Source organism: Streptomyces sp. NPDC006450 (assembly GCF_040612195.1).
In the GTDB taxonomy this organism is placed as follows: domain Bacteria; phylum Actinomycetota; class Actinomycetes; order Streptomycetales; family Streptomycetaceae; genus Streptomyces.
Map to the genome: position 1 here is coordinate 1 of NZ_JBEXPT010000020.1, position 57671 is coordinate 57671.

Below are 57671 nucleotides of genomic sequence, written 5' to 3' on the forward strand. Positions count from 1 at the left end.
ACCGGCTGACGCAAGCATGTCCGGCGACCTGTGGCGGGTCAGCGTCTCTGCCCCCGCTCCGGGCCCGGCCGAGTTGCCGGTCCGCCTCACCGCCCTGGCCGCCGCGCTGGCGGAGGACACCGTGGGGCCGCCGCCGTGACCGGGGCCGGTACGGGCGGGCGGGACCGGGGGTCGGCCACGGTGTGGGCGGTCGTGGTGGCGACCGTGCTGGTGGCGGTGTTCGGCGGGGTGCTCCTGCTCGGGCAGGCCGTGGTCGCCCGGCACCGTGCCGCGGCCGCAGCCGACCTGGCCGCCCTCGCGGCCGCGGCGAGCTGGGCCCACGGCCCGGAGGCCGCCTGTGCCACGGCGGTACGTGTGGCGGTGGCGCAGGGCGCGCGGGTCACCCATTGCGCAGTGGCGGGCGAGGTCGCGGAGGTCACCGCCCGCGCCCCGACCGGCCCCTTCGGACCGGAGCTGCGCGCCCGCGCGGGCCCGCCGCTGCCCGGGGGCCCCGTTGAGGGGCCTCCACGGGGCCGGGTCGCCCCTGTCCGCGGCGGTGCGGGCGTCTGGCCGCGGGCGCCCCGAGCGGCCCGTCCAGAGGGGCCAGGGCGCCGCGGACCGGGGCGATCACCACGGTCTGGGCGGCGCCAAGGGCGATATCCAGCCAATCGCAGGCGCTTGGCATAAAGCCGGAGCCCCCGTCCGGGGCGGGGCCCCGGGCCCCCGTCCGAGGCCAGCCCGGGCCCCCGTCCGAGGCCCCCGAGCCCCGCCCGGGGTCCCGCCCCAGAGGCGGGTCGGTCCGGGTGGTTCGGGCGATCAGGAGGCCGTAGGAGGCCTTCCGGAGGCCTTCTGTGGGCGATCAGGGGCGATCAAAGCGATCACGAGGTGATCAGGGGTTCGCCTGCGGAGCGGGGGTCGGGGATTCCGAGAGGAGGTGGGTGAGGAGGCGGACGGCCCCGCGCTTGTGCAGGGGGTCGTTGCCGTTGCCGCATTTGGGGGACTGGATGCAGGACGGGCAGCCGGCCTCGCACTCGCAGGCGGCGATCGCGTCCCGGGTCGCCGTCAGCCAGGCGCGGGCCGTGTGGAAGGCGCGCTCGGCGAAGCCCGCTCCGCCCGGGTGGCCGTCGTAGACGAAGACCGTCGGGAGGAGGGTGTCGGGATGCAGCGGGACGGAGACCCCGCCGATGTCCCAGCGGTCGCAGGTGGCGAAGAGCGGGAGCAGGCCGATCGACGCGTGCTCTGCGGCGTGCAGGGCGCCGCCGAGGATCTCCGGATTGATCCGGGCCTCGTCGAGCTGGTCCTCGGTGACCGTCCACCACACGGCCCGGGTGCGCAGGGTGCGCGGCGGCAGGTCCAGTTTGGCCTCGCCGAGCACCTCGCCGGTGATCAGCTTGCGGCGCAGGTAGGAGACGACCTGGTTCGTGACCTCCACGGAACCGAAGCAGAGCCTGCCCCGGCCCCAGGCGATCTCCGTCTCGGTCTCCAGGACGGAGATGGCGGTCGTGTCGCGGGCCGTGGTGGAGAACGGCGGGTCGGCCTGCTCGACCAGCGCGACGGAATCCTCCAGGTCCAGGTGCTTCACGAGGTACGTGCGGCCCTGGTGCAGGTGGACCGCCCCGTCGTGGACGGCGGTGTGGGAGGCCTCCTCGTCGACCGTGCCCAGCAGCCGGCCCGTGGCGGCCTCGACGATCTGGACCGGGCGCCCTCCGCCGCCCCGGATGTCGGTGAGGTCCGAGGCCCGTTCCCGGCGGGTCCAGTGCCAGGCCGTGGCCCGGCGGCGCAGCAGTTTCGCCGCTTCGAGCTGGGGGAGGAGGCCGCGTGCCGCCGGGCCGAAGAGGTCGAGGTCGGGCTCCGTGAGCGGCAGCTCGGCCGCGGCCGCGCACAGGTGCGGGGCCAGGACGTACGGGTTGTCGGGATCCAGGACCGTGGCCTCCACCGGCTGCCGGAAGAGGGCCTCGGGGTGGTGGACCAGGTAGGTGTCCAGCGGGTCGTCGCGGGCGATCAGGACCGCCAGCGCGCCCTGGCCCGAGCGTCCGGCCCGGCCGGCCTGCTGCCACAGGGAGGCACGGGTGCCCGGATAGCCGGTGATCAGGACCGCGTCGAGGCCGGAGACGTCCACACCCAGCTCCAGGGCGGTCGTCGCGGCCAGACCGAGCAGGTCCCCGGAGTGCAGGGCCCGCTCCAGGGCCCGGCGCTCCTCGGGCAGGTAGCCGCCGCGGTAGGCCGCGACCCGCCGGGGCAGCGAGCGGTCCACGGCGGCGAGCCGCTCCTGGGCGATCACGGCGATCAGCTCGGCGCCGCGCCGGGAGCGGACGAAGGCGACCGTACGCACGCCCTGGACGACCAGGTCGGTGAGGAGATCGGCGGTCTCGGCGGTGGCCGTACGCCGTACGGGTGCGCCCCGCTCGCCCTTGAGGTCGGTCAGGGGCGGCTCCCACAGGGCGAAGACGACCTCGCCGCGCGGGGAGGCGTCGTCGGAGACCTCCACCACCGGCAGTCCGGTCAGCCGGGACGCGGCGGTCGCCGGGTCGCTCGCGGTGGCGGAGGCCAGCAGGAACACGGGCTCGGAGCCGTAGCGGGCGCACAGCCGGCGCAGCCGCCGCAGGACCTGGGCGACGTGGGAGCCGAAAACGCCACGGTAGGTGTGGCACTCGTCGATGACGACGTAGCGCAGGGCCCGGAGGAACGAGGACCAGCGCGGGTGGGCCGGGAGGATCCCGCGGTGCAGCATGTCGGGGTTGGTGAGGACGTAGTTGGCGTACTGGCGCACCCACTCCCGCTCCTCGAAGGGGGTGTCCCCGTCGTAGACGGCGGGCCGGACGGCGTTGCCGAGGGGGCCGGCCAGTTCCCGTACGGCCCGGCGCTGGTCGGCGGCCAGGGCCTTGGTCGGGGCCAGGTACAGGGCGGTCGCGCCCCGACCGTTGGGTGCCTCGGCCCCGTCGGCGAGGGCCGAGAGCACGGGCGCGAGGTAGGCCAGCGACTTGCCGGAGGCGGTGCCCGTGGCGACGACCACGGACTCCCCGTCGAGGGCGTGCTCGACGGCCGCGGCCTGGTGTTCCCACGGATGGTCGATCCCGGCGGCCTGAATTGCGGCCACGACATCAGTTCGGATGCGATCGGGCCAGACCGCATGACGACCCTCCCGAGGGGGCAAGTGCTCCGTATGGGTGATGCGCGCAGCTCGCGAAGGCCCCCGTGACAGCCGGTCCAGGACCGTGCCGGGGGTGGGTCTGACGTCCTCGGGTGCCGTGGGCGGACCGGGACGGTGAGTGTTGGCCATTGGAACCGAGTGTGTCACCGGCGTGCGGGACAATGGTCCGAAGGCGTCGTGTACGCCTGCCGGTAAGTGATTGAATGCCATCGCGGCAGCCAATCCCTCGCCTACCTTCGGGTGGGGAGGCCCCTGGGGGGCGCCGCTCGATAGCAAGGTGCTGGAGGATCCGTGGACCTGTCCCTGTCGACTCGCACTGTCGGCGACCGTACGGTCGTGGAGGTCGGTGGCGAGATTGATGTGTATACCGCGCCCAAGCTGCGCGAGCAGTTGGTCGAGTTGGTGAATGACGGCAGCTACCACCTGGTTGTCGACATGGAGCGAGTGGACTTCCTCGACTCCACCGGGCTTGGTGTGCTCGTGGGAGGCCTCAAGCGCGTCCGCGCGCACGAGGGCTCGCTGCGTCTGGTCTGCAACCAGGAGCGCATCCTGAAGATCTTCCGAATCACCGGTCTGACCAAGGTGTTTCCGATCCACAACTCGGTGGAAGACGCCGTCAACGCCACGGACTGACGGCGCTCGGCGGCGAAACGGCCGAAGATGGAGCGGGGGGTACCGGGCCACACGCGGTCCGGGCCCCTGTAAGGCACGCCCGTAGTCCGAGGGGGACGCGCATGGCCACCGTTGAACTGCGCTTCAGCGCCCAGCCCGAACACGTCCGGACGGCCCGCCTGGTCGCGGCCGCCGTGGCGCGGCGGGCCGGTGTGGAGGAAGCCGTCCTCGACGAGGTCCGCCTCGCCGTGGGCGAGGCCTGTTCGCGTGCCGTCGGACTGCATCGCACCAACGGCCTGACCGCGCCCGTCCGGGTGGTGCTGACCGAGGAGGAGAAGGTGTTCTCCATCGAGGTCAGCGACGAAGTACCCGGACCGGCCGGCGGTCCGTCTGACGCCGTGCCCGGAATCGACGCCGTCCTGGACCCCGACATCGAGGGCGAGGACGAGATGGGCCTTGCCGTGATCAGCGGTCTGGTCGACGACGTCGACGTCATCAGCGGGGAGGCGGGCGGGACCATTCGGATGAGCTGGCCCGTCTCGGGGAATTCCGCACTGCCGTAACCGGCCCCGGCCGGGCCGCGGCTCGGCTGCCCCACTGCTTCGTGCCCGCCGGGTGGCCCTCGTGGCGCCCGGCGGGTTTTCGTGCTGCCCGGGGGACTGCGTCCCGGCGGCCCGGGCCTTGTGCTGCCCCGGGGGATGGCTCCTGGCGGGTTCTCGTGGTGCCCGGCGGGTTCTCGTCCCGGCCGGGGGGTTTCGCGGGTCCCGGCCGGTTTCCTGCCCCGGTCGGCCTCGGCGGCGGTCGGTTCTCGGAGTCGGGGCGTCCGCCGACGGGGGACCGGGCGGGTGCCGGTAAGGCGTCGAAAGCGCCGAGGGCGTGGGCACCGATGATGTTCCGCCGCGCGTGCCGACGTATCTTCCGATCTTATTCAAGGCCCTGCCGAGCAGGGCCTTTCGCATGCCCGTAGATCCATTGCGTGATCGTTCTCCGGCGGTTTTCCGGATCCCTGATCAAGCGTCAATGCTTTTGCCCCGTTACCGCTTTCGAGGGTAATGGAGTGACCAGATCTATTGGTGAGGAGCAAGTGCGAGCCAATTCCGTTTCCTGCGTACTGTTTTGATCGGGTCGCGCTCCCTACAATCCGTCCACATCTTGAGCTCATCACGTCAAGGAGGACGAATGACGGGGCTCTTCACCCCTATCGCGCCCGGTCGCACCACTGACCTGGCATCCGCAGTACTCACGGATGACAATCGGCTCATCGTGATCGTCATTGCGGCCGTGGCCGTCGCCGCGCTCGTCGTCGCGCAGATCCTGGTCCGCCAGGTCCTCTCCGCCGACGAGGGAACCGACTCGATGAAGGAGATCGCCGCCGCCGTCCAGGAAGGCGCCAACGCCTACCTCGGCCGGCAGCTCCGCACGCTCGGCGTCTTCGCCGTCGTCGTGTTCTTCCTGCTGTTCCTGCTCCCCGCCGACGACTGGACGCAGCGGGCGGGACGTTCCGCCTTCTTCCTCGTCGGCGCCATCTTCTCGGCCGCCACCGGCTACATCGGCATGCGCCTCGCGGTCCGTGCCAACGTCCGCGTCGCCGCCGCCGCGCGCGAGGCCACCCCCGCCGAGGGCGAGCCCGCCAAGGACCTGACCGAGGTATCCCACAAGGCCATGCGGATCGCGTTCCGCACCGGCGGCGTGGTGGGCATGTTCACCGTCGGCCTCGGCCTGCTCGGCGCGTCCTGCGTCGTGCTCGTCTACGCCGCCGACGCGCCCAAGGTCCTGGAGGGCTTCGGCCTCGGCGCCGCGCTCATCGCGATGTTCATGCGTGTCGGAGGCGGCATCTTCACCAAGGCCGCCGACGTCGGCGCCGACCTGGTCGGCAAGGTCGAGCAGGGCATTCCGGAGGACGACCCGCGCAATGCCGCGACCATCGCCGACAATGTGGGCGACAACGTCGGAGACTGCGCGGGAATGGCCGCCGACCTCTTCGAGTCGTACGCCGTCACCCTCGTGGCGGCCCTCATCCTGGGCAAGGCCGCCTTCGGCGACCTGGGCCTGGCCTTCCCGCTGATCGTCCCCGCCATCGGGGTCGTCACCGCGATGATCGGCATCTTCGCGGTCTCCCCGCGGCGTTCCGACCGCAGCGGAATGACCGCCATCAACCGCGGCTTCTTCATCTCCGCCGCGATCTCGCTGGTCCTCGTCGGCATCGCCGTCTACGCGTACCTGCCGGGCACCTACAAGGAGCTCGTCGGAGTCGACGACGCCGCGATCTCCGGGCACTCGGGCGACCCGCGGATCCTGGCCCTGGTCGCCGTCGCCATCGGCATCGTGCTCGCGGCCCTGATCCAGCAGCTCACCGGCTACTTCACCGAGACCAACCGCCGTCCCGTCCGGGACATCGGCAAGTCCTCCCTGACGGGCGCCGCCACGGTCGTGCTCGCCGGCATCTCGGTCGGTCTGGAGTCCGCCGTCTACACGGCGCTGCTCATCGGCCTCGGCGTCTACGGGGCGTTCCTGCTCGGCGGCACCTCGATCATGCTGGCGCTCTTCGCCGTGGCACTGGCCGGCACCGGCCTGCTCACCACCGTCGGGGTCATCGTCGCCATGGACACCTTCGGCCCGGTCTCCGACAACGCCCAGGGCATCGCGGAGATGTCCGGGGACGTCGAGGGCGCCGGCGCGCAGGTGCTGACCGACCTGGACGCGGTGGGCAACACCACCAAGGCCATCACCAAGGGCATCGCCATCGCCACGGCCGTGCTCGCCGCGGCCGCGCTCTTCGGCTCGTACAACGACGCCATCGCGAACGCGGTCAGAGAGGTCGGCGCCAAGACCGCGGGGGAGATGAACCTCAGCCTGGACATCGCGCAGCCCAACAACCTCGTCGGGCTGATCCTGGGCGCGGCCGTCGTGTTCCTGTTCTCCGGCCTCGCCATCAACGCCGTGTCCCGCTCGGCGGGCGCGGTGGTCTACGAGGTGCGCCGCCAGTTCCGGGAGCACCCCGGCATCATGGACTACACCGAGAAGCCCGAGTACGGGCGCGTCGTGGACATCTGCACCAAGGACGCGCTGCGCGAACTCGCCACGCCCGGGTTGCTCGCCGTCCTCACCCCGATCGCGGTCGGGTTCACGCTCGGAGTCGGAGCCCTCGGCTCCTTCCTCGCCGGCGCGATCGGCACCGGCACCCTCATGGCGGTCTTCCTCGCCAACTCCGGTGGCGCGTGGGACAACGCGAAGAAGCTCGTCGAGGACGGGCACCACGGTGGCAAGGGCAGCGCGGCCCACGAGGCCGTCGTCATCGGCGACACCGTCGGCGACCCGTTCAAGGACACCGCCGGTCCCGCCATCAACCCGCTGCTCAAGGTCATGAACCTGGTGGCGCTGCTGATCGCCCCCGCGATCGTGCAGTTCAGCTACGGTGCGGACGCCAGTCCGACGGTACGGGCGATCGTCGCGGTCCTCTCGATCGGGATCATCGTCGGCGCCGTGTACGTCTCCAAGCGCCGCGGCATCGCCGTGGGCGACGACGAGGCGGGCGAGGGCGCGACCGCGGAGCGGGTGGGCCAGCAGGGCGACCCGGCGGCGGTCTCTTCCTGAGACGGCCGTCGCGGGCCTGAACCGGCTCGATCCTGCTCGATCCTGCTCGATCCTGCTCGACCCGGCTCGACTTCGGCTGTACGCCCGAACGGCGGACGGGCGGCGCGGACTGACGCGCCGTCCGTCCGCCTTTGTGTTTCCCGGATGGTGGACGTGTATCTTCCGGGCCGAGAGCCTTCGAAGGGACCAATCCGGTGAACAAGAAGCTTGCGGCCGCGGTATCGGGCGCTGCGGTGCTCATGCTCGTCCTGTCCGGCTGCGGCGGGGACGACGGCGACAAGAAGACCGACGCCTGGGCCAAGAAGGTCTGCGACAGCTGGCAGCCCGAGCTCCAGAAGATCGAGCAGGCGAACGCCGACATCAAGCGGGTGGCGACCGAGAGCAGCAAGCCGGAGGAGGTCCAGGCGACCGACTCGGCGGCCTTCGGGACCATGTCCGAGTCGTACAAGGCGATGGGTGCGGCCCTCACGGCCGCCGGAGTTCCGCCGGTCAAGGACGGGGAGAAGACCCAGGCCGCCGCGGTCATGGGCTTCGAGTCGACGGCGGCGGGCTACACCGCGCTGAAGACGAAGATGGACGCCCTCGACGCCAAGGACCAGGGCAAGTTCGCCGAGGGCCTCAAGGAGGTGGCGGGCGGCCTGGAGGAGGCGACCAAGGGCGGCAAGGAAGCCCTCGACCAGCTCAAGGCGGGCGGGCTCGACAAGTCGATGAACAGTCAGAAGGGCTGCCAGGTGACGACTCCGTCGCCGGCGAAGTCCTAGAGGTCCTCGAGGTCCCGGGACTTCCAGAAGTTCTGCAAGTCCCAGAGGCACGAGAAGTCATGGCGCGCGCCGCCGCCCTGCGGACGCGGCCGCACGGACCGGGGCGGCCGGGATCCTTCGGGACCCGGCCGCCCCGGCGCATGTCCGGGGACGGGCCCAGCCGTACGGAGCTGCGCCCGGTCGGGGCCCGTTGCGGGGTGCGGCCGCGCGGGCGGGAGCTCTCGAAGGCGACGGGTCCCCACGCCGAAGGCCGTGTGGCGCGGGCAATGGCGGCGGCAGCGGCCACAATGGGCGGGTGAGTACCACCAGCCTTCCCCCCGGTCTGCCCACCCGCCTTCCCTCGTCGGCCCGCGCGGCCGAGCTGCGTGCCGCGTTGCTCGCCGCGGGCTTCACCGCCGACGGCCTGCTCGACCTGCTCGGTGCCCCGGCGTACGCCGCGCTGGCCCGCAGCGAGACCGTCCCCGCCCTGCGCGCCACGCGGAGCCGCGGCGACGGGCCGCTCGCGGCCCTGACCCGGCTGTTCCTGCTGCGGCAGCCGGTGCCGTACGTGCACGCCGCGGCCGCCCTTCCCGTCGACGCGGCGCTGGCCGACGGCTGGCTGCGGCGCGAGGGCGACGAGGTGCACGCCACCGTGGACGTGCGCCCGTACGGAGGTCCGGACGGCGAGGACTGGTTCATCGTGTCCGACCTCGGCTGCGCCGTCGGCGGGGCCGGCGGCATCGGCAGCCGCGAGGAGGGGGTCGTCCTCGGTGTCGGCGGCGCCTCCACGACCCTGGCCGGTATCACCATCCGCACGCCGGTCGGTTCTGCCCTCGACGTCGGCACCGGATCCGGGATCCAGGCACTGCACGCCGCCCAGCACGCGACCCGGGTCACGGCGACCGACGTCAACCCGCGGGCCCTGGAATTCACCCGGCTGACGCTGGCGCTCTCGGGGGCCCCCGAGGCGGAACTGCTCGCAGGGTCGCTGTTCGAGCCGGTCGGCGGGGCCACGTACGACCTGATCGTGTCGAATCCGCCCTTCGTGATCTCCCCGGGAGCCCGGCTGACGTACCGGGACGGCGGGATGGGCGGCGACGACCTGTGCCGGACCCTGGTCCAGGAGGCCGGAGCCCGGCTCAACCCGGGCGGATTCGCGCAGTTCCTGGGCAACTGGCAGCACGTCGACGGCGAGGACTGGCACGACCGGGTACGGGCCTGGGTGCCGGGCGGCTGCGATGCCTGGATCGTGCAGCGCGACGTGCAGGACGTGACGCAGTACGCGGAGTTGTGGCTGCGCGACGCGGGCGATCACCGCACCGACCCCGCCGAGTACGAACAGCGGTACGAGGACTGGCTGGACGAGTTCGAATCCCGCAAGACCAAGGCGGTCGGCTTCGGCTGGATCACGCTGCGGCGCAGCGACGCGGCCGAGCCGTCGATCGTGGTCGAGGAGTGGCCGCACTCGGTGGAACAGCCGCTCGGGGAGGCCGTCCTCGACCACTTCGCACGCCAGGACTACCTGCGCGACCACGATGACGCGGCCCTGCTCGCGGGCTATTTCCGGCTGACCGAGGAGGTCGTGCAGGAGCAGGTCGGCGCGCCCGGCGCGGAGGATCCGGAACACGTCGTGCTGCGGCAGAACCGCGGCATGCGGCGCGCCACCAAGGTCGACACGGTCGGGGCCGGCTTCGCCGGGGTGTGTGACGGATCACTGAGCGCGGGGCGGATTCTGGACGCGATCGCCCAGCTGGTGGAGGAGGACCCGGTGGTCCTGCGGGACCGGACGCCCGAGGCGATCCGGATGCTCGTGGAGCAGGGCTTCCTGGAGCCGTTGACCGGGGCGGAAGCGGGAGCGGAACCCGGAGCGGAACCCGGAGCGGGCCCTCCGGGGGAGTAGGGCCGGCGGCCGCCGTGCGCCGGCGCGGCCCGGAGCCACGGCGGGTCCCGGGCGGTCGGAACCGGGATGTAACCCCAGGTTCGCCTGCCGTCCCCCCTCGGCTGAAAGCCTCCGCTCAGCGGGATCCGGGGGGATCCCGGGAGCGGCCCGGGGGATGAGGGGAACGGCATGGAACACGGTCCGGCGATCTTCGCGGCGATCGTGTTCCTGCTGTTCGGGGCCGCTCTGCTGGCTTGGACGGGGGCGCGCGCCCTGCGTGGCGCGCCGGTGGCCGAGGGCGTGCGACCCGTCGTGGCCGTACCGGTGGGACTGCTCGCCGGCGGGGTGTCGCTGGCCCTCGGGGTCTGGTGCCTCGCAGGGCCGTGACGCCGGGGGCTCCGGCTCCCTGAGGCGTAGCTCACGGGAGCGGGGGCTTCGCGTCATCCGTGTTTCGCGGCAGGGGGCCTCCGGGGGCCGGGGCGGTGTCGCCCCTGGCGGTGGTGGGTGCTCCGGTCCGGCGGGGTGGGGCTCGGGGATCGCGGCCGTGGAGTCGGCCGGATGTCGCTCACGTCCGGCGGCGCGCCGGGTTTCCTCCGCTCGTCCGGAATGTGCGCAGGATCGTAAAGAGCGACGTGAAGCGGGGTGCCGGGGCGGGGCCAGACGGCCCTTCGGCCACTCTGCCCGGTGAGTGCGCAGGGCCTGCCGCGGCATCCGGGCGGCAGAAATGGCACTTGTCGGGTTACCGTTCGAGTGGCCGTTGCGGGCTTCTGCCGTTTGACACGGGGGCGGGTTGTACCGTCACACTCCGCAGCGTCGCCGTACTGCGACCGAGTGCCGACCGGAGAGAAGAGCCAAGTTGTCCCCGACTAGCGAGACCGCAAAGGGCGGCCGCCGACTCGTCATCGTCGAGTCCCCTGCCAAGGCGAAGACGATCAAGGGCTACCTCGGCCCGGGATACGTCGTCGAGGCGAGCGTCGGGCACATCCGCGACCTCCCCAGCGGCGCGGCCGAGGTTCCCGACAAGTACACCGGTGAGGTCCGCCGTCTCGGTGTGGACGTCGAGCACGACTTCGCGCCGATCTACGTCGTCAACGCCGATAAGAAGGCCCAGGTCAGGAAGCTCAAGGAGCTGCTGGCCGAGTCCGACGAACTCTTCCTCGCCACCGATGAGGACCGCGAGGGCGAAGCCATCGCGTGGCACCTGCAGGAAGTCCTCAAGCCCAAGGTCCCCGTCCACCGGATGGTCTTCCACGAGATCACCAAGGACGCGATCCGCGACGCCGTCGCCAACCCGCGCGAGCTCAACCAGCGCATGGTCGACGCCCAGGAGACCCGCCGCATCCTCGACCGCCTCTACGGCTACGAGGTCTCGCCGGTCCTGTGGAAGAAGGTCATGCCGAAGCTGTCGGCGGGCCGCGTCCAGTCGGTGGCCACCCGCATGGTGGTCGAGAAGGAGCGCGAGCGCATCGCCTTCCGCTCGGCCGAGTACTGGGACCTGACCGGCACCTTCGCCACCGGCCGCGCCGGTGACGCCTCCGACCCGTCCACGCTGGTCGCCCGCCTGAACACGGTGGACGGCAAGCGCGTGGCGCAGGGCCGCGACTTCGGCTCGACCGGGCAGCTCAAGAGCGAGGTGCTGCACCTCGACGAGGCGAACGCACGGGCGCTGGCCGCCGCGCTGGCCGAGACCTCCTTCGCCGTCCGGTCGGTCGAGTCCAAGCCGTACCGCCGCTCCCCGTACGCCCCGTTCCGTACGACGACGCTCCAGCAGGAGGCCTCGCGCAAGCTCGGCTTCGGTGCGAAGGCGACGATGCAGGTGGCGCAGAAGCTGTACGAGAACGGCTTCATCACCTACATGCGTACCGACTCCACGACCCTGTCCGACACCGCGGTGTCGGCGGCTCGGGCGCAGGTCACGCAGCTCTACGGGGCCGAGTACCTGCCGGAGAAGCCCCGCGTCTACGCGGGCAAGGTCAAGAACGCGCAGGAGGCGCACGAGGCGATCCGCCCCTCGGGTGATCGTTTCCGCACCCCGGCCGAGACCGGTCTGACCGGCGACCAGTTCCGCCTGTACGAGCTCATCTGGAAGCGCACCGTCGCCTCCCAGATGAAGGACGCGGTCGGCAACTCGGTGACCGTGAAGATCGGCGGCCGTTCCGCGGACGGCCGCGACGCCGAGTTCTCGGCATCCGGCAAGACGATCACCTTCCACGGCTTCATGAAGGCCTACGTGGAGGGCGCGGACGACCCGAACGCCGAGCTCGACGACCGTGAGAAGCGCCTCCCGCAGGTCGCCGAGGGCGACGCGCTGTCGGCCGAGGAGATCACGGTCGACGGCCACTCGACCAAGCCGCCGGCCCGCTACACCGAGGCCTCGCTGGTCAAGGAGCTCGAAGAGCGGGAGATCGGCCGCCCGTCGACGTACGCGTCGATCATCGGCACGATCCTGGACCGCGGGTACGTCTTCAAGAAGGGCACGGCGCTCGTGCCGTCCTTCCTGTCGTTCGCTGTGGTCAACCTGCTGGAGACGCACTTCGGGCGGCTCGTCGACTACGACTTCACCGCCAAGATGGAGGACGACCTCGACCGCATCGCGCGGGGCGAGGCCCAGTCCGTGCCGTGGCTGAAGCGCTTCTACTTCGGCGCGGAGGACGCGACCGAGGTCGTGCCGGCCGACGGTGACGCGCTCGGCGGTCTCAAGGAGCTGGTGACCGACCTGGGCGCGATCGACGCCCGGGAGATCTCCTCCTTCCCCGTGGGTGAGGGCATCGTGCTGCGCGTCGGCCGCTACGGGCCGTACGTGGAGCGCGGTGAGAAGGACGCCGAGGGCCACCAGCGCGCGGACGTCCCCGAGGAGCTCGCTCCCGACGAGCTGACGGTCGAGTACGCGGAGGAGCTCTTCGCGAAGCCGAGCGGCGAGTTCGAGCTGGGCAAGGACCCGGTCAGCGGGAACGAGATCGTCGCGAAGGACGGCCGCTACGGGCCGTACGTGACGGAGATCCTGCCCGAGGGCACGCCGAAGACGGGCAAGAACGCGGTGAAGCCGCGGACTGCCTCGCTGTTCCAGTCGATGAGCCTGGACACGGTCACGCTCGAGGACGCGCTGCGTCTGATGTCCCTTCCCCGGGTCGTGGGCGTGGACGCGGAGGGCGCGGAGATCACCGCGCAGAACGGCCGCTACGGCCCGTACCTGAAGAAGGGCACGGACTCGCGGTCGCTGGAGACCGAGGACCAGCTGTTCGCCATCACCCTGGAGCAGGCGCTCGCGATCTACGCGCAGCCGAAGCAGCGGGGGCGCGCGGCCGCGAAGCCGCCGCTGAAGGAGCTGGGGACCGACCCGGTGAGCGAGAAGCCGGTGGTCGTCAAGGACGGCCGGTTCGGCCCGTACGTGACGGACGGCGAGACGAACGCGACGCTGCGGCGGGACGACGACGTCGAGACGATCACGCCGGAGCGGGGCTACGAGCTCCTCGCGGAGAAGCGCGCCAAGGGCCCGGTGAAGAAGACGGCCAAGAAGGCGCCCGCGAAGAAGGCTCCCGCGAAGAAGGCCCCGGCGAAGAAGGCCACGGCGACGAAGACCGCCGCGGCCAAGAAGACGACGGCGGCGAAGAAGACCACGGCCAAGAAGACGGCCGCGAAGAAGACGACGGCCGCGGTTCCGGCGGACGAGTAGTCGAAAAGGGGCAGGGCCCGTGCGGAGCGTGCGCACGTGCCCTGCCCCTTGCGGTCCGCAGAGGCCGGTCCGCGGGGGTGGGTCGGGGGTCACACCGGAGCTTGTCCACAGGGATCCGCACCCGCCAAGCACAGCGGATAGGCTGGGCGGATGACGCGAGCCGAGCAGCCGACGGTCGTGACCGCCACCACCGACACCGCCCCCACCTACGACGAAGCCCTCGCCGCGGACTCCCGCGAGCGGGCGGTGCGCGCTCTGCTGCGCACCCCCGGGCTGCGCCGGCTGTGGAGCGCGCAGTTGGTGAGCGGCATCGGCGATGCCCTCGCCCTGCTGGTCCTGGTGCTGCTGGTCTTCCAGACGGCCGTGGAGCAGGACTCCTTCGGCGGCGGCTACACCGGCTGGGCCCTCGCCGTCGCCGCCGTCTTCGGCGTCCGCGTGGTGTCCACCGTCCTCTTCGGCGCGGTCCTCCTGGGCCCCCTGGCCAAGCTCACCGCCCCCGGCGGGAAGCTGGACCGCCGCTGGACGATGATCGGCGCCGACGGGCTCCGGCTCGGCCTCTTCGTCGTGGCCCCGCTGTGGCTCGACTGGATCGGCCCGCACGCGCTGACCGCCCTGCTCGCCACCGTCTTCGTCTCCGGAGCCGCCGAGCGGCTGTGGGGGCTGGCCAAGGACAGCGCCGCGCCCGGCCTGCTTCCGGCGCCGCCGCCGGAAGGGGCGACCGTACGGCCGCTGCCCGACCACCTCGACGCACTGCGCCGACTGAACCTGCGTACCGCCTTCGCCGCCCTGCCGATCGCCGCGGCCGCGCTGCTCGCCGCGACCCTGATCGGCAAGGCGCTCGGCCTCGGCATCGGCTGGTTCGCCGAGAACCAGGCGGCCCTCGGGTCGTACGTGGCCTCCGGCCTCTTCGCTGCGTCCGTATCGCTGCTGCTCCCGCTGGTGCTGCCCGGTACGAAGACCCCGCGTCCGCGCTCCCCGCTGGAGGGGCTGCGCGCCCCCAAGGCGGGGGACCGGCCGGAGAAGGGGCGTACCGGGGCCGTCCCGCTGCTCGTCCTCGTCTGCGCCGCCGTCGCCGGAGCCGTCGCCTCCGCCGCCGCCGTGGCCGTGCTGCACGCCACCGACCTGGGGGGCGGAGCGCCCGCGTTCTCGCTGCTCGTACTGGCCCTGCTCGGCGGCACCGCCCTCGGCATCCGCGCCACCCAGGCCGGCAAGGTCCTCCCCGCCCTGTCGCGGCGCCGCCTGCTGGCGCTGTCCGTCGGCGTGGCCGGGCTGGCGCTGCTGCTGACCGGGCTGGTTCCGGACACCTCGACGGTGGTGTTCCTCTCGCTGCTCGCCGGCAGCGCGGCGGGCGTCGCCGCGAACACCGGGCACACGCTGCTCGACCAGGAGACCGAGGAGTTCCGCAGGGCCCGGGTCACCGAGCACCTGCAGGCCGTCGTCCGGGTCGCCGTGGCCGTCGGGGCCGTGGCCGCCCCGCTGCTGGCCGCCCTGATCGGACCGCACCGGCTGGCCGCCGGCGAGGTCGTCTTCGCCCACGGCGGCGCGGCCTTCACGCTGATGCTGGTCGGCGCCCTGCTGCTGCCGGTCGCCGTCATCGTCCTGGCCAAGGCCGACGACCGCAGCGGCGTACCGCTGCGCCGTGACCTGCGCGAGGCGCTGCGCGGCGGGGAGCCGGTGCAGGCCGCGTCCGACGCCGGGTTCTTCATCGCCCTGGAGGGCGGCGACGGCGCCGGCAAGTCCACCCAGGTGGAGGCGATGGCCGACTGGATACGGGCGAAGGGCCACGAGGTCGTCGTCACGCGTGAGCCCGGGGCCACCCCGGTCGGCAAGCGGCTGCGGTCGATCCTGCTCGACGTGTCCTCCGCCGGCCTGTCGAACCGCGCCGAGGCCCTGCTGTACGCGGCCGACCGCGCCGAGCACGTGGACACCGTCGTGCGGCCCGCCCTGGAGCGCGGCGCCGTGGTCATCACCGACCGCTACATCGACTCCTCGGTGGCCTACCAGGGCGCCGGCCGGGACCTGTCCCCGACCGAGATCGCCCGTATCTCGCGCTGGGCCACGGGCGGCCTCGTACCGAATCTGACCGTGCTGCTCGACGTGTCGCCGGAGACGGCCCGGGAGCGGTTCACGGAGGCGCCGGACCGGCTGGAATCGGAGCCGGCGGAGTTCCACCAGCGGGTGCGGGCCGGATTCCTGACCCTGGCCGCGGCCGACCCCGGGCGCTACCTGGTGGTCGACGCGGGCCAGGACCCCGAGTCCGTCAGCACCGTCGTGCGCCACCGCCTGGACCGGATGCTCCCGCTGTCGGAGGCCGAGGTCGCCGCGCAGGCGGAGGCCCGACGGCTCGCCCTGGAGGAGGCCCGGCGCAAGGCCGAGGAAGAAGCGGCGCGCAAGGCCGAGGAAGCCCGGCTGCGCGCCGAGGAGGAGGCCCGCAAGGCCCGCGAGGCGGAGGAGGCCCGGCTCGCGGCCGAGGCCGAGGCCGCGCGCAAGGAGCGCGAGGAGCGGCTGCGCGCCGAGGAGGAGGCCCGCGAGCGGGCAGAGGCCGAGCGGCTGCGGCTCGAGGCCGAGGAGAAGGCCCGCGCGGTGGAGGCCGAGCGGCTGCGCAAGCTGGCCGAGGAGGAGGCCCGGCTGCACGCCGAGGCCGAGGAGCGCCGGCTGGAGAAGCAGCGGCGGGCCGAGGAGGCCCTGCTGAAGGCCGAGGAGGCGCGGCGGCTGGCCGAGGCCTCGGCGGCGGAGGCGGCGGCGAGGTCCGCTGCTGCTGCGGCGGCTGCTGCTGCCGCGGCTGCGCCTGCGGCTCCGTCGGTCTCCGCGGCTCCTGCTGCACCCGCGCCCAAGGCCGATCTGCGCAAGGAACCGCGCCACGACGAGGCCGTGACGATCGAGACTCCGATCGTCAAGCGGGTCGCGCAGCCGGACGACGTCACCCAGACCGTCCCGGTCCCGAAGGCCGATCCGGCGGCGGAGACCTCGGTGCTGCCGCCCGTCCGTGCGACGGGTCCGGCGGACGAGACCGCGGTCCTGCCGCCCGTACGCCCCACCACGGGCTCGGGTGAGGCGCCGGCGACGCGGCCGGCGGCGCCCAGGGCCTCGTACTCCGCGTCGCGGCCGACGGCCCAGCGCCCCGCGGAGAACCCGGCCGACCGGGTCCCGCCGGGCATCTTCCGCGACTCGGGCAACGACGCGACGCGTGAACTGCCGCTGCTCGCCGAGGACGGCCGTCAGCGCCGGCCCCGCTCGGACTGGGCGGAGGAGACTCCGCTGGACGATCTGCCGACGCTGGCGGACGAGCTGCTGGGATCGCGCCGGGACGACGAGGACGAGCAGGGCCGGGGTCCGCGCCGCCGCTGACGGACCGGCCGGCGGGGAATGTCAGTGGGAGCCGCCACACTGGGTGAGCAGGCGACACGGACGGTACGCGAGGCGAAAGGTGGTGGGCGGGATGCCCGTATGGGACGACCTGGTGGGACAGGAGCGGGTCCAGACACAGCTGGCCGCCGCCGCGGTCGACGCCGACGGCCTGGTCACCGCCATCGAGGCGGGGACCCCGCCGCCGGCCGCCTCGAAGATGACGCACGCCTGGCTGTTCACCGGCCCGCCGGGCTCCGGCCGGGCCACCGCCGCCCGCGCCTTCGCGGCAGCGCTCCAGTGCACCAGCCCGGACCGCGCGCTCGGCGGCGAGCCGGGCTGTGGGTTCTGCGACGGCTGCCACACCACCGTGATCGGCACGCACGCCGACGTGGAGATCGTCCGTACCGATCAGCTGTCCATCGGCGTGAAGGACACCCGGGCGCTGGTGCGCCGGGCACAGCTCTCCCCGGCCGTCGGACGCTGGCAGGTCATCGTCCTGGAGGACGCCGACCGGCTGACGGAAGGCGCCGGCAACGTCCTGCTCAAGGCCGTGGAGGAGCCCGCTCCGCGAACCGTGTGGCTGCTGTGCGCCCCTTCGCTGGAGGACGTGCTGCCCACCATCCGCTCCCGCTGTCGGCACCTTTCGCTGCGCACCCCGCCGGTGTCCGCCGTCGCGGAGGTGCTCGTGCGGCGCGACGGCATCGAGCCGGACGTCGCGCAGGCCGCCGCCCGCGCGACCCAGGGGCACATCGGCCGGGCCCGCCGGCTCGCCACCGACGGGGCGGCCCGCTCGCGGCGCGCCACCGTACTGAGGCTGCCGATGCGCGTGGCCGACGTGGGCGACTGCCTGAAGGCGGCGCAGGAGCTGGTGGACGCCGCGGCCGAGGACGCCAAGCAGGTGGCGGAAGAGGTCGACACGAAAGAGACCGAGGAGCTGCGGGCCGCGCTCGGCGCCGGAGCGGGTACGGGCGGGAGGATGCCGCGCGGTACGGCGGGCGTGATGAAGGAGCTGGAGGACCGGCAGAAGCGCCGGCGCACGCGCACGCAGCGCGACAGCCTCGACCTGGCGCTGACCGACCTCACCGGCTTCTACCGGGACGTGCTGGCCATCCAGCTCGGCTCCTCGCTGGCCATCGCGAACGAGGAGATACGCCATGACCTGGACCGGATCGCCCGGGAGTCGGGCCCCGAGCGCACGCTGCGGCGCATCGAGGCGATCATCGCGTGCCGGCAGGCGCTGGACCGCAACGTCGCCCCGCTGCTCGCGGTCGAGGCGATGACGATGTCGCTGCGCGCTGGCTGACACGCGGTCGCCGCGGCGACTCCGGTTGACCGCCTCACCCGTTCGAGGGGCCCGGGTGGCGGGCCGCGGACGCCGCCGGTCCGTGCGGGGCCGCGCCCCGCGCCCGAGCGGCCGTCCGCCGCCCGGCGCGGGTGCCACCGCCCCGGGCACGCCCGCAGGCCGTAGGCTCCGGGAATGGACACCAGTCGCCTGCTGCGCACCACCGGAACCGTGATCGCCGCCGCGGGGCTACTGCTCTCCGGGTGCACCTCGGGCGGTTCGGGAACACCGCGCGCCTCCGCGTCGTCCGGCGGGGCCTCCGAGGCGCCGTCGGCCGCGCCGACCGCCGTCCCGGCCGCGCTGCGCCCGTACTACGACCAGAAGCTGAGCTGGCGCGAGTGCGGTGTGCCCGGCTTCGACTGCACCACCCTGAAGGTTCCGCTGGACTACGAGAACCCGGGGGGCGGGGACATCGACATCGCGGTGGCCCGGCGCAAGGCCACCGACCCCGCCAAGCGGCTCGGCTCGCTGGTGGTGAACCCGGGCGGCCCGGGCGGCTCCGGCATCGGATACCTCCAGGCGTACGCGGGCATCGGATACCCGGCCCCGGTCCGCGCCGCGTACGACATGGTCTCCTTCGACCCGCGCGGCGTGGACCGCAGCAGCCCCGTGGAATGCCTGAACGGCCCGGCCATGGACAAGTACACGCAGGTGGACCAGACGCCGGACACGCCGGCGGAGCAGGCCCTGCTGGTGGCTGCCTTCAAGGAGTTCGCGGGCGCCTGCCGGACGCACTCGCAGCGGATCCTGCCGCACGTGTCCACGGTCGACGCCGCCCGCGACATGGACGTCCTGCGTGCGGCGCTGGGCGACGAGAAGCTGAACTACGTCGGAGCCTCGTACGGCACCTTCCTCGGGGCGACGTACGCCGACCTCTTCCCGGGCCGGACCGGCAGGCTGGTCCTGGACGGGGCGATGGACCCCTCGCGGCCCGCGATCGACCTGAACCGGGACCAGACGGAGGGCTTCGAGACCGCCTTCCGGGCCTTCGCCGCGGACTGCGCGAAGCAGACCGACTGCCCGCTCGGCCGGGGCACCCCGGAGCAGGTCGCGGAACGCCTGAAGGAGTTCTTCCGCAAGGTCGACGCACAGCCGGTCCCCACGACCGACCGGTCGCGCGCCGCGCTCGGCGAGTCGCTGGCGACGACCGGGGTGATCGCCGCCCTGTACGACGAGAACGCCTGGCCGCAGCTGCGCGAGGCGCTCGAGGCCGCGATCAACGGTGACGGCGACGGGCTGCTGGCCCTCGCCGACAGCTACTACGAGCGCGGGCAGGACGGCAAGTACGCCAACCTCATGTCGGCGAACGCCGCCGTCAACTGCCTCGACCAGCCCCCGGCCTTCGCCGGGCCCGAGGCGGTCGAGAAGGCGCTGCCCTCCTTCGCGAAGGCCTCTCCGGTCTTCGGCGCGGGCCTGGCCTGGGCCTCGCTGAACTGTGCGTACTGGCCGGAGAAGGCCACCGGCACGGCCCGGGCACTGCACGCGAAGGGCGCTCCGCCGATCGTGGTGGTCGGCACCACCCGCGACCCCGCGACCCCGTACAAGTGGGCCCAGGCCCTGGCGGGCCAGCTCGACTCGGGCGTCCTGCTCACCTACGACGGCGACGGCCACACCGCGTACGGCCGGGGCAGCGCCTGCATCGACTCGGCGATCAACCAGTACCTCCTGGAGGGCACCGCTCCGAAGGACCAGAAGAAGTGCTGACCCCCGCCGGCGGGGCCGTCCCGGGCCCCTGTTCGGGGCACCCCGTTTAACCCTGTAGACTTGGCGCCGCTGCTGATGAGAGCCTCCCACCAGGGAAATTCTTGTCTTCCCAGCGGTGCCGCCTTAGCTCAGCTGGCCAGAGCAACGCACTCGTAATGCGTAGGTCTCGGGTTCGAATCCCGAAGGCGGCTCTGTAGAACCCCCAGGACTCACTCGCCGTGACCTGGGGGTTTTGCTTTACCGGATCTTGCGCCGCCGCCGTGCACGGGCGGCTCGGGTGTTCTCGGTCTCAGTTCTGGTCTCAGACACTGGATCGGGGCCAGGCATGAAGGCCTCTCCCATCCGGCGCATCGCCTCCCGCGAGAGCTCCGACCGGCCCTTCACGTAGCGACGTGTCTGGCTGATCTGCGTGTGCCGAAGGATCTCCATGATGGTGGGCATGTCGATGCCCAACTCGTTGAGGATCGTCCCCGCCGTGTGGCGGCTCCCGTCGTGCTGGCGCCGGTCGCTGATCCCCGCCTCGTCGAGCAGCTCCTTGAACTCCTCCCAGTCGGCCCGCGGATCGAGCGGCCGGCCGTCGGCCCGGGTGAACACGGCGCCGCACTCCTCCCACAGCTCCCCGGCGGCCAGCCGCTGCTCGTCCTGCTTCTCCCGGTGCTCCAGGAGGTAGGGCAGGAAGGGCGGCGGGATGGGCACGGGCTGCTGGCTCTTCCTCGTCTTCGGCCGGGTGAAGGCGAGTCCGCCGCCCTTCCGCTCGGGGCAGGTGCTGGCGTGCCGGCGGCAGGTCTTCGTGCACGGCTGTGGACAACCGCGCTTGTAGCCCTTGTGGGTGGAGCACTTGGCGGGGCAGGGTTCGAACCGATGGAGCCGGGCTCCGCAGGCGTGCGCGTTCTTGCAGCCGTGCCTCCAGGTGAGGCGCTGGAGCTGCCAGGCGGGGTGGAACAGCCCCTGCTCCAGGTCAACGTACTGCCAACGAAGGCCCAGGGCTTCGCCCTGCCGGAAGCCCATGCCGACGCCGATGGCCCAACGCATGAACGTGGGTCGCTTCGCGGCGGCGGCGAGGAAGGCCTTGGACTCGTCCCGGGAGAACGGGTTGGCCTCGGTCTCGTCGACGGACGGCGGGTCAACGAGCGTGGCGACGTTCTCGTTGATGAGCCTGCGGCGGTGGGCGATCTTCAGGGCGCGGGACAGGATCCGGTGCACCTTGACCACGTGCGACGGCGCGTGCCCCTCCTCCATCATGGCCGCGTACATCACCTCCAGGTGCTCCGGCGCGAGCTTGTCGAGACGGTGCTTGCCGACGCCGGGGATGATGTCGTTGCGGGTCTTCGACCAGTAGTCGTCCAGGGAACGCGGCTTGAGTTTCAGGCTCGCGATCGTGGTCAGGTACGTGTCCATCCACTCGGCAACGGTCGGCTTCCGCCCGGCCTTCGTGGCCCGGCCCTCGTCGCGCAGTTTCTCCAGCTCGCGGACCTTCTTGCTGACCTCGGTCTCGGTCCTGGCGCGGCGGTGCCGGCGGTCGGGGCCGCCGTCCGACTTGACGCCCATTGTGACGCGGCCGTGCCACCACCCGTCGCTGCCAAGGTAGATGGACGACTCCATGTTCGGCTTGCGGGGACTCATGTGCTCCTGCTCCTCCATGCGGAAGGCGGCCCCGGGGGCATTCCCGGGGCCGCCAGTGGCTGCGCTGAGATCAGACGGACTGCGAGGGGAGTTGGGCGGCGAACGCGTCGATGTCGCTCCGGCGGATGCGGCGGGCCCGGCCGAGCTTGACGAAGGGCAGCAGGCCTGAAGCCATCAACTCGTAGATGGTGGAACGTCCGAGGGAGAGCAGCTCGGCGGCGAGGTCCACGGTGCAGAGCACCCGGTCGACGGGCTGTGTCGCGGTGGTCACGGCTCATGTCTCCTTGGTGATCGAGTGGGGCCGTCTCGGCCCTTAGGGATCCGCAACAGCCGCAACACCGCAACATGCCTGATCAGAGGCCTGGATTTGTTGCGGGTCCCGGATTTGTTGCGGATAGCACCGACACACGTCCGTGCGTCGGTGCGCGGCGCCGTTGTGCATGTCAGCCAGCGATGTGGAGCGGAAGTGTGGCGGTTCCTGGTGTGCGGTTGTGGACGCCGATCGGGGTTTCCGCAACAGATTCACCCCTTGTGACCTGCGGTGTTGCGGATGTTGCGGATGTTGCGGACCTGAGCGGGGGGAGGGGGCAGTAGCGGGTCCACGCATCGGACAGGTCCTCGGCGAAGTAGCCCTTGGGGGTTCCGGAGGGCATCCGGAAGGTTCGGGGCTTGATCGGCTTGTTCGCCGGGGTGACGTACTGGCCGAGCATCTTGGCCAGGGTGCGGGAGGTGATCGGCTTGTCGTCCATGTCGGCCCACGGGGAGTCGTCCAGGGCGAGGAGACATTCCAGGATCACGGCGGTGGGCATGCGCTCTGCTCCGCAGAACACCTTGTCCCGCAGGTCGGTCAGCAGCCGGATGCCGAGGGACGCCTCCTCGTTGTCGTGGGCCGCGTTGATCAGTTCCACGCAGGCGGCGCGGGCCCGCTCGGGCCAGTTCCCCCCGGCGGCGTCTGCGACGGCGAGGAGGGGCTCCCAGACGTCGGCGGGCCGGTCGGTGACGCCTTCAGGCATCTCGGGCCACGCTACGGCGACTTGGTCGCGGACGGTGTCGGCCCATTCCGCGAGGCGGTCGCGTAGGACGTGGCCCTGCTTCTCGTGCTGGCGCCGACGGTAGGGCTCGCAGGTCTCGTTCGGTGCACGCTTGCGCATGCGGATGATGACCGAGCGGGTCAGGATCGTGTCGGGCAGGGAGCCGAGTCCGGCCATGGCGACCGCGCAGAACGAGGAGAACCACCCAGCCGTCTGGTTGGCACCTTCGCCGACACAGCGCAGGGAGTTGCCGCCCCGGCGGTAGCCGGAGTTGAGGAACCCTCGGACGGCTTCGTTGTCTCCGGCCTTGGGGCCGAAGACGGTGTCGATTTCGTCGAAGAGGAGGGTTGGGGGCCCTTCGGGGGCGTCGACGAGGCGGAAGAGCGCGTTCGGGGACGCGTTGACCGTGGTCGCTGCTCGGGGGGTCAGCGTCTCGATGATCTCCAGTGCACGGGACTTCCCCGACCCCGGTTCGGGGGACAGGAACGCGATGCGGGCGGTTCCGTCGAACGCGTCGATGAGGTGGGCGTGTGCGTCCCACAGGGCGACCGCGACGTATGCGGCTTCCCGCGGGAAAACGTTGAATCGCCGGTGGAAGGTCTCCACCTCGTCGAGCAGGGCGGCCCCGTCGATGGGCGTTGCCTGGGGCTTGGGGTCGCTCATCAGGCGGCCTTCCCTTCCTGGGATACGAGCTGGGGGCAGGCGGTGCGGTGGCGCATGTGGTCGTCGATCAGCGCGAGCGCGCGGCTCTGGCCAGCGGCGAAGAGGTCGCGTCCGCACGAGCACCACGAGCGGGCGGACGGGGTGACGCCTCGGCCGGGGGCGCTGATGTGGAGCCAGGCGACAGGCCGGCGTCCGTCGTCGAGGCACGGGTTCGAGCGGACAGATGAAGGGACGCCTTCGGCGACGACCTTCGGCGCGCCACTGCTGTCCGTGGTCCGGGCCGGTTCGGCGGAGCTGCGGCCGGTAGGCGCCAGGGTGGTGCCTTCCAAGCGGGGATGGGGTCGGGTGTTCATGCCGCATCCCGGGCCCGGACCGTACGGGCGGAGCTGTCCAGGGCGCTGCGGATCGTGGAGCGGCACTCGGCAGCGGTGAGTCCCCGCTCCTCCCCTGCTCCTTGGAAGGCCACCTCCACCTCGTCGCGGGTCAGGTCGCCCCACGCGACGAAGCGCCCCACCTTGAAGGCGCTCCGATTGAGCGTGTTGTTCGCCTGCCCCGCAGGAGCGGTACGGACGACGATGCACTCGGCGTCCAGCGCAGCGCGGGCCGCGCTGGTGCCGCTGACGGCCGGCGCCACGAGCCGACCGGCCGGGACCGGGGCAGGCGGCTGGAGCAGGGGCAGCAGCCAGCCAGGAAGCTCCGCGACCGGGGCAGGGTCGGTCACCTCGTACATCCCCGCCGCGGTACTGCTGCCAGGGGCGACGACATATCCGCCGTGGGCGCGGGTGTCGATGAGCGGGCCGAGCTTGCCCGCCGTGTTCCCCAGCCGGATCCCGGCCGAGGCGGTGAAGTACAGGTGGGACCCGCCGGAGGGGGTCCGGGCGCGGAAGGTGGTGGGGACGGCCTGCCCGGCGCGCTCGCAGAGCGAAGTGAATGTCTCCGCGCCGCCAGGCGCATCCTGACTGCTCTTGGCCTTGGGGGTGTCCAGGTCGATGACGATCAGTCCGGCGGGGCCGGTGGCGAGGCCGATGTTGTACGGCTTGTGCGTCCAGCAGCGGACGATCGCGGCCTGGTCAGTGGTCGCGCGCTGCTCCCACTTCAGGTGCCCGTCAGCGCAGCCGTCGGTGCGGGGGCAGCGGTCTTCGCCGTGGAGAGCGGGGGCCTTCGATCCGGGGTGGAGCGGGAAGACGGGCCAGCCTCGGGCGGCGAGGCTGAGGGCTTCGGCAAGCAGCCGTACCCGGCCATCTCGCCGGATGGGGGCAGGTTGGGTCATGCTTGGGGTCTCCAGTTCTGATGGGTTCTGGAAGAGGGCGGCCCGGACTTTGGCGAGAGCGGGCCGCCTTCGGCGTGTCTACTGGCAGGTGCAGTCGGGGCGTTCGCTGCTGCCGTCGGCTCCGCAGCCGCAGCAGTGCGCGTAGGGGTATGGGTCGCTGCCGTCGAGGGGCGCGCACAGCTCGCAGTCGTAGTCGGGGTTGCAGTCAGGGTTGCCGGGACTCCAGGCAGTCATGAGGCTCCTTAGTGATGGGTGTGGTCGGTGGCGAAGTCGATGAGGCGCTTGGCCTCGTCGGGGGTGACGGTGCGGTACCGGACGCTGACGAGGCAGCCGGGGTGGGGGCAGCGGACGATGCGCTTGCCTGTGAGGAGCGCGAGCGCATCGGAGATCCGCTCCGAGAGCGGCTGGGGCTGGACCTGCTTTCAGTGCTGGTTGATGGTTCCGGTGGCGCGGCCGAACATCCCGGACGCGGTGATGTTCTGGGTGACGTGCTGCGCGGGCGCCGCACCCCGGCCGCCTGCTCCGCGTCCTGTGCGGAGGAGGATCGGGGCGATGACGCCGACGGCGATGAGGGCGATGGCGGCCCAGAGGGCTTCGGTCATGGCGATCAGTCCCGGGGCGGCGTAGGAGATCCCGAACCCAGCGGCGGCGATCCCGCCGCCGACCGTCGGGGCGAGCAGGGCGGTGGTCTTGGCCCATGCGGGGACCGGCTGCGCGGCCGGGGCGGGCGCGTGGGGCTGGGGCTGGGTGTAGGCGAGGGTGCGGTAGCCGCCGGGGAGGGTGACCATCTCGACTCCCGGGGGGAGTTCGGTGGGCAGCATGGCGGGCTGTTGGATCGCGGTCGGGTAGACGATGGGGTCGCCGTAGCGGGTGGCGGGGGTGGCGCTCTGGATCGTGGGCTCATAGGGCATTGCAGGCTCCTGGACGCGGTGCGGGCGGCCCCCGTGGTGGTGGGGCCGCCCGCTGTGGGTGGTCGCTCTGCGTGGTTCTAGTGGGGTGTGGCTACTGGGTAGTGGGTAGTGGGGTCCCCAGTAGAAAGGGCCTGTTGGGGGCCTGTGGGGGCGCTAGTGGGGTGTTCTACTGGGTAGTGGGGTGTGCCCCACTACCCAGTACCCGGTAGCTGTCCGTGCACGGTTCAGGCGTGGTCGGGGTGGACGTAAACGGAGTGCGGCCCGTTGTCCCGGTAGACCAGCTCCCCGCGCTCGGCGGCGGCCCTCAGGGCAGCGCGGACGGTCTTGCGGTCCTTGCCGACGAGGTCCGCGACGGCTGCCGGCTTCATGCCCTCGGTCCCGGCCGCGTAGATCGCGGTGACCGCTTCGGGCAGCCAGCCCGGCCCGGCGTCCCGGCCGCCCTCGCCCCGGTGCGCGGACAGGTTCAGCCCCGGCCGCCGCGGCTGCTCCTGCTCCTGCTCCTGCTCGAGTTCGGGGGTGGGGGCGAACTCGACGGACATGAGCCGCTCGAACTCCGCGTCCACGCCGCTCGTCTCCGCGACGGTCGGGGCCTGCTCGCGGTGAGCGGAGAGGTTCAGACCCGTACCCGTCCGGCCCGTCGGTGCGGTGCCCGGTGTGCTGGCGTCGGGGTCTGGGGCGGTGTGCTGGTGTTCGGTGATCCATGCGGTGCGGGCGGTGTCCCAGCGGCGGGCGTAGTCGGGGCCGGCGGCCTTGGCGGAGACGGCGTCGAGGTAGGGGTGGCGGTCGCTGGTGGCGTGGACGATGTCGCGGATCTGGTTGGGGAGGATCCGCCAGGTTCCGAAGAGGGCGGCAGGGGATTCGGGGGTACCCATGAAGCCGGTGCCCTTGTGGGGTGCCTGCTCGATCCGCAGGCCGGTTCCGCCGGGGAACAGCTTGGACAGGTCCATGCCCTCAGTCGCCCCGCCGGTCAGCGCCACCCGCGTCTTGGCCTCGCGGCGGATCATCATGTCGCCCAGGACGGCGCCGGTGGCGCCGAGGGCGGTGAGGACGGTGCGGATGCCCATGGCGCGGAGCATCCGGATCACTTCGAGGATCTTCTTCGCGAGCTTGCGGGTCTCGGGATCCCGGCTGATCAGGATCTCCGCGCCTTCGTCGATCAGGAGCATGATCTGCGGGATCTCGTGGCTGATGGGCAGGAGGTCGGTGTTGGCCTTGGCCATGAGGTCCTGGTAGGCGCGCTTGCGGTAGTTGCCGACGCGCAGGGCCGCGTCCAGCATCAGGTGGGCTTCCTCGTGGCTGGCGGCGAGCCAGTCGATCCCGGGCCGCACCGCGGCACCTTGGCCGGAGCCGTCCATGGCGGGACGGATCCAGGGCAGGCCGGCCGATCCGGCGTTGAGGTCGATGACCCAGGTCAGGATGTCGGTGGCGCGGGCGAACCCGGCCAGGATGACGTGGACCATGTTCGTCTTACCGGATCCGGTCGGCCCGACGACCAGCGCGCACTGCTCGCGGAGGTAGGTGAGGATCTCCTCCGCGTTGGTGCGGTACCCCCACGGGATGCCGGTGTGGATCGACAGAGCGCTGTAGTCGGACGGGTAGGGAACTTCCGCCGCGAGGACGTTGACCGTGGTCACGTCGATCAGGACGCGGCCCTGGTCGATGCCGGGGGAGGCGGCGGCGGTGCAGCCGTGCGGGAGGCGGGCATCGGCGGACAGGCGGGCGTTCTCGCGGGCGATCCGGTCGTAGGTGGTGCCCCCGGCGGGGAGTTCGGCGTCGATGGTGAAGCCGGTGTTCGTCGGCCACATCTCCACGGCCACGATCCGCAGGGTGATCCCGCAGACCCGCTGCACGCGGTCCACCCACTCGGCGGCGATGGCCCGCCGATCGGCAGACAGTTCGCGGGCAACCTGCCGTTCAGCGGCGGCGATGGCTTCGAGCTCGCGGGCCTCCTCGTAGAAGCCGACCGAGCGGGCCGCGGCCCCCATGCCGACGCCGATCACGGCGAGGGAGCCCAGCGCGGTCCACGTGAGCGGGCCGGTGGCCAGCGCCCACGTCGTCCAGCCGGACCCCAGCAGCCAGGACGCGGCCCGCGCGCCGATCGTGCGAGCCGCGAGCTTCTGCCGCAGCCCCGACGCGGTGTGCCCGATCGCCCCGACCGTGCCGACGGCCAACGCCCAGGTCGGGGGCATGTGGGCGAGGGTGCCGACGGTGGCGACGGCGTAGGCGCCGGTGGTGGCGGACAGGGCGCCGGTGATGGGGCCGTGGCCGGCGGCCCAGTCCAGCGCGAGCCCGTTGTGGGTGACGGTGCTGGTAGTGGTCATCAGACGTTCCAGCCCTTCTCGGCCTCGGGCCCGTTGCGGGGGTCCTCGTGGCGGGCGATGTCGGCCTCGTGTGCCTTGCGGAACGCCGGTCCGAGGTCCTCGGCCACGGCGACGGCGGAGTTGATCGCGCCGTAGATGTCGGCGAAGCCGTCCGCGACTTCCTTCTCCAGCGGGAACTCGGTGTCCGAGCGCTCCGCGAGGATCTGCATGACGTTCGCGATCGACGCAAGGGCCTCGGGCAGGCCCTCGATCATCGCGAGGATCTCCATCGCGCTCTCCGGCTCGTAGGCCTGGGCCGCCTGCTCCATCTCGGCGGCGAGCTCTTCGAACCTGAACCCGGATGCGTTGCTCACAACTACTCCTTGGCTGACGGGAGGTGCGGGAACGTGCGTAGTGGGACGGGCGGCGCGGTCACCGAGGAGATCACCTTCGGCCTCCTGCTCGGTCCTGGCCTCGGCAAGGACCTCTTCCATGTCCGCGTCGTGCTGCGCGGCAATGCCCAGGTCACGCTCGTGGCGTTCGTCCTCGGCGCGGGCCAGGAGACGCCGGTAGAGGCGGCGCCCGGGATTCTGGAGCCAGGCCCAGCCGAGCTTCCGGCCAAGCGGCGTGGTCAGCAGACCGACGGCGCCCAGCAGCGCGCCGAACACGCCGGCCATCGCCCGGCGGGCGTGGAAACGGGCCGCGGACTTCCGCAGAGCCTTCCGCGTCAGCTTGCGGGCGGGGGCGGCGAGGTGCTTGACCCGCTTGCGGAACGCCTTGTTTTGAACATGGGCCCGGCCGTTGGCGACCGCCCGGCCCGCGCTGCGGTCCCCCACTGAGCGGACAGCACCCACGGCCTTGTCGCGGACGGCGGCGGCCTTACCCATGGACTTGGCCAGGGTCTGGGCCGCCGGACCACGTGCCTTCTTACCGGCGGTGGTGGCGCGCTCGGCGGCTTTCGCGGCCCGCCGGGTGTCCGCGACCTGCCGGCGGGCCTGAACTGCCGCCGTGCGGGCGGCGGATCGGGTCGGGGCCTGTGTCTTGGCCTGGGAGCGTAGGTCGCGGACCTGCCCGGCCCGGCCACCGGCCAGACGACCAGCAGCCTGCCCGGCACGCTGACGGGCCGAAGGTGTCCCCGCCTTGTTGAACGAGGCACCGGACCGGCCAGCAGACCGGACACCCGACGCGGTAGACGCGCAGTGGCGGGCCTGCCCGCCACCGGTCCGGCGGGATCCGGATCCCCCACCGGTACGAGGGCTGGTGCGGGGCTGGGAGGGGATCCTGCCCAGGCTGCTGCGGCCCTGGCTCACGCCTGCGGCGCGGTTGGCGGCTGGAGTGGGCTTGGCCGCGGGCTTCTTCTTACGGCCCTTGCTGCGCTGGTGGGCGGCGGCGGTACCCAGGACGGCGGCGCCGGTCATCGCGATCGCGGCGGCGATCGGGCCGCCCGCCAGCGCGGCGGTGGCCAGGAGTCCGGCGGCGGTGTTCGTCCCGGTCAGGGACAAAGGGCCCACGGGGAAACCGCCCGGGGTGTGCTCCACCTCCTTGGCCTTGGCGGCGGCAGTGGGCTCGGTAGCGGTCGGGCTGGTCGTGGTTTCTTGGGGTGGGGCCTGCGGTTCAACGGTCGTTTCGGTCATGCTGAACGTGCTCCTTCAGGGGAGAAGAGGGCCCGGCCGGTGCTGTAGGAGGCGGCTGGTCGGGCCCCGTTGAGTGGTTCAGGCGACGCACTGTTCGTCATCGGGGTAGGCGCACGGCACGCACATGCCGAGCGAGGCCGGGATCACGTACCCGGCGTCGCGCGAGCAGGTGGGGCAGGTACGGCGGGCCGCGTTGGCCTTCGCCAGAGCGGCGGCCTTGGCCGGCGTCATCGGGCGGACCGGGCGGGCGAGCTCTATCCGGTAGAGGAAGGCAACCAGCGGGCCGCGCCGGTAGCGGGGCCGCTCCACCTGAGCGGCGACGTCCTGGCCGCCGGGCCGGAGACCGGCCGCGCGGAGCTGACGGCGGGTGGCCAGGCCATCAGGGGCCAGGCGCCAGGTGTAGACGGGAAGGGTCGCGGCCGCACCGAGCGGGGTCGGGCTCACGACGTGGCCCCTTCAAGAGCCTGAACGGTGGTGCTGCTCGTGTCGCGGAGTTCCTGGTAGCGGCCGGCGGCCCAGCCGACAGACCAGCCAGTCAGTTCAGCGGCCACCCGTACGGGCAGTCCGGCGTCGAATGCGGCCCGGACCGTGGTGAGGGCTGGGCCTTCCTTCAGCTTCTCGGGCGGGGGGCCGGCGGCGAGGAGGGCGGCGCGCTCCTGCTCGATCCGCTCCTGTTCACGCTCGCGTTCACGGCGTTCACGCTCGGCCTGCTCGGCACGGGCCTGACGTTCACGCTCGGCCTTCTGCCGGGCCTCCAGCTCGCGCTGCTGTGCGGCCCGCTGCTCGGCCTGTTCACGCTCGGCCTGAGCTTGTTCACGCTCGCGTTCACCGCGTTCACGGGCCTCACGTTCAGCGGCCGCGGCGGCATCGGCACGGGCCTGCTCCTCGCGCCGGATCCGGTCCTGCCGCTCACCTTCCTCGCGGACGAGTCGGGCTTCGTGTTCACGCTGTTCACGGGCAAGGGTCGCCTCATGTTCGCGGCGTTCACGCACCCGCTGCTGGCGGGCTTCCTCCCGGTCCTCGACCGCTTTCGTGCGGGCCTGCGCTTCGGCTCGCTGTTCGGCCTGGAGGGTCCGGACGGCGGTGGTGATGGCCCGCCGGTAGGCGAGACCGGCCTCAGCGGTGACGATGAGGAGGAGCGGTGCGACGGAGTGGATCGCGACGCCGACCAGGTCCCCGGCCAGCGCGGATGCTCCGATGTTCAGGGCCAGGGTCATGGCGCCGGTCATCCACCGCAGGGCGACGGGCCAGGCGCCGCCGTGTCCGCCGAGGCGGGCCAGGACGGAGTCGAGGCGGACCACGATGACCACCGCCGCATCCACGACGAGGGGCAGGATCGGTGCCGTCCATCGCCACTCGGGGGCGGTGTGTGCGGCCATCAGCGGTGTGACGGTGAGGACGGAGTAGAGCATCGCCCCGCCCACGATCAGCCACGTGCCGACGGCCAGCGCGCGTTCCGCTGAACGGAGGTGAACGTCGTTCATGACGCCCCGCCTTCCAGCGCCCGGACCTTGACCGAACCCAGCAGGAGGACCCATTCCGGGTGGGGGTGGTAGTCGGGGCTGGTGTTCTCCGTCCACTCCCACTCGGCGTCCTCGGCGAGCGTGAACCCGAGGTACGCCAGCGCCGCCTGGCGCGCCATGACGTTCGGGATCGCGGTGGATGTGGGCCAGGTGAAGGTGGGCCACTCACTGACCAGACCGGTCTGGGCCACGTACAGCTGCCAGCACGGGCCCGTCGTCGGTTCCGGGGCGGTGGTACCGCAGCAGCGCAACGTGAGCTGCGCTCCGAAGATCTTCTTGCTCATGCCGCGTCCCCCGCCATGCTCGTGTCGGCGGTGCGGTTGGTCGCGTCCCGCCGGGCCGCCAGGACCCGGTTACGGGCCCGACGGATCCGGCGCGCGCTGAACTCGGACGCCGGCCGGTCCAGCTGGGAAATCAACGCGTCGAGCAGGTCGACCTCCGCCAGGATCAGCGGCATCTCGACCTCGATCGCGTCCAGCTCCGCGTCCGACGGCTCCAAGCCATCCGACCACGGGGTAACGATGCTTTGAAGTGCAGCGATGGACTTCATGGGTCTTGCTCCTTCTGTGGAGGAACGGGGCCCGAACAGCAGCCCCCGGCGTTCCCGCGCCGGGGGCTGCACTGTGTTGGGGGTGGAGCGTCCTGTACTCGGCTCCCTGCGACCCCGCCCGTACAAGACGGGCAGGGGAGGCAACCGTCCGCTACCAGAAGAGGTAGCGGATGTCGGTAGCGCTGATCCGTACACGGGGACAGAACCCACGTACGCCGCCCTCTCAGAGGGGGGCGGATACCTCGATCCACTCTTCAGTTCTCAACGGACGATCGCTTCCTTCGAGCCGTCTCACGGGCTCTCCAGGCGCCGAGAGCAGCCCAAAGAGGACCCCTCTCCGGTTCGCTGTCCTAGGACTGCGAACTTCTGTGGATGACTATGGACTGGCAGTCCCAGGACTGTCAACAGTCCTGGGACTGTGTTTGACTGGACTCATCGAGAGGAGCTCCCGTGGCACCCAAGTGGCGCGAACTGGCTGACAAGCTGGCCGAGCAGATCAGGCAGGGCGACTACGCCCCTGGCCAGCAGCTACCACACATCCGCGACCTCGTGGATGCCGGCGAAGGGTCGAAGTCCACGGTCCACGCTGCGTACAAGGCGCTCGAGGCTGAGGGCTTGGTGACCTCGTCGCGGGGCCATGGCACGGTCGTACGGCAACAGGCCCCGTTGAAGCGTCTGGGCATCGCGCGGTACGACAAGGCGAAGTGGCGGGACGGCGACGAGGTGGCGTTCATCGCTGACCGTGTCGCGTCAGGACGTGCCTACAAGCGCGGTGAACAGACGCAGAGCGTCAGCCGTGTGCCGGCGCCCGCGTTGGTGGCTGCGGCGCACGGGCTTGCTGAGGGGGCAGATGTGTATGCGCGGGCGCGGCTCGTGAAAGAAGGCGATCAGCCAACGCACACGCTGACCAGTTACTACCGAGCCGAACACGTCGAGGGAACTCGCATCGTTGACCCGACCCCGGGTCCCGCCGGCCGGGGTGGTGGCTTTCGGGTTCTGTACGACGCGGGCTACGAGATCGACCACATGCGTGAGGAGCTGTTCGCGAGGGTCGCGACGCAGGAAGAAGCAACCTTGCTCCAGCTGGCGACCGGCGAGTGGGTCGTTGAACTGCATCGGACGACGTACACGGCGGACGGGACAGTCGTAGAGTTCGCGATCGGCCTGCATGCGGCCACTCGTTTTGCGTGGGCCTACGACTTCCAGGTCCCCGACTCGGCTCGGGAGGCCACGTCGTGATCTCCTCGCAGGCATGGGCCGACGCCGAACAGCTGTGGGACTTCCAGCAGATGCACCACGAACCGCGGCCCTGCTCCGTGGCCATCGGGCTTGGTAGTCATGACCTTGGGGTCGCTGACGTCACGGTCGACCTGTACCAGCGCGGCATGATGCCGCTGATCGTCTTCACGGGAGCCACGAGCCGAACGACTCACGAGCGGATGCCGCGCGGTGAGGCGGGGCACTACCGCGAACGAGCCTTGGAGCTGGGCGTTCCCGAGTCCGTCATCCTTGTGGAGCCGCACGCGCGCAATACGGGCGAGAACATCCGCTTCTCCAGGTCGCTGCTCGCGGACCAAGGTGTTCCTGTCGAGTCGGTGCTGCTAATCAGCAAGCCCTACGAGGAGCGGCGGGCCTACGCGACGGCCCGCAAGTTGTGGCCAGAGGTGGAGTTCGTCAGCGCGTCCACGGCAATGACGCTTGCGGAGTACGTGGCGTCGATCCAGGATCCGCGGCTCGTCTTCGACATGCTCGTCGGCGCGCAACAGCGGCTGCTCATCTACCCGCGGCAAGGGTTCCTGATCCGCCAGGAGATTCCGCCCGCGGTCTCAGCAGCCTACGAGCGACTCTGCTCTGAGGGTTTCACGAGCCGCCTCGTAGCCAGTCACTGACCGGCCTTCTGACAATGGTCAGAGCACCTCACTGAACGATTCATTCTATGCTCGCGGACCCAAACGTCAGGGCACGATGGGTCCATGAGATGGCGACGGTCTGCAGCCGAGGAACAGCCCCGCTATTGCCGCGTGCATCAGGTGCCGCAGAGTGCCCGCCCCAACGGCAGGGGCATGGAGCGAAATAGGCGCGGCGTCTGCGGTGTGGAGGGTTGCCGAATTCGCATCGACAAACGGGGCCGTGTTCGCCAGATCAGCGGAGCCAAGGTCGACGACGTGCTCAGGGCGCACCGGGAGGTGGCGCACCAGCCGGAGCGGGGACATGGCGGGGCATGGCTTAGCGGGTCGTTCTACCTCGTTGCCTTCGTCGCAACGGCGGCAGTCACGGTGGGCGCGAGCCTCGTAGCCGCCCCGTGGACCGTGCCGCTCGTCATTGTGGGTTCCCTGCTCGGGGTGGGAACGATTGGCGCCTTTCAGCTGCGCCATGACGACAAGCTGAGCGAGCAGCGGTTCGTGGAGCTCATCAAGATGACCTTCCTCAACATCCCGGCGGTCCTGCGCCGATCGCCTCCTCCTGTCGATCCGCTGCCGGGAGCTCAGACCCCGCCAGGGCTTTGAAGCAGCAGGTGGGCCCACACTGACTGATTTGGTTAGAGCAACGGAGTGGAGCGTATGACCGAGCGAACTATCCACCTCGATCCTGAGCCACGTAGCTGGCGCTCGCGGAAGATACGTGTCCGGCCTTCCCGCTGGTATGCCACGGTCGAACTTGACCGCGATGGATACGTCACGGCTGAGAGTTCGCGGGGGCGAGCCCGCGAGCTGCCCGTCGCCTACGTAGATGCCGTTGACAGGGTGCGCAGCGCGTCCATCGACTGCATCTGGTACGACGGCTACTCGGAAGGCTTCTCCTGGGGAGGTGGCCCGGGTTGGGTCACCTTGTACGTACAGTTCCCCTACGTTGAAGCTGCGGTCGCGGCCCTGCGCATAGCTGAGCTCGATCACGACTACAGCGGACTCCATGCGCTTGCTGACCGGCTGGTGCTTCCGGTCGATGATTGGCTTGCTCCCGGAGAGCGGGAGCTGATTCGCGGCGTCGACTTCGCGCCACCGCCCAACGTGTTCCTCAAGTTCCTTCGCGGGAAGGCCAAGGAGCGCGGAGTGCAGCTCAATGGCCGGGCAACCGCTGGGAGCGTGTGGGTCCGCCCAAGGCTGTCACCCGCTCAGAAACAGGTGCGTGAGACATCACCCGAGCGGTACCCCGGGTGGGTGGACCGCTGGACCGAGCACGTCGATGCCGATGACGCACCGCTCCGGCCGTGGGTAGGTGCCAGAGGCGAGGACCTCAGTTACGGCGCGGCACCCATCCAGTTCCTCACCGTGGAGACGCCGGCCATCGACAAGTGCCCGTGTGGCATGCGTCTGGGTGAGGCCGAGTACGGCGGCAAGACGCATGCTCGCGATCACGCAGCTTGGGCGTTTGGCGCCCGGGTGCCCAAGACCCTGGAATGGCGGGGCGACCTGGCTGTCGTCTCAACGCAATCAGCCGTCGCGTGGCGGAAGCTCGCGTATCAGGTGGCGCGGCTGCCACAGAGGGAGAACCACTACGACTTCCCCTCGTGGTCCCACCTGGGCGAGCCTGAGGTGACCCTGGACAACGTGAGGGCGTACCTCTTGCAGACCAATGGGTCGGTCATCGGCTACCTGAACGCGTACGACACCAGCAAGCACCGCCACTGGGACCTGGTCGACGGGTCCCCATACGGCGACGAGGACGACACGCTGCGCCCGGTGATCGGCTTGGTATGGGTCGCAGATGCTTACCGGCGGCAAGGCGTCGGCGCGACGATCGTGCAGGCACTCGCTGACGACTTCGGGTGCCAGGTTGTGGATGTGTCATGGTCGAGCCCCATCAGCGATGCTGGCCGGAGCCTCGCACGCCGCATCTCGCCCAGTGGCATTTGGGTCAGCTGACGGACACGGCTGGTCGATCGGGTCTCAGCTGCGGGCTCGTTTGGGCCTAGATCCGAGATCGTGTGCGGACAGCCGCTGGCGTCCGGCAGGCGCTCTGAGCGGGGAGGCTTGGGTTGCCGTAAACCGCCGTGGACGCCTACGGATGGTAATCAGACAACTCCCCGTTCGTCGGCTGGTGATGACCAGCTTAGTCGGGGGCAATCGCGGAGGGCTCAGCCATGCTCATCTCTCTCCTGATCTGACGTGAGGGCATCGCAAGGGCAGGCACCTCCGAGAATGCCCAGGGCTGGTGATGCACATGCCGAATGATCACGGCTGTGGCCAACCTCTGGCCAGCGCAACCATCGAAGAGCGGGCTCGCGCAACGCCCTGTGCCCGCGAACGGGGCGTATGGCCTGATCGACAGAACAGACACCCCGACATCGATCGTGGCGGCCTGGCATCAGCGTCTGACGAAAGAAGGTTGCAGGTTCGAGCCGAGTGCTCCAGCTAAAAGGCCCCGGACGAGAGTCCGGGGCCTGCTGTTCTTGCGCCCTCTCACCTGGCAAGCAGGCCGCCCATGGTGCGGAAGTAGCGGGCATGCGTCTCAAGCAGATCGCTGCGTGATCGAGCGGTCAGCACTACCACCTCGATGTTCTGGTGATTGCGGTGCTCCCGCTCAACGCGGAACCGCTCTGCAAGCGCATCCTTACGGTGCGTAAACTCCAGCTCGCGCACCAAGGTGCCGGCAGCGCGGTCGTAAACCACAAGCACATTGGTCATGCTTCGACGCTACCAGGGGCGAAGCTACTCACAAGGGCACTGAGCGGCTGGATGCCAGCGCGGACGTCCATCAGCCTAGCTTCGAGCAGTATCAGCAGGTCACGTATCCGACCCATTTGGTCGTCCACTTTGTCCCGCGCCATGGAGATATCTTCCTTAGTGCCGGCAGGCAAGTGGATCTGAACTGTCTCCGCTGCCTCAATGAGTGCGATGACGCGGCTCTGGTCAAGGAGAGTGTCAACAAAGGCCTCCAAGACCTCTCTGAGCTCGTCCGTACTCTTCCGGAGCGGCTCAACGATCGCGTCGACCTCGGGTGTAAGGCCCATCAGGATGTCCAGTTCCCACTCACCCGGAGCAAGCCACGCCTCGCCGTAGCGGATCTCACGGCCGATGAGGTCTGCCAGCTTCTCGAAGACCTCGGCCCACGAATGTTGCGGCCGCGTCCGTACCTGCACCTCCACCGGGACGCCCTCAGGGAAAACGACAACATGCACGGCCCTGTATCCCTGGCGAGGTTCGGCGCGACGGTCGATAACTTTGGGTGACCGCGGGCAGCTCGCGAAAGCTTCCTCGATCTCCTCAACCACACGGTCCTGGTCGTGCAGATCGCCATCAATGACGACACGTAGGCCGGCAAGGTCCTGAATGCTCTTCAACCAAGAGCCGCCGTGGCGCCGGAGCTTCTCCAGGACTGTTCCCGTGTTCTTGAGGCGGCCGGTCGGGGAGCACCCGAGCTCGCCGACCCGGAGGCTTGCGCTAGCAAGCACCTCATCGTAGGAGCCAAGCAAGACGGCAAGATCATCTAGGTCGGCATCGGAAGGCGACGCCGTTTCAACCAGACGTCGCCCGAGCCGTTCGATCTGCGATTTGGAGAAGGGCAGGGGCATGGGCACCGTTGTAGCACTGGATCAAGGCATTCGACTGGTATTTGAAGTGCTTCACGGACCCCCGGTTGGGGCAACTGCGCGCCACGGCGGTCGCTCTCAGGTGTCAGGCTGCCGATGTTGCCTGAGTTGGGGTGGGTCTCAGTTCTGGTCTCGAACCTTCGAGGTTCCGAGGGTGTCTGTGGGCGCATACTGGCATCTGAAATCGCCTGTGATCTGGGGATCAGCGGTTGCGGCGGATGTGAGCGGACGACCCTGAACCGTGATCGGACAACTCGTAATGCGTAGGTCTCGGGTTCGAATCCCGAAGGCGGCTCGGATTAGCCCCAGGACTCACTCGCCGTGACCTGGGGCTTTTTCATGCCCGCACACGGTGCGGGAGCGGGCACGGGTGCGGCTTGGCCGGTCAGGTGAACGTCACGCCCCCGCCGGGATTCAGAAACGGTCGAGTTGGTGCGCGGTCCGGACCGGTGATGCTTCGTGGTCGAGACCCGAGGCTCTTCTGTCTTCCGAGCGCGGCAGTAGCGGGGGCGTGGTGTGCGATCAGCTCTGCGGGGGCGTGGCGTGTTTTCTCGTCAGGTGGGCCTGCCGTGCCCAGCGGGCCAGGCCGCCTACGGCGAGCGAGGTGATGATCGCGCCCCAGTCGATGACGTGGGGGAGGCCCGGGAAGAAGGCGAAGAACGCGAAGGACAGTGCCGTTGCGACGAGGAAGGCGGCCAGGCCGGCGCGCCGGAGCTTGGCTTCCCATGCAGCGTCGTCGGGCGAGGGCTGGGTGGTCATGTGCGGCTCACTGCGTGATGTGGTGGCACTGACTGACCCGGCGCACCCCGTTGACGCTGACGTGCGCACACGCCTTGCCGTACCGAGGAAGCGTCTGGGGTGCGTTGTCGCGCATCGGGTGGATCTCGCACTCGGTGTGCGTCTTGCCCCGGGACGTGCGGTAGGTCTTGTTGTCGGTGTCCGCGTAGGTGAAGTCGATGCGCCAGTTGCAGAAGCCTGAATTCAGGGCCCCTACGAATCCGCAGTCGACGCCGGCGTTCTGGTACGTGATCTTCCTGCCTTCTCCGCGGACGATGTGAGTGAACATGCAGCCCGTCGGAACCTTCATGGTGACACCGCCGACTTGGTAGTCGAAGCCGGTGACGGGTGTCGAGCCGATGGCGCCGGCGTGAGCCTCGGCGGGAGGTAGGACGGCCAGCCCGGCCGTCGTAGCGAGAGCGGTGAGGATCCGGGCTGCTAAGAGCTTGCCCATCGGTGTCCCTTCAGGCGGAGTGTGTCTGTCGGAAGGGAACGCTTCTCATCGACTCGGAGTTCTGCCCCGACGGGCAGTCCACTACGAAGAGTGATCAACAGATTGGCATGCTGACCAGCCGTAACTACCGCCCGCACATGCCGTTCCTGCGTGTGCACTGCGTGGCGCGAAGCTCCTGGCAGGGCGGGTGGTCTCGCGTTGAGGGCCCGGCTGCCAGGAGCTTCGTCGATTCGTGCGGGCCCCGGTGTCCAGCGGGGCTGTGCCCCGGGTGGGTTGGAGGCCCGGTGGGGCGTACCCGGGGGCGGTGGGGGCTGGGTCAGGCTTCCTGTTGGGGCACGGCAGGGGGGAGGAGCAGGGCGGTCAGGCCCGCGAGCAGGGGGAGGACCGCGACGACGGCGAGTGCGCTGGTGAGGGCCATGTGCTCGGAGAGCGTTCCGGTGGCGGCGGAGCCGATGCCGCCGCCGACGAAGAAGAGGAGGTTGAGCACGCCCATGGCCCCGCCGCGCTGGGCGGGTTCGAGGCGGCTGGAGAGTACGGCGGTGGTGAGCACCTGGGTGGCCGCGAACGTTGCCATGCCCATGGACGTGCCGATCAGCATGATGACGATGCCGCCTTCGACGACGCCGACCAGTCCGAGGAAGACCGCGGAACTCACGGCCGCCCCGGTCAGCAGCAGGCTGCCGCCCTTGCTGGCGGTGAGTTTGCTGGCCACCCGCGCGGCCACCGCGCCGACGATCGCACCCGGCAGGAGCCATGCGCCGATGGCGAACACGTCCCAGCCGTACTTGAAGGTGAGGATCTGCGGCACCGCGTACATGGCGGCGAACAGCCCGGCGTAACCGCCCAGACCGACCAGAGCTGCGGTCAGGAAGGTGCGGTCGGTCGCCAGTTGGCGCGGTACGAAACCGTCGGGCCGCTTGCCGATGTGCATCACGAGGCCCACCACCGACAGCACCAGAAGCGCGGCCAGTGCGATCACCAGCGGGGTGGCCAGGTCCAGGGACGATGCCTGGATGAGCAGGAGCAGCGAGGTCGCGCCCGTGCCCAGCAGGATCCCGCCGACCAGGTCGACGGCCTTGCCGAAGCCGGGGCGGGTGGCCGCGAGGTCCAGGCAGAAGGGCACCAGCAGCAGCGAGAGCGCCGGCAGCACGAGGGTGAGCCGCCAGTGCATCCAGTCCGTCACCATGCCGCCCATGAGAGTGGCGGTGGAGGAGAAGAGAGCCATGGCAGCCCCGAAGATCCCCAGGATCTTGGTGCGTTGTGAGGGGGCCGCCGCGGAGGCGAGCGTGAGTGCGCTGGACGTCATGGCGCCGGAGCCCGCGGCCTGGACGAACCGGCCCGCGATCAGGGTGCCGAAGTTGGGGGCGATCAGGCACAGCACCGCGCCGATGGCCAGGAACACCGAACCCACCAGGAGCGTGTTGCGCACGCCCCACTTCTCCGAGAGCCGCCCGAAGAAGGCGGTGCCGACGCCGAGCGCCAAGGCGTGCGCGGTCAGCACCCAGCCCGCGACGGCCGGACGGACCTCCATCGCCTGGGCGACATCGGGTAATGCCACGCCCGCGGCGGTCACACCGAAGATCACGGGGCCGAAGAGCGCTCCGAGCCTGAGCCCGGTCAAACCCGCACTGGGTGCGGTCTGCGGTGGGGCTTGGACCGCGCTGTTGGTCGTCATCGAGGCTTTTCCTTCCAATTTCTGGTGTGCGCCGGATCCGCTTCTTCGGGTGGTCAGAAGCGCTTCGCGCGCGGCGGGATGTTGTGGTTGAACCGGAAGAGGTTGTCCGGGTCGTAGCGGGTCTTGATCTCGCGCAGCCGCGTCCAGGTGGCGGGTCCGTAGCCCCGCTCGGCCAGCTGGGCCGTCTGCGGACCGGCGAGGAAGTTGAGGTAGCTGCGGCCCGTTCCCCACGGCGCCATGCCGTCCACGACGTGCGCCGGGCGTCCGCCGGGCAGCCCGATCGTGGACAGGCAGAAGGCGGCATCCCGGTGGTCGACCGCGTTCGCCACCGCGGGCGGCTGACTCAGGGCGCCGCCCATGTGCCGCAGCTCGACCATGATGTCCGTGCAGTCGCTGCCGGGGCCCGCGAGGGAGAGCAGGTCGTCGGCGGCGCCCTGGCCCAGTTCGCGCAGCATGGTGGAGCGCTCGTCGTAGGGGATGGGGAAGGCCGGGTCGTTGTGGATGTCCGCGAAGCGCTCGTAGGGCATCTCCGCGAGCGTGTCCACGAGCGCCGGCGCGATCTTCCGCAGCGGCCTGACCAGCCGGTCCCCTTCGTCGCCCGGTCCCAGGTGGGCGATGCGGACGTGCACCACGAGCCTGCCCCGCAGGAAGTCCGGGATCGGATCCAGGTCCGGCATCCGCAGCAGCGCCAGCGAGGAGGCCGTCTCGCGCGGTACGGACTCGGTCCACGCCCGCCAGGCGTGCAGGACCTCGGCGGCCGTCTCGCCGGGGAAGAACAGCCCGCCACCGTAGAACCGGGGCACCGGGAAGAGCCCGAACTCGATGGCGGTCACCACCCCGAAGTTGCCCTTGCCGCCGCGCAGCGCCCAGAAGAGGTCCGTGTTGCGCTGCGCGGTGGCGGTTCGCGGCCGTCCGTCGGGGGTGACGATCTCCACCGAGGTGACGTGGTCGGCGGCGAATCCGTACGCGCGGGACAGCAGCGCCAGCCCGCCGCCCAGGGTGTAGCCGACCACGCCCACCAGGGGCGAGGAGCCGTTGAGCGGGGCGAGCCCGTGGACGGCGGCCGCTTCGACGACCTGGTGCCACCGCGCGCCGGCCTCCGCCCGTGCGACCCCGGCGACGGGGTCGATCGTCACCTTGGTCATCCGGCGGGTGTTGATGAGCAGTCCGGCCCCCTCGGCAGCGCGCGAGGGTCCGTGGCCGGTCGCCTGGACCGCCGTCGGCATTCCGGTCTCCGCCGCGAAGAGGACGGCCTTGCGCACTTCCTCGGCGTCCTGGGCGCCGACGGCCATCGCGGGCCGGTGCTGCACGATCTGGTTGAAACCCGCGACCTCGGCTGCGTATCCGTCGTCCCCGGGTCCCCACGCGGGGCCGGAGAGGCGTCCGGAGAGCCCCTGCACCGTTGCGGATATGTACATGCGTCAGCCCTCCCAAGGTGGACCCACTCGGGTCGCTGATCACATTTCCAGCCGCAGCCTCGGGGGCCCATCCCTCTATTGAGGGGAGGTGGGTTTCAGCGGTTCGGGCTCCCCGGTTCCGGTCGGCCGGGGGCGGACTCGCCGGGGAAGGGCTGTCCCTGCATGTCGCCCAGGACGCGGAGCATGTCGACCAGTTCCCTCAGCCGGCGCTCGCCCAGCAGGTCCTCCACCTGCGCGTGCAGCCGGCCGGCCTCCTCGACCGCCGCGGTCAGATGCCGGCGGCCGGCGTCGGTGAGGGCGACGATGCGGCGCTTGCGGTTCGCCGGGTCCATCTCCTTGGTCACCAGGCCGCGCGCGTTCAGGCGGTCCAGCAGCACCGTGAGCGTGGAGCGGTCGACCGCTGCCAGGGCTCCCAGCGCGGACTGGTCCATGCTGCCGTGGTCGTCCAGGGTCAGCAGCACCGCGAACTGAGGACTGGTCAGGTCGGGCAGGCGCTGCTGCCACAGCGTCGTCCACGCCTGCCCGGCCCGGCGCAGCTGATTTGGCAGCGCCTCTTCCAGTTGTGGCCGGGGGCGGGGGGTTGTGTTCGTCATGCCGATCAGTATATTCAGTACAAGGATATTCCGTACACGGAAGGTTACGGTGGGGGCGCGATGCGGCTGATCGTGGGAATGACCGGCGCCACGGGCGCGGTGCTGGGCGTCCGACTGCTCACCGAGCTGCGAAGGAACCCGCGGGTGGAGACGCACCTGGTGCTCAGCCGCTGGGCGCGCGCCACGGTGGAGCTGGAGACCGGGCTCAGTGCCCACGAGGTGGCCGCGCTGGCGGATGTCACCTACTCGCCCGACGATCAGGGAGCGGCGATCTCCTCCGGGTCCTTCCCCGTCGACGGCATGGTGGTCATCCCGTGCAGCATGAAGACGCTGGCCGGCATCCGGGCCGGGTACGCCGAAGGGCTGATAGCCCGCGCCGCCGACGTCACGCTCAAGGAGCGGCGCCGACTGGTCATGGTGCCGCGGGAGACCCCGCTCAGTGAGATCCATCTCGAGAACATGCTGGCGCTGGCCCGCATGGGCGCCGCCATCGTGCCGCCCATGCCCGCCTTCTACAACCGGCCCGGCACGGTCGACGACATCGTCGACCACATCGTCGCCCGAGTCCTCGACCAGTTCGGGATCGAGGTCCCCGGAGCCCGGCGCTGGGACGGCTTTCCGCGGTCCAGGGCCGACCGGTTGGGCCCCGCGGCCAGCATCACTCCGGTACGCCCCAACGGCACGAAGCAGAGGAGCTCCCGTTCATGACCGCCCCCGAGACGAGCCCCGTGACCCGGTTCAGAGACCTTCGCGGTTACATCGACGCCCTGGAAGCCCTCGGCGACCTCAAGAGCGTCAAACGTACGGTGAGCTCCGACCTCGAGGCCGCCGCCATCAGCCGTCTCTCCTGCGAACGCCGGTCACCGGCGCCGCTGTTCGAGAACGTGGCGGGCGTCGCCCCGGGCTTCCGCCTGTTCGGCGCACCCGCCGCGCTCAGTGCCGCGGCCGGCAAGCCGCTGGCCCGGGTCGCCCTGTCCGTCGGGCTGCCCGCCGAAGCCACCGCGGCCGAGTTGGTCGAGCACCTGGCCCGCACCCGCCACGCGGCGCCGGTACCACCCCGGCTCGTCGCCCGTGAGGACGCTCCCTGCAAGCAGAACGTGCTGTTGGGCGACGACGCCACCCTCGACCGTTTCCCGGTGCCCCGGGTCCACGAGTTCGACGGCGGACGCTATGCCAACACCTGGGGGATCATCGTCGCCAGGACCCCGGACGGCCGGTGGACCAACTGGTCCATCGCCCGCATCATGCTGATCGACGGCAAGCACATGACCGGCCTGGTGATACCGGCGCAGCACATCGGCATGATCTGGCAGGAGTGGGTCGCGATCGGCGAGCCCATGCCGTACGCGCTGGTCCAGGGCGGGGACCCGGCGATCCCGTTCGTGGGGGGCATCCCGCTGGAACCGGGAGTCGACGAGGCCGGGTACATCGGGGCGCTGTACGGCGATCCGGTCGACGTCGTGCGATGCGAGACGGTGGACCTGGAGGTACCCGCGGGCGCGGAGATCGTCATCGAGGGGCACCTGTCCGTCGGCCGCGACGCGCGGGAGGGACCGTTCGGCGAGTTCGCCGGCTACGCCTCCACCGAGACTTCGATGCAGCCGGTCTACACGGTCGAAGCGATCACCCACCGGGACGACCCGATCTGGCCGCTGGTGGCCGAGGGCCGGCCGGTGGACGAGTTCCACACCGTCACCGGCGTCGGCCAGGCGGCCGAGGTACTGGCGGAGCTTCGGGCCGCCGGTCTGCCGGTCACCACCGCCTGGTCACCGCTGCGCGCCGCATCGCACTGGATGGTGGTCACCGTCCCGCAGGACTGGCGCGACCGACTGCCAGGAGTCGATTCGGCCGAGTTCACGCACCGGATCGGCGAAGTGCTCTCCGCATCCCACTCGGGTCGCGCCACGGCGGCGACCTTCGTCCTGGACGACGACATCGACCCCGCCGACGACACCGACCTGCTGTGGGCGCTGGCCACCCGGATCCACCCCCTCGACCGTGCGGAGGCGTGGTACGGCTTCGTCCACCCCCTGCTGAACTGCTACACCCGCGAGGAACGCGCCGCCCAGTCCGGCCCCATCGTGTTCCACGACGGGCTCCTGCCCGCCCCGGGAGGAAGCCGCCTCCCCCACAGCTCCTTCGCCGAGGCGTACCCGGAGCGGATCCGCCGGCAGGTCCTCGACCACTGGGACGACTGACGCGACACCTGGACGAGGGCGGGCCACGGCGTGAGCGCACGAAGACTCCGGGCCCGCCTTCCGCGAACCTGGACGGAGCACGTGAACACTGAGCAGCATTACGAGGGTCCCGACGCCCTCCCCCGCGTGGGCGCCGCGGCGGCCCTGTCCGAGGACAACGCCCGGTGAAGACCGCCCTCGTCATAGGAGCCGGTCTGATCGGGACATCGGCGGCCCTGGCCCTCGCCGGACGCGGCGTCACCGTCCATCTGGCCGACCACGACCCGGACAGGGCCCGGACGGCGGCGGCCCTCGGCGCCGGCAGTGACGCGCCGCCGCCCGGCCGTGTCGACCTCGCGATCGTCGCCGTACCGCCGGCGCACACCGCCGCCGTGCTCGCCGGGGCGATGCGTACGGGGATCGCGCGCGGCTACATCGACGTCGCCAGCGTCAAGAGCGGTCCCCGGCGCGAGCTGGAGGACCTGGACATCGACCTCGGCGCGTACATCGGTACGCACCCCATGGCGGGCAAGGAGACGTCCGGCCCGCTCGCGGCGACCGCCGATCTCTTCGAGGGCCGCCCCTGGGTGCTCACCCCCATGCCGGACACCGACACCGGGGTACTGAACCTCGCCCTCGAACTGGTCGCGCTCTGCGGCGCGGTGCCGGTGGTCATGGACGCCGCCGCCCACGACCGGGCCGTCGCCCTCGTCTCCCACACCCCCCAGCTCATCTCCTCGATGGTCGCGGCCCGGCTGGAATCCGCGGACGAGACGTTCGTACGGCTCTGCGGCCAGGGCATCCACGACGTCACCCGGATCGCGGCCTCCGACCCACGGATGTGGATCGAGATCCTGTCGGCCAACCCGGGGCCCGTCGCCGACGTGCTCGCGGACGTGGCCGCCGACCTCGACGAGACCGTCGAGTCACTGCGCGCCCTCCAGTCCGCCGACGAGGCCAAGCGGCGCGGCGGAGCCGCGGGCATCGCGAACATCCTGAGCCGGGGCAACGCGGGCCGGTCACGGGTGCCCGGCAAGCACGGCGAGGCCCCCGCCGCGTACGAGACGGTGGCGGTCCTCATCGGTGACCGGCCGGGCGAACTGGCACGGATCTTCGCGGACGCCGGACACGCGGGGGTCAACATCGAGGACGTGCGGATCGACCACGCGACCGGGCAGCAGGCGGGTCTCGTGCAGCTCATGGTGGGACCCGCGGCGGCCGACGCCCTGGGCGCCACCCTCCGGGAACGCGGCTGGTCGATCCGCCGGTGACGGCGAACGGCGGCGCCGGGTCCCGGTGATGCGCCGCATGCGAGCCCGGACGGCGCGGACGGCGCCCGCTCGACCGGCGGACGACGACGACAGCGAAGGCCGCCGTGAACGGCGGCCTTCGCTGTGCGGCGGTTGGCAGGCGGGCAGGGCTCAGGCTCCCGGATTGCACTCGTCCGAGTTCAGCCACAGCGACAGGATGTTCCGCAGCCCGTCGCGCTCGACGCGGAGCTGGTCGTTCTCCAGGCGCAGTTGTTCCAGCGGGTCGGACGCCACGGTGTTCGGCGAGGTCCGTGCGAGCAGCGCGACGCCGGACGTACGGCCCTGCTGACCGCGTGAGCGAGGGGGCAGCGGTGCGAGGACGTCCCTGGGAAGGGACTCGGTTAAGGAGAGCCGCCCGTCCAGGATCGACTGGTGCAGGACGTGCAGGTCCTGCGCCGGCTCGATGCCGAGATCCTCGGAGAACCGCATTCTGGCGGTGCGGAAGGTCTCCAGGGCATCGGCCTGGCGGCCGGAGTGGTACAGCGCCAGCATCAACTGGGCGCAGGCGCGCTCCCGGAAGGGGTTCTCGGCGACGAAGGCGGTCAGATCGCCGATGATCTGCTGATAGCGGCCCAGTTTCAGCGTCACGTCGAAGTACTCCTCTTTCACCGTCAGCCGGTCCTCGTTGAGCCCGACGACGAGCGAGGCCAGCGCCCTGCTGTCGAGGCCGGCCGCGACCGGGCCGCGCCACAGTGCGAGCGCGGACTTCAGCAGCCCTTCGGCGCGCTCCAACTGGTTGTCGCGGACCATGGCCCGCCCCTGGGCGACCAGCGTCTCGAACGTGAAGAGGTCCAGTGACTCGTCGTCACGCACCCTGATGCGGTAGCAGGAGGGGTGCGTCTCGATCACGCTGTCCTGCTCTCTCCCCCGGAGCAGGCGGCGAAGGCCGGAGACGCAGATGCGGATCTGTCCGTGGGCGGACGCGGGCGGTTTGTCGTCCCACATCGCGTCGACCAGCCGGCCGAGGCTGACCACCTGGTTCGCCTGGAGGAGGAGCGCCGCCAGTAATTTCTGCCTGCGGATCCCGCTGATCTCGATTTGGTCGTCGCCGCGCATTACCTGCAGCGGCCCCAGTATTCTGAAAACGTGTTCATAGCGCATATCGATACCCCCGTAATGATGTGCGGAAATGACGTGAGAACTAACATGTGAGGATTCTTTTGCCCTCCGAGGCGGAGTCGGTGATTCCCGTGGTCACGTGCACGTGATCGCGATCGTGGTCGGCGGCGGGCGGCAGAGATCGCCGAGCGGTCCGACCGAGTCGAGCGGGTCCGAGGTCTTCCTTGGTGCGGCACGGAGCTTGTGGCTGGTGCAGCTCGCGTCGCAGATCTGATTCCGGGTGAGGCGCCTTCGCAGGTGGGCGAGGTGGCGCTGGGCGGGATTCCCGATGCGAAAAGGAAGTCGGTCATCAGGATAATCCGAGGCGGCGGACCGCCACGAGGCGGCCCGGTGTCCGGTCGGGCGGCGATGCCCTCGGCGTTGCGGCTTCCGACCCGTCCGAGCAGGTCGCGTCCCCCCACCGCGCCGTAGGCGGGCTCGCATCGCGGCCCGCCCGCACACCGTCGCCACCTTCACCCCGTCCAGCCCGGCGGTGGTGTCCCGCCGCCGCATCGATCCCGGTACCGTCCGTGCCCCCCGGCCGGCTTAATGGCAGGTCAAGTCGTCGCTTCCGCACCCCCGTTGATGTCGAAGACTCAATACGGCTGTCATCGACATGATGGAAATGTCGATGGCAGCCATATTGATGCCACGAAACGGTCGCAGGTCAGCAATTGCCTTCTGGTTCGTCAGGGTTCCTATGCGTAGCGGTAGAACTTCGAGTGATCCAGGAGATCGGCGGGTGACATCGAGTACCAGGGCGCGAGCTTCGTGTGCAGTGACGGGACGTCCGGGTGTTCGGTCAGCGGGAGGTAGTGCGGGACGTCCGGATGCGTCTTCTGCCAGATCGACCAGAGCTTGTCGATGAAACAGTGGTGCATGAAGAAGATCGGGTCGTTCGGCGATCCGATGTACAGCATGTGGCCACCCATCCACGTGTGGCCGGCGCCGTGCAGCTTGCCGAGGTTCGCCTCCCAGGGGAACTTCGCGTACCCCTCGAGGTGATTGCGCAGGGACTGCGTCTCGGTTCCGTAGCCGGAGGTGTAGTTGTACGGCGGAGTGTCGTAGGTCGTGAGCGCGAGAGTGTCCTCCAGTTCCTTGACCGTCGGCAGGGCGGGGTTCACGGTGCCTATGTCACGGACGAGGTAGTCCCGGTCGTCCGCCGTGTAGTGACCGTTGAACGCCGGATGCTCGTCGCCGACCGGCACCACGCTGACATTGAGCTTCCACCCGTTGCAGTGGGCGAACGGGCCGGTCATGACCTTCCGGTCACCGGGCCGGCCGTTCCCGCCCATGAAGGTGTCCGCCCACAGGGGCGAGTCGAGGCTCTGGTCCTTGGTCCAGTCCCAGTAGGGAATCGTGACGGAGGGGTCGACCTGCTGGAGCGCCCTTTCGAGTACGAGCAGGTACTGGCGGTGCCACGGGAACAGGCCCGGGCTCATATGACCCCAGCGTTTGCCGACGCCCCCGTCCTTGTCCAGGTAGTCGCCCGAGTTGATCTGGATGTGGATCCGGACCAGCTCGTCGTAGATGCCGAGTTGCTTCACCCTGCGCACCGCGCGGATGAAACGCGTCTTCTCCGTGGCGGTCATGTCGAGATGGTTCTTCCGGACGGGAACCATGAGGTCTCCTCCTTCTGGGGTCTCTCGGGGTGGATCAGGCGTGATGGGCGCCGGCCGGGAGCAGGTTCGCCCCGCGCAGCTCGTCGACGGCCTGGCGGCCGGCGGCCAGCGGGGTGGGCTCGATCCGGTAGTGGCACATCGCGCTGAGGTAGGCGCCGTCGCCCAGCTTCATGAGGTGCAGCGGCTTGTCGTCTATGTGCACCGTTTCGTCGGTCTTGGAGACGGTGATCTTTCGGCCCTTGTACGTCTCGGTGTACAGGTCCTCGGACCCTTCGGCCGTGTGGCTGTGGGCCGAGTCGTGCGCGGCGCCCCCGCCGCTGCCCGCCCCTATGACAGCGGCCGGCACCGCCACGACGGCGGCGGCACCCGCTATCCCCTTCATCACGTCACGTCGTTTCACTGACTTCCTCCTGGTAGACAACCCATCGATCAGTCAAACTCCCGCCAAGCCTTTCAACGCGGCCTATCGGCGGGATATCGCGAGGGCGCCGGCGAAGCCGCCCGCCTCCGCCCGCTCCCGCGGCGCGCGGGGTCGTCGCGGCTCTCCCGACGTCAGGCCCGCGGCGGACGCGGCACGATGTTGTGGTTGAACCGGAAGAGGTTGTCCGGGTCGACCCGGGCCTTGATCCCGGCCAGCCGGGCGAAGGTGGCCGGCTCGTAGCCGCTCTCGGCGAGATCAGCGGTGTCGGGGCTGGCCAGGAAGTTGAGGTAGCGGCGCCCCGTGCCCCACTGCGCCATGCCGTCCACCACCAGCGGGGGGCGGTCGTCGGGGAGCGAGAGGCTCGACAGCGCGAACGCCGCGTCCCGGTGGTCGACGGCGTTGGGCACCTTCGGCGGCCGGCCGACCGCGCCGCCCAACTGCCGCAGCTCGACGGCCAGATCGATGCAGTCCGCGCCCGGCCCGGCCAGCTTGAGCAGCCCGTCCACCGCCGCCTCGTCCAGTACGCGGAGCATCATCGACCGCTCGCTGTACGGAATCGGCTCGGTCGGGTCGTTGTGGATCTCCCCGGACCTCGTGTACGGGATCTCGGCCAGGGTGTCGACGACCAGCGGGCCCGCCGCGCGCAGCGGCGCGACCAGCCGTTCCCCGTCCTCGGCGGAGCCCAGGTAGGCGATCCGGATGTGCACGGTCAGCCGGCCGCGCAGGAAGGGCGGGACCGCCTCGACGTCCGGCATCCGCAGCAGCGCCAGCGAGGAGGTCACTTCCTCCGGCACGGACGCGGTCCACTCGCGCCAGGCGTGCAGCACGTCCGCGGACGCCTCGCCCGCGAAGAACAGGCCGCCCCCGTAGAACCACGACACCGGTACCAGCTCGAACTCGACGGCGGTGACGACGCCGAAATTGCCCTTGCCGCCGCGCGCGGCCCAGAACAGGTCGGTGTCCTGGTCCGCGGTGGCCCGGTGGGACTGCCCGTCGGCCGTCACGATGTCGAGGGCGGTGACCCGGTCCGCGGCGTAGCCGTACTTGCGGGCCATCAGCCCGAGCCCGCCCCCGAGGGTGTATCCGATCACCCCGGTGAGCGGGGAGGATCCGCTGAGCGGGGCGAGGCCGTACGCCGCGGCCGCCTGGATCACCTCGTACCACTGGGTGCCGCCCTCGACCCTGGCGATCCTCGTGACGGGGTCGATGCTCACGCCCCGCAGCCGGCGGGTGCTGATCAGCAGCCCGCCGTCCGCGGCGGTGGACGGGCCGTGGCCGGTGGCCTGGACCGAGATCGGCAGCTGCCTGCCGGAAGCGAAGGCGACGGCCTCGCGCACGTCCGCGGCGCAGGTCACGACCGCGATCAGGTCCGGGTCGTGTTCGGTGATCGGATTGAACCCCTCCAGCTCCAGGTCGAAGTCGTCGTCTCCCGGTTGCAGGATCCGTCCTTGGAACCGGTCGGAGAGTTCGGCCGCGGCCAGCCTCGCGATGCTCTTGCCTGTCGTCATCTTCAGTCCTCCCGGACCCGGTTGTTTGTCGGGATGCGAGGGACTCTGCCAACGGCCGGCGCCGCAGCACATCCCCCGTTTGAGGCGGATGTCGCGACCGGGCGGACGGGCTCGGGCGCACATGGTTCACGGGGCGACCCCGCGCGCACGCCTCCGGACGGGGAGGGGCGGTGGGCCGGAGGACCGCGGATGCGGTCAGGGCCCGGCGGGGCCGGCCGTGGGCACTGGTGCGCCACGCCTGCCCCGGCCGGGCCCTGCCGGGCGGTCACCGGACGCCGTGGCTCGGGGGTGCGCACCGGCGTTCCGGCCGGCCGCGTACGCGGCCGCGTAGGAGACGGTTCTCGCGGTGTGCTCCCGTCAGGAGGAGGGGGTGAAGCCGTCGAGGAGCTGTCCCTGTCGCACCGAGTGGCCGCGCATCACCGCCTCGAGTTCCGCCATGTCCTCGTGGACGAGCGCCTGCGGGCCGTCGCACAGAGCGGTCCTGGGGTCCGGATGCACGTCGATGATCACCCCGTCGGCACCGACGGCCAGCGCTGCCCGGGTCAGGGGCAGGACGAGGTCGCGCCGCCCGCCCGAGTGCGACGGGTCGACGATGACGGGCAGGTGCGACAGCCCTTGGACGATGGGCACGGCGGCGATGTCCAGGGTGTTGCGCGTGGCGGTCTCGAAGGTCCTGATCCCGCGTTCGCACAGCACGATGTCGAGGTTGCCGCGCTGTGCGACGTATTCGGCGGCCATGAGCCACTCCTCGATGGTCCCGGACATCCCCCGCTTGAGCATGACGGGTTTGCCCACGTCGCCGACGGCCTGCAGCAGCGCGAAGTTCTGCGCGTTGCGGGTGCCGATCTGCAACATGTCGGCGTAGGAGGCGACCAGTTCGACGTCGTGGGCGTCGACCACCTCGGTGACGACGGGGAGCCCGGTCTCGTCGCGCACGTCGGCGAGGATCTTCAGCCCCGCCTCTCCCAAACCCTGGAAGGCGTAGGGCGAGGTCCTGGGCTTGTAGGCGCCTCCCCGCAGCAGGGTGGCGCCCGCCGCCCGGGCCATCCGGGCCGCCCGCAGCGTCTGATCCGGTGTCTCGACCGCACAAGGACCCGCGATCAGCGTGGTGGTGCCGGGGCCGATGGACGCCCCGCCCACCCGGACGGTCGAGCGGTCCAGGTGGCCCTGCTTGCTGATCAGCTTGTACGGCACCGAGATGCGCACCACCTGGGCGACCCCGCGCATGGCGCCGAGGTTCAGCGTCTCGAACTGGTCGAGGTCGCCGACCAGCCCGACGACGGTACGGCTCATGCCGCGGCTGACGAAGGCCTCGCCGCCCGCCGTCTCGACCAGCGCGACGACGGTGGCCAGGTCCGACGCCGTGGCCTGCGGCGACATCACGATCACCATGCTTCACCCCCGGACAATGGCCTGCCCCCAGTCCTCGTCGGGGCCGAAGAGCTTGCGCGGCTTCATGGCGTCCAGCTGTTCCGCCAGCACCGCGCTCGGCACGAGCGTGCCTTCGGGGACCGCGCTCACCGCACAGGGCACCCCCAGTTCCGCCTCGATGGACGTGGCGAGCAGCGCGGCGGCGTCCCCGCCGTCCGGGCCGGGCACCTCGATCTCGACGACCAGGCGGTCCTGCTCGGCCCTGGCGCGCCAGAACAGCACGCCCCACGTCGCCGGAAGCCGGTACACGAGCTCCTCCACCTGGATCTGCCCGAGACGTTTCCCGCCGACCGTGTGGCCCTGGCCGAGCCGGCCCAGGACCCGCACGGTCGGGAGGTTCCAGCCGCACGCGCAGTCCTCGTAGCGCAGGTCCACCAGGTCCTCGAGGTTGTAGCGCAGCAGCGGCATCGCCTCGCGGTACAGGGGGGTGATGACCAGCTGCCCGGTGCCCTCGGCGGAGATGCCGCCGGTCTGCGGGTCGTAGATCTCGGGGAGCACCCGGTCGGCCCAGAAGTGCATCCGGCCGTACGGGCAGTCGCTGGCCAGCGGTCCGACCTCGGTGCAGCCGTACTCCTCGATGACCGGGGCGCCCCAGATCTCCTCGATCCGGCGGCGGCGCGCGCTGCTGATCGGCTCGCCCGCCACGTACAGCGCCCGCAGCGCGGGGAAGGAGCCGGCGGGGTAGCCGGCGGCCTTGGCCGCCGCGACCCAGAGCAGGCTCTCGCTCGGCGTGGACCAGGTCAGCGTCACCTCGAGATCGCGCATCAGGCGCACCACCCGCGAGTAGGGAACCGCGAGTGAGCGGCAGTCGCCGGGGACGACGGTCGCGCCGCTGCGCATGGCGGCCCAGTGGGCCATGTGCCCGGCGAGCACCAGCCCGTAGGGGATGCGCACGAGCATGGTGTCCTGGGGGCCGATCGGGACGGTCTTGCGGACGAACCGGTCGGCCAGATCGGTCCACTCCGCCTCGGTGAAGTAGGCGGGTGTGGGATTGCCGGTGCTGCCGCTGGACTCGTGGTAGGTGGCCAGGCGTTCCCTGGGCACGGCGAGCATGCCGAAGGGGTAGCTGTCGCGCAGGTCCGACTTCCCGGTGAGGCGAACCGACTTGAGTCCGGACGGGGTCTGCCCTGCCTCCAGGCGGTTCTCGTAGAAGGGCGAGTTGCGGGCGTGGTGGAGCGTCGGTGCGATCCGTTCGTCCTGGAGCGCCCGCAGGTCGTCGAAGGTCTTCCAGTCACCGATGGCCGGCAGGCCGCTGCCCGTCGGGACCGGGCCGGCCGTCCCGGAGCCGGCCGGTTCGGTGTTCAGCGAGACGGTCACAGGGCGCCTCCGGCCCGTGCGGCCTCGGTGAGCTCGCCCGAGGAGATCATCTCGACGACCGCGGTGATGTCGCCGTCCATCTGCCGGTCCTTGGCGGCGAAGGGCACCTCCTTGCGGATGCGCGCGTACACGGCCTTGGTACGGGGGCTCATCGCGTCGACGCCGCGCAGTTCGACGGCCTGGCAGGCGGCGAGGAGGTGGATGGCCGCGACCTCACGGGTCAGCTCGATGACGTTGCGGGCGTCGCGCGCCGCGATCGGGGCCATGCTGACCTTGTCCTGGTTGTGCGCCTCGGTCGAGCGGGAGAAGGTGCTGGCCGGGCCCGCGTGCTTGAGGGCCTCCGCGGTGAGCGCCGAGCTCGCGATCTGCATCCCCTTGAAACCGTGCTGGAGCCCGGCATCGAGGTCGTCGTCGTCCACGCGGGCGATCAGATTCGGTGTGAGGCCGTTGTTGAACTTCTCGTCGACCAGGAGCGCGAGCTGCCGGTCGAGCAGGTCGGCGATCCCGGCGACGGCCGTCTTCAGCGAGTCCATCGCGGTGACGACGTGCCCGCCGTAGAAGTTGCCGCCGCTGTACACGGCGCCCGTGGACGGGTCGAAGAGCGGGTTGTCGCTGGAGGAGTTGATCTCCACCGTCATCCACGTGCGGACCCAGTCGAGCATGTCCCGCAGGACTCCGTTGACGTGCGGGGCGCAGCGCAGCGAGTACCGGTCCTGGATGCTGCGCGTGAGCTTCTGGTAATGCCGGCCGTCCAGGGGGCCGTTGAGGTCCACGACCTGGTCGTACGTCATCGCGAGAGCGGAGCCGTCGAGCAGGTCGTGGATGAGCGCGGCGCTGGCGCCCTGTCCGGAGTGCGGCTTCTCGTTGTGGATGAACGGCGCGTAGTGGCCCCGGTTGCCGAGCATGCCCTCACTGGCCAGCGCGGTGCAGATGTCGGCCACCTCGGCGAGTTCGGCCGCCGCCTCGACGTTCAGGACGGCGAACGCGGAGCTGAAGGAGGTGCCGTTGATCAGGGCGAGCCCGTCCTTGGCCTCCAGCATCACCGGCTCCAGGCCCAGTTCGGCCATCACGTCCGAGGCCTCGCGTATCTCCCCGCGGTGGCGCACCTTCCCCTGGCCCGTCAGCGCGTAGGCGAGGTAGCAGAGCGGGACGAGGTCTCCGCTGGCGCCGACCGAACCGCGCTCGGGGATGGTGGGCAGGACGTCGTGCCGGAGGAAGTCGAGGAGCCGTTCCACGACGGGGAGGCTCACACCGGAATTGCCTCGGGCGAGGCAATTGGCGCGGATCAGCAAGGTGGCTCGGACGACCTCGTCGGAGGCCAGCGGGCCGGTTCCGTTCAGGTGGTAGCGGATCAGTTCGTTCTGCAGTCGCGCGGTCTTCTCCGGCGAGATCTGCCGGTTGACGCTGTCACCGAATCCCGTCGTCACTCCGTAGATGGGCTTGCCGGTCTTCAGGATCTCCAGCTTCAGGTCCCGTGAAGCGTTCATTGCCTGCAATGCGCCCTCGGAGATCGAGAAATCCGAACCTTCGCGGGACGCGGCAGCCACGGCCTGGCCAATGCTCAGGTCGTGCCCGTCAATCTTCATGGTCGTCACTTGTGGACACCTTTCTCACCCGGTTGTCCATGAGTCTTGACCGCTGATGTTCCCCGTCGATATCCGAACGCGCTGCGCGTGATATCCGGATGAGATCCCGAAGATACCCGCCCTCTTCAGGGTTGATTCAAGACCGGCACGGAGAAAGAGGAATCCCTATGATCTCCAATGGCGCGTTCGGCAGGCAGCTCCGCCTGCGGCGCCTCTACCGAAACGATTCCGAACGGCTGCTGATCGTGCCGCTGGACCATTCGGTGAGCATGGGACCGATCACCGGCGGCGAGGGACTCGACGCGCTCGTGGGCCAGTTGGCCGGCAACAGGGTGGACGGGATCGTCCTGCACAAGGGCAGCCTCCGGCACGTCGATCCCGCCTGGTTCGGCAGGACCGCGCTCATCGTCCACCTGAGCGCCAGCACCGTGCACGCCCCCGATCCGGACGCCAAGTACCTCGTGGCCGGCGTCGAGGAGAGCCTGCGGCTGGGCGCGGACGCGGTGAGCGTGCACGTCAACCTGGGGTCGGACGGCGAACAGCAGCAGATCTCCGATCTGGCTGCCGTCGCCGAGGCCTGCGACCGGTGGAACGTGCCGCTGCTGGCGATGATGTACCCCCGCGGTCCCAAGATCAGCGATCCGCGCGACCCGGCGCTGGTGGCGCACGCGGTGACACTGGCCGCCGATCTCGGCGCCGACCTGGTCAAGACCCCGTACGTCGGCTCGGTCACGGAGATGAAAGAGATCACCGCCGGCTCGCCCATCCCGATCATCACCGTCGGCGGTCCGCGCAACGACGACGAGGGCGAGGTCCTGTCCTACGTCACCGAAGCGCTGAGTGCGGGCGTCGCGGGCGTGGCCATGGGCCGAAACGTCTTCGAGGCACCCGACCCCGGCGTCATGGCCGCGAAATTGGCCGACCTCATCCACAGTGATTGACCTCTAGGAGCCCTACGCAATGAAGCTCAGTTGGCTGGACATCCGGGACCTCACCGGGGCCAGGAACGCCATCGTCCAGGAGGCGCTGCACCAGCGGCTCGACGGCATAGTCGCCGCGGACCCGGCGGACCTCGAGGGCCTGCCCCCGACCATCACCAAGGTGTTGTTCCCCCGCGGCAAGGACCTCCCGGACGACTTCGGCGAGGCCACCGTGGTCATCGTGGACCCCGCGCACCACAAAACGACCCCCGCCGAGCTGGCGCTCGAACATCCGGGCGTGGAGTTCGGCCGGTTCGTGGAGATCATCGACGCGGAGACGCTCGAGGACGCCTGCCAGTCGGCGCGCACCGAACGGTGGAGCCTGCTGCTGTTCCGCGACCCCACCAAGATTCCGCTGGAGATCGTCATCGCGGCGTCCGCCGCGTCCCGTGGCAGCCTGATCACCGTGGCGGCCGACGTGGAGGAAGCCGAGATCATCTTCGGTGTGCTCGAACACGGCTCCGACGGCGTCATGATGGCGCCGCGCGCGGTCGGCGACGCGACGGCCCTGAAGGGCGTGGTGAACGCCGACACCCCGGACCTGGCCCTGGTCGAACTCGAGGTCGTCAGCACCGAACACGTCGGCATGGGCGAGCGGGCCTGCGTCGACACCTGCACCTACTTCCGCAAGGACGAGGGCATCCTGGTCGGGTCGCACTCCAAGGGCATGATCCTGTGCGTCAGCGAGACGCACCCGCTGCCGTACATGCCGACCCGTCCGTTCCGGGTGAACGCCGGCGCCATCCACTCCTACACGCTGTCCAAGGACGGGCGCACCAACTACCTCAGCGAGCTGAAGGCGGGCAGCAAGATCGTGGCCTCCGACGTCGAGGGCCGTACCCGGCTCGTCACCGTCGGCCGGGTCAAGATCGAGACCAGGCCGCTGATCTCGGTGAACGCCGTCTCCCAGGACGGCCGGGAGGTCAACCTGATCCTGCAGGACGACTGGCACGTGCGGGTGCTCGGTCCGGGCGGCGCGGTGCTCAACAGCACCGAACTGGCGCCCGGCGACAAGGTCCTCGGCTTCCTGCCGACAGAGGACCGGCACGTGGGCTACCCGCTCGACGAGTTCTGCCTCGAGACGTGACGTAGTGGATGCGCTCCTGTTCGTCCCGGTCCGGGTCGACGCCCACGGCGGCGGGTTCGCCGCCGTCCGCACGGCCCGGTCGGGCGCCGGGCAGGAGCGGGTCGGCCTCGCCTTCACCGGCGAGGACCGGCTCCACGCGGCGCTGGGCTCCACCCAGCGGTGGATCCGGTTGTCCCGGCCCGCTCTCCTGGCACTGCTCCGGCCACTGGGGATGGAGAACGTCCGGATCGACCCGCACTACGTCGGACCGGAGATGCCGGTGGTGGACCTCCGCCAGGAAGAGCCCGTCCTGGTCGGAATGCGGCGGCACGCGCAGTGGCTGCCGGACGAGGTGTGGTGACGGCCGGGAGTGGTTGCCGTCACGGGGCCGGATCCGCCAAGTGCCGTACGGTGGAGGCTGTTGTGAGGAGACAAGGCTCGCTTCCTCGTCCTTTGGCGACCCGGAACGGAGTGCCGGAGCATGCCCACTGTGATCGGCCGCGATGAACTCATCTCACGTGTCGGCCGTGCCGACAGCCCACACACGATGTTCAGCACGCTGGCAACGCAGTTACGCAGGGTGGTCCCCTACGACGCAGCTGTCTGGCGGGCCACGGATCCCGAGACCGGGATGATCACGTCGCCGATCCTCGCGGAGAACATCGAGGGTCACAGCTGCGCCGTCTACTGGCAGTACGAACTGTTCACGGAAAAGATCAACGTGTTCCGCGACCTCGCGCTGGCGCCGGTGCCGGTGGCGAGCCTGTGGGAGAGCACGGGCGGCGAGCCGGACCGGAGCGCGGTCTACCGGGGCTTTCTGGCGCCGCGCGGGGTGGTGGACGAGCTGAGGGCCGTCCTGCGGGTGGACGGCCGACCGCACGGGTACGTCAGCCTGTTCCGCGAGAAGGGGCGGCCCCCCTTCAACAGGGCGGAGCGCCGGTTCATCGAGGAACTGGGCACACCCGTCGCCCGCCAGCTGAGGTCGTACGCCAAGCACCGCCCCGAAACCTCCGCAGGGGGTCAGACCGGTACCGGGCTCCTGCTCTTCGACACCCAGGGCACCCTCATATCGGCCAATGACGACGCGCGGCGTTTCCTGGAGGAGATGCCCGACGGCCCCACCTCGGTCACCGCTCTGGGCATCCGGATTCCGCTGTGGGTGCACGGCACCGCGATGCGGG

50 protein-coding genes and 1 tRNA gene (1 of these 51 running past the window's edge) are annotated in these 57671 nt (G+C 70.7%); 23 read left to right on the plus strand and 28 right to left on the minus strand.

Annotated elements, in window-relative coordinates; all coding sequences use genetic code 11:
• The first annotated feature begins 216 nt into the window (after positions 1–216).
• A complete protein-coding gene (locus ABZY57_RS09875) occupies positions 217–666 on the plus strand; it encodes an Rv3654c family TadE-like protein (protein WP_356510107.1) in 450 nt (149 codons plus the stop codon).
• A gap of 202 nt (positions 667–868) precedes the next feature.
• Here ABZY57_RS09875 and ABZY57_RS09880 read toward each other — a convergent pair whose 3' ends face one another.
• Positions 869–3340, minus strand: coding sequence for a DEAD/DEAH box helicase (locus ABZY57_RS09880; RefSeq protein WP_356509993.1), 2472 nt, complete (start codon positions 3338–3340; stop codon positions 869–871).
• An 81-nt stretch (positions 3341–3421) separates the two neighbouring features.
• On the opposite strand from ABZY57_RS09880, the gene bldG reads away from it, so the two are divergent.
• The 11 genes from bldG (at position 3422) to ABZY57_RS09935 (ending at position 20213) form a co-directional block, all read left to right on the plus strand.
• Positions 3422–3763, plus strand: a complete 342-nt coding sequence (bldG, locus tag ABZY57_RS09885) for an anti-sigma factor antagonist BldG (protein ID WP_243339893.1) — start codon at positions 3422–3424, stop codon at positions 3761–3763.
• Between the two features lie 101 nt (positions 3764–3864).
• Complete coding sequence (locus ABZY57_RS09890; RefSeq protein WP_356509996.1) at positions 3865–4305, plus strand: ATP-binding protein; 441 nt, start codon at positions 3865–3867, stop codon at positions 4303–4305.
• 616 nt (positions 4306–4921) lie between these two features.
• The gene (locus ABZY57_RS09895; protein ID WP_356509998.1) at positions 4922–7336 is read left to right on the plus strand and encodes a sodium-translocating pyrophosphatase; all 2415 of its coding nucleotides are present in this window, start codon (positions 4922–4924) and stop codon (positions 7334–7336) included.
• 194 nt (positions 7337–7530) lie between these two features.
• A complete protein-coding gene (locus ABZY57_RS09900; RefSeq protein ID WP_356510000.1) occupies positions 7531–8097 on the plus strand; it encodes a small secreted protein in 567 nt (188 codons plus the stop codon).
• A gap of 295 nt (positions 8098–8392) precedes the next feature.
• Positions 8393–9976 carry a class I SAM-dependent methyltransferase gene (locus ABZY57_RS09905; protein WP_356510002.1) on the plus strand — a complete coding sequence of 528 codons (1584 nt, stop codon included), beginning with the start codon at positions 8393–8395 and terminating at the stop codon, positions 9974–9976.
• Between the two features lie 168 nt (positions 9977–10144).
• Positions 10145–10342: a hypothetical protein gene (locus ABZY57_RS09910; RefSeq protein WP_356510004.1), complete on the plus strand. Its 198-nt coding sequence runs from the start codon at positions 10145–10147 to the stop codon at positions 10340–10342.
• A gap of 469 nt (positions 10343–10811) precedes the next feature.
• The gene (topA, locus tag ABZY57_RS09915; protein ID WP_356510006.1) at positions 10812–13628 is read left to right on the plus strand and encodes a type I DNA topoisomerase; all 2817 of its coding nucleotides are present in this window, start codon (positions 10812–10814) and stop codon (positions 13626–13628) included.
• A 150-nt stretch (positions 13629–13778) separates the two neighbouring features.
• Positions 13779–16976, plus strand: a complete 3198-nt coding sequence (tmk, locus tag ABZY57_RS09920) for a dTMP kinase (RefSeq protein ID WP_356510008.1) — start codon at positions 13779–13781, stop codon at positions 16974–16976.
• Positions 16977–17067: 91 nt separating this feature from the next.
• Complete coding sequence (locus tag ABZY57_RS09925; protein ID WP_356510010.1) at positions 17068–18279, plus strand: DNA polymerase III subunit delta'; 1212 nt, start codon at positions 17068–17070, stop codon at positions 18277–18279.
• Between the two features lie 174 nt (positions 18280–18453).
• Positions 18454–20022: an alpha/beta fold hydrolase gene (locus tag ABZY57_RS09930; RefSeq protein ID WP_356510012.1), complete on the plus strand. Its 1569-nt coding sequence runs from the start codon at positions 18454–18456 to the stop codon at positions 20020–20022.
• Between the two features lie 117 nt (positions 20023–20139).
• A tRNA-Thr gene (locus ABZY57_RS09935) sits at positions 20140–20213 on the plus strand.
• Between the two features lie 46 nt (positions 20214–20259).
• Here ABZY57_RS09935 and ABZY57_RS09940 read toward each other — a convergent pair.
• The 13 genes from ABZY57_RS09940 to ABZY57_RS10000 form a co-directional block, all read right to left on the minus strand.
• Positions 20260–21645, minus strand: a complete 1386-nt coding sequence (locus ABZY57_RS09940; protein WP_356510014.1) for a tyrosine-type recombinase/integrase — start codon at positions 21643–21645, stop codon at positions 20260–20262.
• A 70-nt stretch (positions 21646–21715) separates the two neighbouring features.
• Positions 21716–21916, minus strand: coding sequence for a helix-turn-helix domain-containing protein (locus ABZY57_RS09945; RefSeq protein WP_356510016.1), 201 nt, complete (start codon positions 21914–21916; stop codon positions 21716–21718).
• Positions 21917–22088: 172 nt separating this feature from the next.
• Positions 22089–23339 (minus strand): DUF3631 domain-containing protein, encoded by a 1251-nt coding sequence (locus ABZY57_RS09950; RefSeq protein WP_356510018.1) that lies wholly within the window; start codon positions 23337–23339, stop codon positions 22089–22091.
• On the minus strand, positions 23339–23692 hold the full coding sequence (locus ABZY57_RS09955) for a hypothetical protein (protein ID WP_356510020.1): 354 nt from the start codon (positions 23690–23692) through the stop codon (positions 23339–23341). The genes ABZY57_RS09950 and ABZY57_RS09955 overlap by 1 nt, the downstream gene beginning before the upstream one ends.
• Positions 23689–24609 carry a bifunctional DNA primase/polymerase gene (locus ABZY57_RS09960; RefSeq protein ID WP_356510022.1) on the minus strand — a complete coding sequence of 307 codons (921 nt, stop codon included), beginning with the start codon at positions 24607–24609 and terminating at the stop codon, positions 23689–23691. The genes ABZY57_RS09955 and ABZY57_RS09960 overlap by 4 nt, the downstream gene beginning before the upstream one ends.
• 78 nt (positions 24610–24687) lie before the next feature.
• Positions 24688–24843: a hypothetical protein gene (locus tag ABZY57_RS09965; RefSeq protein WP_356510024.1), complete on the minus strand. Its 156-nt coding sequence runs from the start codon at positions 24841–24843 to the stop codon at positions 24688–24690.
• A 188-nt stretch (positions 24844–25031) separates the two neighbouring features.
• Positions 25032–25520, minus strand: a complete 489-nt coding sequence (locus ABZY57_RS09970; RefSeq protein ID WP_356510026.1) for a hypothetical protein — start codon at positions 25518–25520, stop codon at positions 25032–25034.
• A gap of 224 nt (positions 25521–25744) precedes the next feature.
• A complete protein-coding gene (locus ABZY57_RS09975; RefSeq protein WP_356510028.1) occupies positions 25745–27841 on the minus strand; it encodes a hypothetical protein in 2097 nt (698 codons plus the stop codon).
• On the minus strand, positions 27841–29454 hold the full coding sequence (locus ABZY57_RS09980; protein WP_356510030.1) for a hypothetical protein: 1614 nt from the start codon (positions 29452–29454) through the stop codon (positions 27841–27843). Before ABZY57_RS09980 ends, ABZY57_RS09975 begins: the two co-directional genes overlap by 1 nt.
• A gap of 78 nt (positions 29455–29532) precedes the next feature.
• Positions 29533–29898 (minus strand): RRQRL motif-containing zinc-binding protein, encoded by a 366-nt coding sequence (locus ABZY57_RS09985; RefSeq protein ID WP_356510032.1) that lies wholly within the window; start codon positions 29896–29898, stop codon positions 29533–29535.
• Positions 29895–30938 carry a DUF2637 domain-containing protein gene (locus tag ABZY57_RS09990; RefSeq protein WP_356510034.1) on the minus strand — a complete coding sequence of 348 codons (1044 nt, stop codon included), beginning with the start codon at positions 30936–30938 and terminating at the stop codon, positions 29895–29897. Before ABZY57_RS09990 ends, ABZY57_RS09985 begins: the two co-directional genes overlap by 4 nt.
• Positions 30935–31261, minus strand: a complete 327-nt coding sequence (locus tag ABZY57_RS09995) for a DUF6303 family protein (protein ID WP_356510036.1) — start codon at positions 31259–31261, stop codon at positions 30935–30937. Before ABZY57_RS09995 ends, ABZY57_RS09990 begins: the two co-directional genes overlap by 4 nt.
• Positions 31258–31527 carry a DUF6284 family protein gene (locus ABZY57_RS10000; RefSeq protein WP_356510038.1) on the minus strand — a complete coding sequence of 90 codons (270 nt, stop codon included), beginning with the start codon at positions 31525–31527 and terminating at the stop codon, positions 31258–31260. Before ABZY57_RS10000 ends, ABZY57_RS09995 begins: the two co-directional genes overlap by 4 nt.
• 450 nt (positions 31528–31977) lie before the next feature.
• Here ABZY57_RS10000 and ABZY57_RS10005 point away from each other — a divergent pair, with 450 nt between their 5' ends.
• From ABZY57_RS10005 to ABZY57_RS10020, 4 genes are all read left to right on the plus strand, one after another.
• Positions 31978–32766, plus strand: a complete 789-nt coding sequence (locus ABZY57_RS10005) for a GntR family transcriptional regulator (RefSeq protein ID WP_356510040.1) — start codon at positions 31978–31980, stop codon at positions 32764–32766.
• Positions 32763–33416: a YdcF family protein gene (locus tag ABZY57_RS10010; RefSeq protein WP_356510042.1), complete on the plus strand. Its 654-nt coding sequence runs from the start codon at positions 32763–32765 to the stop codon at positions 33414–33416. Before ABZY57_RS10005 ends, ABZY57_RS10010 begins: the two co-directional genes overlap by 4 nt.
• Before the next feature lie 84 nt (positions 33417–33500).
• The gene (locus ABZY57_RS10015) at positions 33501–34034 is read left to right on the plus strand and encodes a hypothetical protein (protein ID WP_356510044.1); all 534 of its coding nucleotides are present in this window, start codon (positions 33501–33503) and stop codon (positions 34032–34034) included.
• A 54-nt stretch (positions 34035–34088) separates the two neighbouring features.
• Positions 34089–35390 carry a GNAT family N-acetyltransferase gene (locus ABZY57_RS10020; RefSeq protein WP_356510046.1) on the plus strand — a complete coding sequence of 434 codons (1302 nt, stop codon included), beginning with the start codon at positions 34089–34091 and terminating at the stop codon, positions 35388–35390.
• A 537-nt stretch (positions 35391–35927) separates the two neighbouring features.
• Here ABZY57_RS10020 and ABZY57_RS10025 read toward each other — a convergent pair.
• The 7 genes from ABZY57_RS10025 to bagL form a co-directional block, all read right to left on the minus strand.
• Positions 35928–36152: a hypothetical protein gene (locus ABZY57_RS10025; RefSeq protein ID WP_356510048.1), complete on the minus strand. Its 225-nt coding sequence runs from the start codon at positions 36150–36152 to the stop codon at positions 35928–35930.
• Complete coding sequence (locus ABZY57_RS10030) at positions 36149–37039, minus strand: RelA/SpoT domain-containing protein (RefSeq protein ID WP_356510050.1); 891 nt, start codon at positions 37037–37039, stop codon at positions 36149–36151. The genes ABZY57_RS10025 and ABZY57_RS10030 overlap by 4 nt, the downstream gene beginning before the upstream one ends.
• Positions 37040–37579: 540 nt before the next feature.
• Entirely contained in the window at positions 37580–37816 is a 237-nt protein-coding gene (locus ABZY57_RS10035; RefSeq protein ID WP_356510052.1) for a hypothetical protein, read from the minus strand.
• Positions 37817–37823: 7 nt separating this feature from the next.
• The gene (locus ABZY57_RS10040) at positions 37824–38288 is read right to left on the minus strand and encodes a hypothetical protein (protein ID WP_356510054.1); all 465 of its coding nucleotides are present in this window, start codon (positions 38286–38288) and stop codon (positions 37824–37826) included.
• 316 nt (positions 38289–38604) lie between these two features.
• The gene (bagJ, locus tag ABZY57_RS10045; RefSeq protein ID WP_356510056.1) at positions 38605–39963 is read right to left on the minus strand and encodes a bagremycin/ferroverdin transporter BagJ/FevB; all 1359 of its coding nucleotides are present in this window, start codon (positions 39961–39963) and stop codon (positions 38605–38607) included.
• A gap of 53 nt (positions 39964–40016) precedes the next feature.
• A complete protein-coding gene (bagK, locus tag ABZY57_RS10050) occupies positions 40017–41381 on the minus strand; it encodes a bagremycin/ferroverdin biosynthesis FAD-dependent oxygenase BagK/FevA1 (protein ID WP_356510058.1) in 1365 nt (454 codons plus the stop codon).
• A 95-nt stretch (positions 41382–41476) separates the two neighbouring features.
• The gene (bagL, locus tag ABZY57_RS10055) at positions 41477–41974 is read right to left on the minus strand and encodes a MarR family transcriptional regulator BagL/FevM (protein WP_356510060.1); all 498 of its coding nucleotides are present in this window, start codon (positions 41972–41974) and stop codon (positions 41477–41479) included.
• A gap of 60 nt (positions 41975–42034) precedes the next feature.
• Between bagL and bagM the strand changes: the two genes are divergently transcribed.
• The 3 genes from bagM (at position 42035) to ABZY57_RS10070 (ending at position 45422) form a co-directional block, all read left to right on the plus strand.
• Positions 42035–42682: a bagremycin/ferroverdin biosynthesis UbiX family decarboxylase BagM/FevK gene (bagM, locus tag ABZY57_RS10060; RefSeq protein WP_356510062.1), complete on the plus strand. Its 648-nt coding sequence runs from the start codon at positions 42035–42037 to the stop codon at positions 42680–42682.
• The gene (bagN, locus tag ABZY57_RS10065; RefSeq protein ID WP_356510064.1) at positions 42679–44172 is read left to right on the plus strand and encodes a bagremycin/ferroverdin biosynthesis UbiD family decarboxylase BagN/FevL; all 1494 of its coding nucleotides are present in this window, start codon (positions 42679–42681) and stop codon (positions 44170–44172) included. The genes bagM and bagN overlap by 4 nt, the downstream gene beginning before the upstream one ends.
• 164 nt (positions 44173–44336) lie before the next feature.
• On the plus strand, positions 44337–45422 hold the full coding sequence (locus ABZY57_RS10070; RefSeq protein ID WP_356510066.1) for a prephenate dehydrogenase: 1086 nt from the start codon (positions 44337–44339) through the stop codon (positions 45420–45422).
• Positions 45423–45572: 150 nt separating this feature from the next.
• Here the strand turns inward: ABZY57_RS10070 and bagI are convergent, their stop codons facing one another.
• From bagI to bagA, 7 genes are all read right to left on the minus strand, one after another.
• Positions 45573–46517, minus strand: a complete 945-nt coding sequence (gene bagI, locus ABZY57_RS10075) for an AfsR/SARP family transcriptional regulator BagI/FevR (protein ID WP_356510068.1) — start codon at positions 46515–46517, stop codon at positions 45573–45575.
• A 740-nt stretch (positions 46518–47257) separates the two neighbouring features.
• Positions 47258–48181, minus strand: a complete 924-nt coding sequence (bagH, locus tag ABZY57_RS10080) for a bagremycin/ferroverdin biosynthesis o-aminophenol oxidase BagH/FevF (RefSeq protein WP_356510070.1) — start codon at positions 48179–48181, stop codon at positions 47258–47260.
• A 34-nt stretch (positions 48182–48215) separates the two neighbouring features.
• On the minus strand, positions 48216–48581 hold the full coding sequence (gene bagZ, locus ABZY57_RS10085) for a bagremycin/ferroverdin biosynthesis copper chaperon BagZ/FevE (protein ID WP_356510072.1): 366 nt from the start codon (positions 48579–48581) through the stop codon (positions 48216–48218).
• Positions 48582–48733: 152 nt separating this feature from the next.
• Positions 48734–50110, minus strand: a complete 1377-nt coding sequence (gene bagG / locus ABZY57_RS10090; RefSeq protein ID WP_356510074.1) for a bagremycin/ferroverdin biosynthesis FAD-dependent oxygenase BagG/FevA2 — start codon at positions 50108–50110, stop codon at positions 48734–48736.
• 357 nt (positions 50111–50467) lie between these two features.
• The gene (gene bagF / locus ABZY57_RS10095; protein ID WP_356510077.1) at positions 50468–51502 is read right to left on the minus strand and encodes a phospho-2-dehydro-3-deoxyheptonate aldolase BagF/FevY; all 1035 of its coding nucleotides are present in this window, start codon (positions 51500–51502) and stop codon (positions 50468–50470) included.
• A 3-nt stretch (positions 51503–51505) separates the two neighbouring features.
• On the minus strand, positions 51506–52858 hold the full coding sequence (gene bagE, locus ABZY57_RS10100) for a bagremycin/ferroverdin synthetase BagE/FevW (RefSeq protein ID WP_356510079.1): 1353 nt from the start codon (positions 52856–52858) through the stop codon (positions 51506–51508).
• Complete coding sequence (gene bagA / locus ABZY57_RS10105; RefSeq protein WP_356510109.1) at positions 52855–54444, minus strand: bagremycin/ferroverdin biosynthesis tyrosine ammonia-lyase BagA/FevW; 1590 nt, start codon at positions 54442–54444, stop codon at positions 52855–52857. Before bagA ends, bagE begins: the two co-directional genes overlap by 4 nt.
• A 167-nt stretch (positions 54445–54611) precedes the next feature.
• On the opposite strand from bagA, the gene bagB reads away from it, so the two are divergent.
• The 4 genes from bagB to bagY all read left to right on the plus strand — a co-directional run.
• Positions 54612–55385 (plus strand): bagremycin/ferroverdin biosynthesis DhnA-type aldolase BagB/FevI, encoded by a 774-nt coding sequence (bagB, locus tag ABZY57_RS10110; protein WP_356510081.1) that lies wholly within the window; start codon positions 54612–54614, stop codon positions 55383–55385.
• Between the two features lie 19 nt (positions 55386–55404).
• Positions 55405–56511: a bagremycin/ferroverdin biosynthesis 3,4-AHBA synthase BagC/FevH gene (gene bagC / locus ABZY57_RS10115; RefSeq protein WP_356510083.1), complete on the plus strand. Its 1107-nt coding sequence runs from the start codon at positions 55405–55407 to the stop codon at positions 56509–56511.
• A gap of 4 nt (positions 56512–56515) precedes the next feature.
• Positions 56516–56851 carry an SAV_915 family protein gene (locus ABZY57_RS10120; protein WP_356510085.1) on the plus strand — a complete coding sequence of 112 codons (336 nt, stop codon included), beginning with the start codon at positions 56516–56518 and terminating at the stop codon, positions 56849–56851.
• 120 nt (positions 56852–56971) lie between these two features.
• Positions 56972–57671, plus strand: the 5' portion of a protein-coding gene (gene bagY, locus ABZY57_RS10125) for a LuxR family transcriptional regulator BagY/FevT (protein ID WP_356510087.1). Its footprint extends 407 nt past the window's final position; only the first 700 of its 1107 coding nucleotides appear in the window; its start codon is at positions 56972–56974; its stop codon lies off the right edge, out of view.

Coding starts and splice junctions, on each gene's coding strand:
- ABZY57_RS09880 (WP_356509993.1), bottom strand. CDS start 3,340: ATGGCATTCAATCACTTACCGGCAGGCGTACACGACGCCTTCGGACCA.
- ABZY57_RS09890 (WP_356509996.1), top strand. CDS start 3,865: ATGGCCACCGTTGAACTGCGCTTCAGCGCCCAGCCCGAACACGTCCGG.
- ABZY57_RS09895 (WP_356509998.1), top strand. CDS start 4,922: ATGACGGGGCTCTTCACCCCTATCGCGCCCGGTCGCACCACTGACCTG.
- ABZY57_RS09910 (WP_356510004.1), top strand. CDS start 10,145: ATGGAACACGGTCCGGCGATCTTCGCGGCGATCGTGTTCCTGCTGTTC.
- tmk (WP_356510008.1), top strand. CDS start 13,779: ATGACGCGAGCCGAGCAGCCGACGGTCGTGACCGCCACCACCGACACC.
- ABZY57_RS09925 (WP_356510010.1), top strand. CDS start 17,068: ATGCCCGTATGGGACGACCTGGTGGGACAGGAGCGGGTCCAGACACAG.
- ABZY57_RS09930 (WP_356510012.1), top strand. CDS start 18,454: ATGGACACCAGTCGCCTGCTGCGCACCACCGGAACCGTGATCGCCGCC.
- ABZY57_RS09940 (WP_356510014.1), bottom strand. CDS start 21,645: ATGAGTCCCCGCAAGCCGAACATGGAGTCGTCCATCTACCTTGGCAGC.
- ABZY57_RS09950 (WP_356510018.1), bottom strand. CDS start 23,339: ATGAGCGACCCCAAGCCCCAGGCAACGCCCATCGACGGGGCCGCCCTG.
- ABZY57_RS09955 (WP_356510020.1), bottom strand. CDS start 23,692: ATGAACACCCGACCCCATCCCCGCTTGGAAGGCACCACCCTGGCGCCT.
- ABZY57_RS09960 (WP_356510022.1), bottom strand. CDS start 24,609: ATGACCCAACCTGCCCCCATCCGGCGAGATGGCCGGGTACGGCTGCTT.
- ABZY57_RS09965 (WP_356510024.1), bottom strand. CDS start 24,843: ATGACTGCCTGGAGTCCCGGCAACCCTGACTGCAACCCCGACTACGAC.
- ABZY57_RS09970 (WP_356510026.1), bottom strand. CDS start 25,520: ATGCCCTATGAGCCCACGATCCAGAGCGCCACCCCCGCCACCCGCTAC.
- ABZY57_RS09975 (WP_356510028.1), bottom strand. CDS start 27,841: ATGACCACTACCAGCACCGTCACCCACAACGGGCTCGCGCTGGACTGG.
- ABZY57_RS09980 (WP_356510030.1), bottom strand. CDS start 29,454: ATGACCGAAACGACCGTTGAACCGCAGGCCCCACCCCAAGAAACCACG.
- ABZY57_RS09990 (WP_356510034.1), bottom strand. CDS start 30,938: ATGAACGACGTTCACCTCCGTTCAGCGGAACGCGCGCTGGCCGTCGGC.
- ABZY57_RS09995 (WP_356510036.1), bottom strand. CDS start 31,261: ATGAGCAAGAAGATCTTCGGAGCGCAGCTCACGTTGCGCTGCTGCGGT.
- ABZY57_RS10000 (WP_356510038.1), bottom strand. CDS start 31,527: ATGAAGTCCATCGCTGCACTTCAAAGCATCGTTACCCCGTGGTCGGAT.
- ABZY57_RS10015 (WP_356510044.1), top strand. CDS start 33,501: ATGAGATGGCGACGGTCTGCAGCCGAGGAACAGCCCCGCTATTGCCGC.
- ABZY57_RS10020 (WP_356510046.1), top strand. CDS start 34,089: ATGACCGAGCGAACTATCCACCTCGATCCTGAGCCACGTAGCTGGCGC.
- ABZY57_RS10025 (WP_356510048.1), bottom strand. CDS start 36,152: ATGACCAATGTGCTTGTGGTTTACGACCGCGCTGCCGGCACCTTGGTG.
- ABZY57_RS10030 (WP_356510050.1), bottom strand. CDS start 37,039: ATGCCCCTGCCCTTCTCCAAATCGCAGATCGAACGGCTCGGGCGACGT.
- ABZY57_RS10035 (WP_356510052.1), bottom strand. CDS start 37,816: ATGACCACCCAGCCCTCGCCCGACGACGCTGCATGGGAAGCCAAGCTC.
- ABZY57_RS10040 (WP_356510054.1), bottom strand. CDS start 38,288: ATGGGCAAGCTCTTAGCAGCCCGGATCCTCACCGCTCTCGCTACGACG.
- bagJ (WP_356510056.1), bottom strand. CDS start 39,963: ATGACGACCAACAGCGCGGTCCAAGCCCCACCGCAGACCGCACCCAGT.
- bagK (WP_356510058.1), bottom strand. CDS start 41,381: ATGTACATATCCGCAACGGTGCAGGGGCTCTCCGGACGCCTCTCCGGC.
- bagL (WP_356510060.1), bottom strand. CDS start 41,974: ATGACGAACACAACCCCCCGCCCCCGGCCACAACTGGAAGAGGCGCTG.
- bagM (WP_356510062.1), top strand. CDS start 42,035: ATGCGGCTGATCGTGGGAATGACCGGCGCCACGGGCGCGGTGCTGGGC.
- bagN (WP_356510064.1), top strand. CDS start 42,679: ATGACCGCCCCCGAGACGAGCCCCGTGACCCGGTTCAGAGACCTTCGC.
- bagI (WP_356510068.1), bottom strand. CDS start 46,517: ATGCGCGGCGACGACCAAATCGAGATCAGCGGGATCCGCAGGCAGAAA.
- bagH (WP_356510070.1), bottom strand. CDS start 48,181: ATGGTTCCCGTCCGGAAGAACCATCTCGACATGACCGCCACGGAGAAG.
- bagG (WP_356510074.1), bottom strand. CDS start 50,110: ATGACGACAGGCAAGAGCATCGCGAGGCTGGCCGCGGCCGAACTCTCC.
- bagF (WP_356510077.1), bottom strand. CDS start 51,502: ATGGTGATCGTGATGTCGCCGCAGGCCACGGCGTCGGACCTGGCCACC.
- bagA (WP_356510109.1), bottom strand. CDS start 54,444: ATGAAGATTGACGGGCACGACCTGAGCATTGGCCAGGCCGTGGCTGCC.
- bagB (WP_356510081.1), top strand. CDS start 54,612: ATGATCTCCAATGGCGCGTTCGGCAGGCAGCTCCGCCTGCGGCGCCTC.
- bagC (WP_356510083.1), top strand. CDS start 55,405: ATGAAGCTCAGTTGGCTGGACATCCGGGACCTCACCGGGGCCAGGAAC.